Origin of the sequence: Cohnella sp. OV330, from assembly GCF_900112065.1 — a bacterium.
In the GTDB taxonomy this organism is placed as follows: domain Bacteria; phylum Bacillota; class Bacilli; order Paenibacillales; family Paenibacillaceae; genus Cohnella.
The window spans coordinates 113,731-171,401 of sequence record NZ_FOKE01000004.1; the positions used below are offsets into that span (position 1 = coordinate 113,731).

General features: G+C 62.5%; 45 protein-coding genes and 1 pseudogene (2 of these 46 only partly in view). 6 read left to right on the forward strand and 40 right to left on the reverse strand.

The features are described 5' to 3' along the window. From BM235_RS10450 to BM235_RS10460, 3 genes are all read right to left on the reverse strand, one after another. Positions 1–265, reverse strand: the 5' end (the start) of a protein-coding gene (locus BM235_RS10450; RefSeq protein WP_090112504.1) for a HEAT repeat domain-containing protein. Its footprint begins 2,774 nt before the window's first position; 265 of the gene's 3,039 nt are visible here — the first part of the coding sequence; its start codon is at positions 263–265; its stop codon lies beyond the left edge, outside the window. 15 nt (positions 266–280) lie between these two features. Then, positions 281–796 carry a GNAT family N-acetyltransferase gene (locus BM235_RS10455; RefSeq protein WP_255374349.1) on the reverse strand — a complete coding sequence of 172 codons (516 nt, stop codon included), beginning with the start codon at positions 794–796 and terminating at the stop codon, positions 281–283. 84 nt (positions 797–880) lie between these two features. After that, complete coding sequence (locus BM235_RS10460; protein WP_090112516.1) at positions 881–3,628, reverse strand: HAMP domain-containing protein; 2,748 nt, start codon at positions 3,626–3,628, stop codon at positions 881–883. A gap of 213 nt (positions 3,629–3,841) precedes the next feature. Between BM235_RS10460 and BM235_RS10465 the strand changes: the two genes are divergently transcribed. Continuing rightward, positions 3,842–4,216 carry a DUF4280 domain-containing protein gene (locus tag BM235_RS10465; protein ID WP_255374350.1) on the forward strand — a complete coding sequence of 125 codons (375 nt, stop codon included), beginning with the start codon at positions 3,842–3,844 and terminating at the stop codon, positions 4,214–4,216. A 2-nt stretch (positions 4,217–4,218) separates the two neighbouring features. After that, positions 4,219–6,468 carry an MORN repeat-containing protein gene (locus tag BM235_RS10470; protein ID WP_090112520.1) on the forward strand — a complete coding sequence of 750 codons (2,250 nt, stop codon included), beginning with the start codon at positions 4,219–4,221 and terminating at the stop codon, positions 6,466–6,468. A 444-nt stretch (positions 6,469–6,912) separates the two neighbouring features. Here BM235_RS10470 and BM235_RS10475 read toward each other — a convergent pair whose 3' ends face one another. The 20 genes from BM235_RS10475 to BM235_RS10580 all read right to left on the reverse strand — a co-directional run bounded on the left by BM235_RS10475 (position 6,913) and on the right by BM235_RS10580 (position 33,469). Continuing rightward, complete coding sequence (locus BM235_RS10475; RefSeq protein ID WP_090112522.1) at positions 6,913–8,550, reverse strand: hypothetical protein; 1,638 nt, start codon at positions 8,548–8,550, stop codon at positions 6,913–6,915. A gap of 49 nt (positions 8,551–8,599) precedes the next feature. Next, complete coding sequence (locus BM235_RS10480; RefSeq protein WP_090112524.1) at positions 8,600–10,708, reverse strand: phage tail protein; 2,109 nt, start codon at positions 10,706–10,708, stop codon at positions 8,600–8,602. A 33-nt stretch (positions 10,709–10,741) separates the two neighbouring features. After that, entirely contained in the window at positions 10,742–13,033 is a 2,292-nt protein-coding gene (locus BM235_RS10485; RefSeq protein WP_090112526.1) for a putative baseplate assembly protein, read from the reverse strand. A gap of 65 nt (positions 13,034–13,098) precedes the next feature. Beyond that, positions 13,099–16,194: a baseplate J/gp47 family protein gene (locus BM235_RS10490; RefSeq protein WP_090112528.1), complete on the reverse strand. Its 3,096-nt coding sequence runs from the start codon at positions 16,192–16,194 to the stop codon at positions 13,099–13,101. Positions 16,195–16,224: 30 nt separating this feature from the next. Next, positions 16,225–16,626, reverse strand: a complete 402-nt coding sequence (locus BM235_RS10495) for a GPW/gp25 family protein (protein ID WP_090112530.1) — start codon at positions 16,624–16,626, stop codon at positions 16,225–16,227. A 47-nt stretch (positions 16,627–16,673) separates the two neighbouring features. Beyond that, the gene (locus BM235_RS10500; protein WP_090112532.1) at positions 16,674–17,387 is read right to left on the reverse strand and encodes a phage baseplate assembly protein V; all 714 of its coding nucleotides are present in this window, start codon (positions 17,385–17,387) and stop codon (positions 16,674–16,676) included. Beyond that, on the reverse strand, positions 17,384–18,481 hold the full coding sequence (locus BM235_RS10505; protein WP_090112534.1) for a phage late control D family protein: 1,098 nt from the start codon (positions 18,479–18,481) through the stop codon (positions 17,384–17,386). The genes BM235_RS10500 and BM235_RS10505 overlap by 4 nt, the downstream gene beginning before the upstream one ends. A gap of 6 nt (positions 18,482–18,487) precedes the next feature. Continuing rightward, entirely contained in the window at positions 18,488–19,114 is a 627-nt protein-coding gene (locus tag BM235_RS10510; RefSeq protein WP_090112536.1) for a CIS tube protein, read from the reverse strand. Between the two features lie 14 nt (positions 19,115–19,128). Then, positions 19,129–19,977, reverse strand: a complete 849-nt coding sequence (locus BM235_RS10515) for a hypothetical protein (RefSeq protein ID WP_143106667.1) — start codon at positions 19,975–19,977, stop codon at positions 19,129–19,131. 3,670 nt (positions 19,978–23,647) lie between these two features. Continuing rightward, the gene (locus BM235_RS10530; RefSeq protein ID WP_090112543.1) at positions 23,648–24,097 is read right to left on the reverse strand and encodes a phage tail protein; all 450 of its coding nucleotides are present in this window, start codon (positions 24,095–24,097) and stop codon (positions 23,648–23,650) included. 8 nt (positions 24,098–24,105) lie between these two features. Continuing rightward, positions 24,106–24,366 (reverse strand): DUF6760 family protein, encoded by a 261-nt coding sequence (locus tag BM235_RS32025; protein ID WP_369803499.1) that lies wholly within the window; start codon positions 24,364–24,366, stop codon positions 24,106–24,108. After that, complete coding sequence (locus BM235_RS10540) at positions 24,297–24,677, reverse strand: hypothetical protein (protein ID WP_090112547.1); 381 nt, start codon at positions 24,675–24,677, stop codon at positions 24,297–24,299. Before BM235_RS10540 ends, BM235_RS32025 begins: the two co-directional genes overlap by 70 nt. Positions 24,678–24,972: 295 nt before the next feature. After that, the gene (locus BM235_RS10545; protein WP_090112549.1) at positions 24,973–25,407 is read right to left on the reverse strand and encodes a phage tail protein; all 435 of its coding nucleotides are present in this window, start codon (positions 25,405–25,407) and stop codon (positions 24,973–24,975) included. Between the two features lie 70 nt (positions 25,408–25,477). Next, positions 25,478–27,187, reverse strand: a complete 1,710-nt coding sequence (locus BM235_RS10550) for a phage tail sheath family protein (protein WP_090112551.1) — start codon at positions 27,185–27,187, stop codon at positions 25,478–25,480. A 308-nt stretch (positions 27,188–27,495) separates the two neighbouring features. After that, complete coding sequence (locus BM235_RS10555) at positions 27,496–28,296, reverse strand: hypothetical protein (RefSeq protein WP_090112552.1); 801 nt, start codon at positions 28,294–28,296, stop codon at positions 27,496–27,498. After that, a complete protein-coding gene (locus tag BM235_RS10560; RefSeq protein WP_255374306.1) occupies positions 28,293–28,889 on the reverse strand; it encodes a Pvc16 family protein in 597 nt (198 codons plus the stop codon). The genes BM235_RS10555 and BM235_RS10560 overlap by 4 nt, the downstream gene beginning before the upstream one ends. 96 nt (positions 28,890–28,985) lie before the next feature. Further along, positions 28,986–31,211 carry an AAA family ATPase gene (locus BM235_RS10565; RefSeq protein WP_090112556.1) on the reverse strand — a complete coding sequence of 742 codons (2,226 nt, stop codon included), beginning with the start codon at positions 31,209–31,211 and terminating at the stop codon, positions 28,986–28,988. Positions 31,212–31,228: 17 nt separating this feature from the next. Continuing rightward, positions 31,229–32,602 carry a PP2C family protein-serine/threonine phosphatase gene (locus BM235_RS10570; protein WP_090112558.1) on the reverse strand — a complete coding sequence of 458 codons (1,374 nt, stop codon included), beginning with the start codon at positions 32,600–32,602 and terminating at the stop codon, positions 31,229–31,231. Positions 32,603–32,660: 58 nt separating this feature from the next. Further along, the gene (locus BM235_RS10575) at positions 32,661–33,002 is read right to left on the reverse strand and encodes an STAS domain-containing protein (RefSeq protein WP_090112559.1); all 342 of its coding nucleotides are present in this window, start codon (positions 33,000–33,002) and stop codon (positions 32,661–32,663) included. Between the two features lie 14 nt (positions 33,003–33,016). Next, positions 33,017–33,469, reverse strand: a complete 453-nt coding sequence (locus BM235_RS10580) for an ATP-binding protein (RefSeq protein WP_158543744.1) — start codon at positions 33,467–33,469, stop codon at positions 33,017–33,019. Positions 33,470–33,637: 168 nt separating this feature from the next. On the opposite strand from BM235_RS10580, the gene BM235_RS10585 reads away from it, so the two are divergent. From BM235_RS10585 to BM235_RS10595, 3 genes are all read left to right on the forward strand, one after another. After that, the gene (locus BM235_RS10585; RefSeq protein ID WP_199408933.1) at positions 33,638–34,267 is read left to right on the forward strand and encodes an eCIS core domain-containing protein; all 630 of its coding nucleotides are present in this window, start codon (positions 33,638–33,640) and stop codon (positions 34,265–34,267) included. 86 nt (positions 34,268–34,353) lie between these two features. Then, positions 34,354–36,342 (forward strand): hypothetical protein, encoded by a 1,989-nt coding sequence (locus tag BM235_RS10590; protein ID WP_090112563.1) that lies wholly within the window; start codon positions 34,354–34,356, stop codon positions 36,340–36,342. Between the two features lie 65 nt (positions 36,343–36,407). Continuing rightward, complete coding sequence (locus BM235_RS10595) at positions 36,408–36,926, forward strand: type III secretion system chaperone family protein (protein ID WP_090112565.1); 519 nt, start codon at positions 36,408–36,410, stop codon at positions 36,924–36,926. A gap of 56 nt (positions 36,927–36,982) precedes the next feature. Here BM235_RS10595 and BM235_RS10600 read toward each other — a convergent pair whose 3' ends face one another. From BM235_RS10600 to BM235_RS10615, 4 genes and pseudogenes are all read right to left on the reverse strand, one after another. After that, positions 36,983–37,804, reverse strand: a complete 822-nt coding sequence (locus BM235_RS10600) for an MBL fold metallo-hydrolase (protein ID WP_255374307.1) — start codon at positions 37,802–37,804, stop codon at positions 36,983–36,985. 64 nt (positions 37,805–37,868) lie between these two features. Continuing rightward, a complete protein-coding gene (locus BM235_RS10605; protein WP_090113520.1) occupies positions 37,869–38,543 on the reverse strand; it encodes a GNAT family N-acetyltransferase in 675 nt (224 codons plus the stop codon). A gap of 510 nt (positions 38,544–39,053) precedes the next feature. Beyond that, a complete protein-coding gene (locus BM235_RS10610) occupies positions 39,054–39,713 on the reverse strand; it encodes a GNAT family N-acetyltransferase (protein ID WP_090112570.1) in 660 nt (219 codons plus the stop codon). Positions 39,714–39,728: 15 nt separating this feature from the next. After that, a pseudogene (locus BM235_RS10615) lies at positions 39,729–40,587 on the reverse strand (carbon-nitrogen hydrolase family protein). Between the two features lie 241 nt (positions 40,588–40,828). Here BM235_RS10615 and BM235_RS10620 point away from each other — a divergent pair. Beyond that, on the forward strand, positions 40,829–41,323 hold the full coding sequence (locus BM235_RS10620) for a C40 family peptidase (protein ID WP_090113523.1): 495 nt from the start codon (positions 40,829–40,831) through the stop codon (positions 41,321–41,323). Positions 41,324–41,429: 106 nt separating this feature from the next. On the opposite strand, the gene BM235_RS10625 is transcribed toward BM235_RS10620, so the two are convergent. From BM235_RS10625 to metH, 13 genes are all read right to left on the reverse strand, one after another. Further along, complete coding sequence (locus BM235_RS10625) at positions 41,430–42,779, reverse strand: sensor histidine kinase (protein WP_090112572.1); 1,350 nt, start codon at positions 42,777–42,779, stop codon at positions 41,430–41,432. Further along, complete coding sequence (locus tag BM235_RS10630) at positions 42,776–43,471, reverse strand: response regulator transcription factor (protein ID WP_090112574.1); 696 nt, start codon at positions 43,469–43,471, stop codon at positions 42,776–42,778. Before BM235_RS10630 ends, BM235_RS10625 begins: the two co-directional genes overlap by 4 nt. Positions 43,472–43,648: 177 nt before the next feature. Continuing rightward, complete coding sequence (locus BM235_RS10635) at positions 43,649–45,262, reverse strand: serine/threonine-protein kinase (RefSeq protein WP_090112576.1); 1,614 nt, start codon at positions 45,260–45,262, stop codon at positions 43,649–43,651. Positions 45,263–45,457: 195 nt separating this feature from the next. Continuing rightward, entirely contained in the window at positions 45,458–46,477 is a 1,020-nt protein-coding gene (locus tag BM235_RS10640; protein WP_090112578.1) for an SAM-dependent methyltransferase, read from the reverse strand. Position 46,478: 1 nt separating this feature from the next. Continuing rightward, positions 46,479–47,252, reverse strand: a complete 774-nt coding sequence (locus BM235_RS10645; RefSeq protein ID WP_090112580.1) for an ABC transporter ATP-binding protein — start codon at positions 47,250–47,252, stop codon at positions 46,479–46,481. Further along, on the reverse strand, positions 47,239–47,580 hold the full coding sequence (locus BM235_RS10650) for a thioredoxin family protein (protein ID WP_090112582.1): 342 nt from the start codon (positions 47,578–47,580) through the stop codon (positions 47,239–47,241). The genes BM235_RS10645 and BM235_RS10650 overlap by 14 nt, the downstream gene beginning before the upstream one ends. Then, positions 47,577–47,939, reverse strand: a complete 363-nt coding sequence (locus tag BM235_RS10655; RefSeq protein ID WP_090112584.1) for a cyclic-phosphate processing receiver domain-containing protein — start codon at positions 47,937–47,939, stop codon at positions 47,577–47,579. The genes BM235_RS10650 and BM235_RS10655 overlap by 4 nt, the downstream gene beginning before the upstream one ends. Position 47,940: 1 nt before the next feature. Further along, the gene (locus BM235_RS10660; protein WP_090112586.1) at positions 47,941–48,783 is read right to left on the reverse strand and encodes a deoxyribonuclease IV; all 843 of its coding nucleotides are present in this window, start codon (positions 48,781–48,783) and stop codon (positions 47,941–47,943) included. Between the two features lies 1 nt (position 48,784). Beyond that, the gene (locus BM235_RS10665) at positions 48,785–49,603 is read right to left on the reverse strand and encodes an Fpg/Nei family DNA glycosylase (protein ID WP_090112588.1); all 819 of its coding nucleotides are present in this window, start codon (positions 49,601–49,603) and stop codon (positions 48,785–48,787) included. 74 nt (positions 49,604–49,677) lie between these two features. Next, the gene (locus BM235_RS10670; RefSeq protein WP_090112590.1) at positions 49,678–50,556 is read right to left on the reverse strand and encodes an HAD-IIA family hydrolase; all 879 of its coding nucleotides are present in this window, start codon (positions 50,554–50,556) and stop codon (positions 49,678–49,680) included. A gap of 133 nt (positions 50,557–50,689) precedes the next feature. Further along, complete coding sequence (locus tag BM235_RS10675) at positions 50,690–52,147, reverse strand: ribonuclease H-like domain-containing protein (RefSeq protein ID WP_090112592.1); 1,458 nt, start codon at positions 52,145–52,147, stop codon at positions 50,690–50,692. Next, on the reverse strand, positions 52,144–54,438 hold the full coding sequence (locus tag BM235_RS10680) for a DEAD/DEAH box helicase (protein ID WP_090112594.1): 2,295 nt from the start codon (positions 54,436–54,438) through the stop codon (positions 52,144–52,146). Before BM235_RS10680 ends, BM235_RS10675 begins: the two co-directional genes overlap by 4 nt. A 394-nt stretch (positions 54,439–54,832) precedes the next feature. Continuing rightward, on the reverse strand, positions 54,833–57,671 hold the 3' portion of the coding sequence (gene metH / locus BM235_RS10685) for a methionine synthase (RefSeq protein WP_090112596.1). 611 nt of this gene lie beyond the right edge of the window; 2,839 of the gene's 3,450 nt are visible here — the last part of the coding sequence; its start codon lies beyond the right edge, outside the window; its stop codon occupies positions 54,833–54,835.

Below are 57,671 nucleotides of genomic sequence, written 5' to 3' on the forward strand. Positions count from 1 at the left end.
ACATCGTTTTCATCAAAGCCGGCTTGGACAGCTTCATGGCCAGCCAGCTCATGAACCACGCCTCAAGCGGCAATATGAAGGCTTCAGCCGTGTACAAGTAGGGCAAATATTCGCTGCCGAACCGTTGGCTGAACAAGGTAATGAAGCCGTTGTAAGTAAGCGCTTCGGCGATGCCGCAAATTAGAAATATGGGGGTCATCAACCGCAGCTTGCGCCGGTCCTCCGCACGAACGCCCAATCTGCCGAGGGCTTGCGCCATATTCATGACTGTCACTTCTTTCTACTGTTGCATCTCCGAACGGCCGGGCTTGCGCAGATCCAGATAATAGATCAACCGGTCCTCGCCGTCAAAGTAATAATCCGGCAAGCGGCCGTTCATCGTGAAGCCCAAACGTTCGAACAAGCGCCTCACGCCCGCGTATACAGGCAAATCGCAAGTATAGGTTACCAAATATCGGGCCCCTTGCTCGCGCAAATATTCTAGCATGGCTCCCGCGAGGCGCAAGGCCGCGCCGCCGCGACGGTAATCTCTTCGCACGACGAGATAATCCCACGTATAACCGCCCGTGCGCTGCTCGTTCGGCGCGGCGCCCGTGACGGCGACGACCTCGCCGGCGCTGTCCGTCATGTACCAGTAGATCGTCTTGCCCTCCAGCGCCAAATAAGGCAGCGTTCGGAAATGCTCCTCTTCGCCGGGCGTAGGGCGCTCGTCATCGAACGCCTGCGGCGAAATAAGAAAAGCGACGACCGCGTCCGCAGCCTCGCGCGAATCGATGCGGCGCACGACCGACTCCACTATAGCCAATTTTGAAACCTCCGCTTCTCGGCTCCGTCGATGCTTGACCTGACGATCCGCCAGGCGTCAAGCGCCAACGTCGCGTCAGACCGCCAGCGTGCCGTTCCAGCCGGCGCCCGCGCCCTTCTGATAATATTCGTCGCACAAGTAGAAGTAGAGCTTGGCGGCTCTGTCCATCCGGTTTTGCTTGATCACTTCGACAAACGTCTCGCGGGCGTCGTAGAAACGTCCCGCCTGGCACAAAGCCAAACCGCGCTCGAACAGCGCCTTCGTGCGCTCCTTGGCCGCCCGCTGCTGCTCGGGGTCGCCTTCGTACACGTCGATCAGCTCCATCGCCTCGTCGCTGCTCTCGAGCCTGATCCGGCCGAGCGAGCGATGCATGAACCGCTCCGGCGACCGCAGCTGCTCGTAATAGTCGCGCGTGACGACGATGCAGCAGCCCACGATCTCCGAGATCTGCTCGAGCATCGTCGTGCGCTGGACGTCGTCGGAGATGACATTGCCTTCCCAGCGCCGCTCCTCGCCGATGATGCCGAGCATGAGCGGCCCCTTGTGAATCGCGATGCCGATGTCGACCGTCGCGTAGCCGGAGCTGCGCCGGTGCTGATTGTACTCCGACAGCTCGCGGCGGATCGCCACGGCCGCCTGGATCGCCTCCTCCGCATAGCCAGGGAACAGCGCCATAAAGCCTGCGCCCAAATATTTGCTGATGAGCCCGTCCTCCTGCCGCACGATCGGTCCGAAGCGCCGGAGGAATGAGTTCATGAAATCGAAGTTTTCCTTCGGGCTCAGCGTCTTCGACAGCTGCCGGAACTCTCGCAGGTTGGCGACCATGACCGCCATGTTTTTCTGAATCTGGTCTCCGAGCCGGATGTCGAGAATGCCCTTTTTGCCGAGCGAGTGGAAAAATTGCTGCGGCACGAACCGGTACGACGCCTCGCTGAACGACGTAATGTCGGCAATATGCTGCCTTATGTAACGCGCCATCCGGTTGAACTGCACGCCGAGATCTCCGACTTCGTCGCGGTTGCGCAGCTTGACCTCGACGTCCCAGTCGCCGTTCGCCATCGCCATGACGCTGCGTCTCAGCTTGCGGATCGGCGACAGCAGCACGAACGTGACGATCACGATGAGCACCACGAGGCCAGCCGTTATCATCAATATATTTTCGATAATATTGTAATAAATCTTCCGGTTCTCGCGGTGAAGCACGCTAAGGTCGCGCCCGGTCTCGTAAACGCCGACGATTTTTCCGGCGCTGTCGTAGACCGGGCCGATGGCGTACAGCCACTTGCCCTCCGCGTCCTCCCACTGGCCTGTTCGGACGACGCCTTGATTTAGCACGGCTTCGTTTTCCTCGCTCTTTTCGAACGGCTTGAACATATTGACGCCGTCGTCGTCGTCCATGACGATATAAATCTGGCCCTCTTCATATTTGTACAACGTGCTGTACAAGCCTTGCCGCTGCTCGCTGTCCTCGCCTTCGAACAGGAAGTTCATTTTGGCGCGGATGGCCATGTAATCTTCATTGCGGTAATCGGAGGGCGACTGCAGCCGCGCGAGCCGGTCGCCGTCGATCAAATTCTGCCCGTTGCGCGCGAGCAGCGCGAGCTCGCGCTGCATCTGCGTCTCCATCCGCGCGGAAAAGCTGTTATAAATGAAGTTCGAGAGGAGAATCATCGCGATCAAGATGGCGGGCACGGTGGCAAGCACCTGCTTGATAAAAAGAGACGTGCGCCGTTCGAGTACGTGAATATGGAAAAAACGGACGGAAAACACGAGCAGCAGCAAGCCCAGCCAAAAGACGGCCCAAAGCAGGCGCTGGTTCCAAAGCGTCTTGCTGTCGAAGACGACCTTGGAGACTTGGCCTGCCGGCGAGAAGTCGGCGGACAGCAGCAAAATCCGATCGTTCAGCACGACCGCAAAGCCGGTCGGCGTCTGTTTGACATCCATAATCTCGTAGCTGTCCAGCCCCGGCGCGATGCGCTGCAGCGCGGCATCGTCCAGTACCGTCTTGGTCTGATCGGGGGCGAGCGGGTCCAGCGTCGTGACCGCATTCACGAGCCGGTCTACGAACATAAGGGATCCGTCGGTCCGGAGCGTCGGCAGCTCGGGGAAATTTTTCGAGGTGTTTGCGTTTGTCGTGCTCGGATACAGCTTGGCGCTGACGCCTTCAGGGGATACCTGATAAATGCTCCCCCTGCGCGTCGTATAGTAGATTTGTCCGGGCTCCGTGCCCGTAATCTCGGACAAATAGCGATCCTTGGGAAGCGTGAACGCGAATACGTTCTCCGGCGATCCTTCAGGCAAGCCGATCCGCTTCAACTGCAGCTTGTCGGCATCCGCCTCGTAAAAATACAGGGAGCCGCCCGACAGCTGCAAGCCTTTGATCTGTCCGATCCGCTTGCTCGTGCCGTCCCCTTTTCGCTCGTAAAGCACCTGGCCGCCGCTGCCGCTGCGGTCGTAACGGACGATGCGCTCGCTCTGCACGTAGAGGCCGTACGAATCGAGCACCGTCGCAAGCGCATAAATGCGGCCGTCGGCGTCCGCGACCGCTTCGTTGAAGTCGACCCGCGCCCCGCGTTCGGCCGCCGCAAAGGACATCTGCCCGATGAGCGTCCCGTCCGCGCCCAGCCGTTTGATCTTTTGCTTGGAATCGCTCACCACGGCAAGCGAGCCGTCCCCGCCGGCAGAGGCCTGCGATAAATTAAGCAGGTTCTCGGACGTTTTCCAAGGCGCTTCGCTCCGGTCCCCGCGCTCTGCGAGCACGAAGCCTGACCAACCGGACATCGCCAGCGAAACCAACAACAGCAGTACAGCAAGTTTTTTCATCGAAAATCGGCGCCCGCCTTTGTGTGCGACTGTTCTTATTTAATAGGAATTCACGAATGATTCTTTCTATTTTTATCGTACTACAAGTTCTTCCTTAATTCACCCCCTTGCAACTCAAAATGACAGATTTCGAGAATTGAGTTACTATGAATATAGCTTTTACAGCTTCCACCATTTTCGTGAAGAGAGCGTGAACCGGGCGTGGGACAACTAGTGTGCGGCGGAGCGACGATGCAATGTTCGTTCGGTGCTGCCCCCTCCGTATTAAATGTGCTGCCGGCCAACCGGACGATGACCGCCATGCCGATCGCCAACATTATGGACAACAAGCCGTTCGTGAACATCATGCCGTTCGGCATGTGCAATTCGATGGCCAACCCCCTCGTCGCCTCGGCGACCGCCGCGGCGTTCGGCGCCTTGACGCCTATGCCTTGCGCGCCGGTGACGGCAGCGCCTTGGGCGCCGGGATCGCCGACCGTGATGGTCGCCAACATGCCCGCGCTGAATAATTCCTCCAAGTGCATGTGCAGCTACGGCGGCGTCATCCAGTTAAGTTCGCCAGGCCAATTTACGATACAGGTGCCCTAATTATGATCGAATCGATTCTTAAGCCGTTTATCAAGCCGATCCAACGGAAAATCATGCGGCCGCTCAAGCAATCCGCGAAGCTGCCGAAGATGTTGCTCAAATGGCTCATTCAATGGGCCCGCACCGTGCTCGGGAGCGGTCTGCGGTCGCTGGACAACTATTGGAAGATCGGCAGTTACTATATCGCCAAAAAGCTCGTCGTGCTAATCGTGCTCATAGGCCTCGCGATCGCCTACTTCGGGTTCATCAATCCGCCCGCTTTCGTCGACCGGTGGTTTTCGCGCACGCCTTCGATGGAAGCGTCCGCGGCGCTCGAGAAGGGCTACACCGGCAACGCCAAAATCGTGGACGGCGCGGGCAACCTCGTCTATGCCGGACCGCTCGCCAGCGGTCAGTTCAGCGGCGTCGGCAAGCTGTACGGCGACGGCGGCAAGCTGATCTATTTCGGGGACTTCGACAAAGGCGTGCGAGCCGGCTCTGGCGAAGCGTACGCGGCCGACGGGACGCTGCTGTACCGCGGCGGGTTCGCCGCCGACGCGTACGACGGCGCGGGCACGCTTTACGCGCCGGACGGCAGCGTGCTGTACGAAGGCGGCTTCGCCGCGGGCAAGTACGAAGGCGACGGCACGCTCTACGCCGCCAAGGACAAGCCGCTTTATGCCGGCGCTTTCGTCAAAGGACTTTATGAAGGCGCGGGCAAGCTGTACGGCGACGACGGCAAGCTCGTTTACGAAGGCGATTTTGCGGGCGGTCTCTACGCTGGCGCCGGCAAGCAATATAAAGGCGGCGCGCTGCTATATGAAGGCGTATTTGCGAGCGGGCTGCTGTCCGGAGAAGGAACCGAATACGCCGCCTCGGGCGCGCCGGTATACAAAGGAACGTTCGAACGCGGGCGCTATCAGGGAACGGGCTCGCTGCTCAACGAGCAAGGCGTCGCACTGTATACCGGCTCTTTCGTGGCCGGCCAGCGCGACGGCGAAGGCGAAGCGTTTAACGCGGACGGCACGCCGCTCTACAAGGGAACGTTTCGCGCCGACCAATATCAAGGCTTCGGCGCGCTGCTCGACGCAAACGGCACGGTCGTCTACAAAGGATTGTTCAGCGCCGGGCAAGCGGATCCTGCCGGCTTCCTCTCGATGGCTGCGGCGACGCTGCAGGAGAAGCTTGGAGCGCCGGATGCGCCTGCGGCGGGGACGGATGCGGAGACGGATGCAGAGCCAGATGCAGGGGCTGACGACGGGGCCGCTGCGCCTGATTCGACGGGCGGAGCCGAGTCCGGCGCAGGCGCGGGAACCGGCGGTGAAGCGGCCGGAGGCGCGAACGGCGGCGCTGCGGCCGGCGCAGGCGTTGGGAGCGGCGACGGCAGTGAGGCAACAGGCGCAAGCGGCGGCACGGCCGCGGGTACGAACGGCAGCGCTAGCGGGGGAGCGACTTCCGGCAACGGGGCCGGCGGCAATGGGGCCGCTTCAGGTGCAACCGCGGGAGGCGGCGACGGCAGTGCGGCTGCCGGTGCGAGCGGCGGCGACGCTTCCGGCGCAGGCAATGACGAGAGCGGCGCGGCCGCCGGCGCGAGCGCTGGTGCCGGTACAGGCGCGGATACCGGGGCCGGCAAAGATAGCGGCGCGGGTGCGGGCTCCGGCACGGGAACGGAAGCCGGAACCGATGCAGGCAGCACGTCGGATTCTGCCGCGAACGGCGGCACGGGGAGCGGCGCAAGCGGCGCAAGCGGCGGGCAGCAGAGCGCAGCTGCGAATACAGGAACAAATGCCGCAACGAACGGAAAATCCGGCTCAACGGCGAATAAAGTCGTCGCGCTTTCCAAATCGGTCCCGGGAACTGCCGCCAACAGTTCGACTACAGGCAGCGGCACCGCAACCAACGGAAGTTCGAGTAATGCGACCGCTACGAACATTGTCCTCCCTTCGATCGACGGCTTGAACGAAGTTCCCGAAGCCGATTCAGTGCTGGCGGCGCCGATCGAACTCGTATACAGCGGCGTCCAATTCAGCTTCAAGCTGGAGTCCGACCCCGACAATCCGGAAGCGTATGCCGTCACGCTTGTCCGGACCTGGAACAAATACGTCATGACATCGCTTCTCGATCGTCTGCAGAAGGCGGCCGTCAAAGGCGTAAAAACCGATAGCCTCGGAAAGCTCTATACGATGTCCTTTGAATGGAACGGTTTCCTTTACAGCTTTAATTACAACAACGGCAAGCCCGTTCGCCTGACGATTGGCCCTTTCCAGATTTAAGCTCGCTCTACCCGTTCACCCTTATCCCCTTGTCTCAGGAACGATCGTCGATCCTGAAGTAAGGGGATATTTACATGGGCGTAAGCATTATAAGCTTTCACGCGAGAAGGATGCCAAAAAAATAGGCTGGCTCAAAGGGATCGTACACCCCTGTGAGACAGCCTAGCCTGCAAAAGTACATCATCCAAGCCCTGCATATTGAGTTTGGCGATCTCTCGTGCAAAAATGCACGATAGATCGCCTCTCCGAGCAGGATCTCGACTGTTTGGGGTGAAAATCCTGCACTTTTGCCCGATAAGCGAGGAAACGAGCGGGATCGGACCGTCTATCGTGTACATTTGCATGATAGACGGTCCTGGATTTGATCTGAATAAGGACCTTCCTTCAACCATCTTTCAGGGCGAAACGACGGAAAGACGAATCAGTTAATTGAAAACGTCAAGTCTATTCCTTGCCCGGCGCCGCCTCGCGATAGAGAGCCGTCTCGGCAGGCGAATCTCCTGCGCCCTCCGCGCCTTCTTGCAGCTTTTTAAACGCCCACCAGCGAATGTTCAATTTGTCAGACTCGGCCGAGCCGTTGAGGCGCATGCCGATGCGGAAGCTGCCCTGCTCGGGATAGACGATCGTGCCGAAGTCGACGTTCGGCACGTCGGATTCGTACTCGGTGCCTTTGAACACGTCCTGAACGCCGTAATAGATCGAAGCCTTCAGCGTTTCTTGAGGCGCCAGGCCCACGAGGATCGTCACCTGTCCGGCGCCGAGCCCGTGCTTGATCTCGTCCGTCACGTAATTGCGCCTGCCGCGCGAGAAAAACTTCAAGCCCGTCTTGGCGTTCAATTCGAGCGGCACTTCGATCGTGCCCGTGGCAATCTCGTCCTGAATCGCCTGCGGACGCGGAATGCCAAGCTTGAAGTCGAACGCATTCCGTTCCGGATGATAATGGACGTCCAGCTTGGGCTTCGCGTCGTATTCGAGATCGTAAGCCTGCGACTCGGCAAAAAAACGGTGTAGCGAGCCTGCCCGGTCCGTATGGGACAACCGCTGCAGCAAGGAAGCGTTCGGTACGTATTCGCCGAAAGGCACGCGCTCGACCTGCTCGATCATATAAGTAGATCCGAGCTGAAGCAATCCGATTTTCGCGAGACACAGGTCCTGGTCTGCCGAGCCTTCTGCCGCCTGGTCCAGCGAGCGTTCGTACCAGGATTTTAGAATACGCTCCATGACCGGCTGTGAAATAATGTCCACGTGATGGACGGCGGCATGATCGATGGGCACGCGCTGGTCGCCGATCGTCAGCGTCACCGACTGCGGAGGCAATGCCAGCTTGGCGACGGTGTCCGGCCGGTCCTTCGCCTTGACGCTATACGTCAGCCGATACTCCGTATCCTGTCCGTCGCCCGGCTCCATGAAGTCGACATGCCTGCCGTCTCCGCCGACCGGATCGAAGCCGTCGGATTCGTAGTCGAAGCTGACCGCCACTCTGGCCGTCTGCAGCGTTTTTTCTACGACCAGCGTCACGTCGACGACGTCGCCGGGATTGACGTATTTGGGCATGCGCTGCGAGATTCGGACATGCGCATCCTGATACAGCACGGCGACATCCTCCAACAGGCGCACATGCTCGAAGCTGGCCAGGGCGGGCGCTTCCTCCTTGACGAACAGCCGGTAAGACTCCAGCACGCGGTTGTATTCGCTGACTTCCTCGCCCCGGATCGACGAGTTGCCGACGGAGTGAACGGGTTCGCGTCCCTTTTCGTCATAGGCGACGTACAAATAGACGTTTTTCTTATATTCGTTGTTCGTAAAGCCCTCGATCATGGACAGCTTCAGCGTGACAGGCGAAGGAATGACGACCTCCCGGCCCGAATAGTCGATGGCCAGCCCCATTTCCACCGTTACGGTTTTATCGTCGACGGCGACGACTTGCATGCCTGCGACGACGCCGCTCCCGAACAGCAGCCGGTTAAGCAGCCTGCGTTTATCGTTCAAATACTTTTGCTCCGACTCGAAGTCCCGAACCGTCAGCAGCTTGCCGTAAAAATACCGATTGCGCTCGAACGGGTACATTCTCGCTTTTCTCATCCGTCAAGACCCCTCCTCATCATCGGACCGCGCGGCGGCTCCGCTGTCGTCATTCCATCTCCGAATCCATCCCGAGACGCATATGCGCGTCGAGCCGGCGATTCATGTTCGCGTCCACGATCAACGTGTCGTTAGGCATCGAGCGATCGTCGCCCAGCGTGAAGATCGAAGGCTCGGCCAACACCGTGTTGACGCCTAGATACGTATGCAGGTCCAAATACATCCACGGCTGCAGCCACTCGAGCTTCGCCTCCGTATGCGCGGGCTTGATGTCGTCCACCAGCTGCCTGAGCAGCACCTTCTCCATGTCGCTGCGCGCCTGGTCCGGATGCAGCAGCACAGAGAAGGTGAATGGATCGTTTCCGTACAGCCGGTCGACGACCGCGCGCCAATCTCCGCGTTCGCGAAGCGCCTTGTACTGCGACGGCTCGACGATGATCGGCTTCATGCCCGTCAGCGTCTCGATCGCCCGCTCGATGCCGCGGCGCGTGCCGCGATACCGGTACATATCGGGCGCGGCGCGAATGAGCCGCCGGATCGCTTCGTCGCTCCAATACTCGTTCGTATCGAGCCCGAGCCAGGAAGCCAGCCATCGCAGCTGCCCGCCGCCGACCGTCTCCCGGTCGAACTGCCTGGCCATGCCGTCGATGCGTTCCTCCATCTCGTCGAACAACGTGCCGAACAACGCCAGATAGCGCTCCAGGAACCCCCGTCCGCCGGACTCCTGCTGATAGACCGCGGGCAAGTACGAGAGCAGCGTCTGCCTTGGAAAATAGACGCGCATTCGGCTGAGCGCCGGGGTACTGCGTTCGCTGCCGATCCATTCGACCAGCATCCACAAGTACCGTCCCTTGGCCCCGAAGAACAAGGCGTCGCCCGGATTGACGACCGGCTCCGACCAAAATTCGCGAAGTCCGCGGAGCTTTTCGACGGCGTTCAGATCGGTTCGCGCGATCCAATCGTCGATCCGCCAAATGCTGCCCTCGATCGTCCTGACCCCCGTGTCGTCCGCGAAATAACGCACGCGAAGCTGGGTCCCGTCCGGAATGTCGGCTTCTAACGTAAACTTATGCCACACCGTCTCCCGGTCCGCGCTGTCGAACGCCGAAGAGAGCCAAAAGCCTTCGAGCGCGCCGCCCCCCGGCATCGCCAGCGTCTGGGGCTGCAGGTCGAGCACGGCCAGCGTCTGCTGTTCGCCGTTCAGGATGTACATCCGGTCTTTGCCGTCGATGAGAATCGCGTCCGCTTTCCCGCGAAACCCGCCCACCTTGCCGATAAGCTCGCCCGACTCCTCGAACTGCAAAATAAACCGGTCGTCCTCGCCCTCGGACTCCATGCTGCGCGAGTCGCCCACGTAAATCTGTCGGCTCGAATCGACGGCCAAACCCGCGAACGAAAGCGGAGGCAGCATCATACGGGTCAACAGCTCGCCGGCTGCCGAAAAAGCGAACAGCGTGCGGCCCAGGCTGTCGTAGACGTACATGTCGCCGAGCGGCGATACGGTCAAGAAGGGCTGACCGTGCTTGCCGCCGTCAGCGGGCAGCTTTAGCGCAAACCGATCGTCCTCGATTGCGGCGATCAAACCGCCCGACAAGCCAAGTCTCAAAATACGCAGCGGCGCCTTGCCGGATAGCGGCGCAGCTGCCGCCTCTTCTTCCGAAGGCTGTTCGGCGAACGTGAGCACGTAGACGCCGCGGACGTCGGCATAAAGGGCCAGCGGCCGGCAATAGACGCCGTCCATCCACGCCCCCGTGCGACTCCATCGCGTCTGTCCGCTATTCACGTCGTAAGCGGCCAGCATCCGCTCGCCGTCCGGATCGGCGACGATGAGCGTGTCCCCGGTCGCCGCGAGCATCGCGGAGGCGGAAAACAAGCCGTGCCTTGAAACGAACAGCCGTTCATGATGCCGGCTATGCCTGTCATAGGTCCAAAGGTCGCCGGCGTCGTCGAGCAGAATGAGACGCCCGAACAGGCCGACGGCAAACGCGCTTACCATGCCCACGCCCTCGAGCTCCCCGAAAGCCGCCGTATCCAATACGCCGTATCTCGCGTCGCTGCGCAGCCGCACCGCGTCGCCGACGTCCAGGTTTTCCGCCTGTCCCCGGCGGCTCCAGTGCTCGGGCCTGTTCACCGAAAAATATAATGCTTCATCGTCCATCTACTCGCCTCCTCTCCGGTTCCTGTCGACCTGTTACAATTGGGTACGGCTCAGCAGCTCGATTCGATGCTCGCCGGAATAGACGAGTCCGTTCGGCGGCAGCAGCACGTCGCCTCCCTGACTTTTGCTTGCGTACCGCCCTTCGCCGTCCAGCCATAGATCCTGCACGTACGCCACGCCGCCGATCCGGCTGAGCGCGGCGAAGACGTCGCCGCGGTAGACCGGCCTTCCGAAAGGCCAGCCGGCCGCGGACTTGAGACTCCCCGAAGGACTAAGCAATTCGTTCAAAACGGCGGCGATTCGCTTCGTCTCGTGCGCGAACTGCGGTTCGACGACGATGACGGCATGAACGGTCACCTTGATATATTCGGGGGCGATCACGTGAACCTCGGTCCCGATCAGCCGTCGTTCGTCCAAATGGCGGGCGACGGTCTGCAAAAATCCGCGGCTCGGCTTCGGCGTCGGCCGGCGGCTGTAAGGCATGGCGACGACCGTTACCGCATGCGGCACCGGATCGGAGCGTCCTGGCGCATAAGCCGGGATGACGTGCACCCTGGCGACCCGAAGTCCCGGCGTCGACTTCGCGAGCGCTGCGAAGTCGTCGTCCGTGACGGCGCGATAAGGCTCGTGCCATCGCTGCTGCAAGCGCGCGATGCAATCGCTCACGCTCTCGCTCTCGGCCCCGCCATAGCCGTAGCCTGCATTGGCCACGGTCACGCCGTAGGCCCGCTGCTCCTCCGACACCCAGCCGGTCATCAAGTTCGGCTTGATGTTGCCCCGTTCGCCGCCGCCAAGCACGCAGACGACCAGGCACAGATTGAGCTCGTCGCAAGCCGCCGGAATCGCGCCGCGCTCGTCGTTGCCGAAGCGGATCTCGCAGGTATCCGGATCGAACGTGTAGTGACGGTCGAGCGGTCCTGAACGGTCAAAGTTCTCGACCGGCAGCCAATCCTCCCATAGCCATTCGCCCGCACGCTCGCCCGGCGTGCCGACCTGCAGCAGGAAGTGCTCCCGGCGGCGGCAAGCCAGATCGTAGACGGTAAAGCGCTGCATCGGCAAGCCGTTGCTTCGCCCGATGAAGCGTTTGTCCGCAAAGGTCTTGTCCGCATGGATGCGGCGAACCGCGCCGGGTCCGCCTGGCGGACGCATGCCGCGCTCTCCGTCGCCGAACAGGATGACGGCGCCGCCCGCGCTCGGCATGTTAACCGAGTAAACGCAGTCGTCCGGCCCGGCATCGCCGATGTCCGGCACCTCCCGCCATTCCCGCCATCTGCCGTCCCGCTCCCGCACCTGCACGCGCAACAGACCGTACCTCGACAAATAAGTGTCCGCGGGAAGCGTAACCGCTCCCTCTTCCGGAACGTCGTAATCGATCGTCTCGCTCAAGGTATCTCGCTGAACGACGAGCGCCGTGTGAAGCAAAATCCGGTCGATGCGAGGAGGCTCCTCGTAACCTTCCTCCTCGAGCACGCAGCAGATCCACCAGCGCGGCCTGTCATTCGCGGGGTGGACGAGAACCGGGCGAAGCGGCGCAGTCAATCGGATCGTGACGCGGCCGCTGAAGCTTAAATGCAGCGTCTCGTCGCCGACCGTCTCCAGCGGCAGCCATCCGGAGGCGCCGGTTTGCTCGTCGAACGCGTAGCCTCTCCAGGAAACTTTTGCGGACGGCACGATGACGGGAGGCGCGTACGCCTCCTCCGATGCTGCCGGCAAAGCCGCCGCGGCAGCGTCGAACGGAATCGGATGCCAAGCGTCGGGGCCGCCGTGCGCCCCTTCCTCCGCGAGCAAAACCGTCAGCTCGATCGGTTCCCCGACCGGAGGCTCCCGGTCGAACGACACGTAGAGCCTGCTCCCGGTCCTTGCATCCGCGCCGAACGCATAAAAAGCGACATCCCCCTGCGTATTGGACGCCGTGCGGTCGCTGGCTTCTCGTTCGGTGCGCGTGACGATACGGTCGACGGCGAGCGGTCTAAGCGTCGTGGATGAGGCGGTCTCGAAGGTTTGGTCCTCGGCGAGCAGCTTCGTTCCTCGCGGCAGCCGGACCGTCTCCCGGATGCCGTCGAACGAAGCGAGCGCCGCCGACGACGTCGCCTGACGCGGAGACTCGCCTAGCAGCTCGAGAAACTTGCGGCGGTTGCGATCGGGCACCCGGCTCAAATAAAACTGCTGCATCTCGCTGATCCATGCGAACAGCTCCAGCATGGTCATGCCGGGGTCGTGCGCGTTTTCGTCGGTCCACTCCGGCAGGCGCCGCTGAATGCCTTGGCGTGCTTCCTGCAGAATGCTCTCGTATGTGCGATCGTCAAGCGGCAGCTTGGGCAGCATCGGCGCCTTGCCTCCTTTTTAAGTTTATGGTGTTTCGCTTCGGATTTGCGTCGCGCGTTCGCCGATTATCCGAGCCGGGCCGTAACCTGATGGCTCCCGGATACGACGATGCCGTGCGGCAGGTCGCGAAGCGCGGATTCGGGCACCTCACGCGCCTCGCCGTGCTCGATGACGACGACGCTCATATGAAGCAGCTCGACCTCGAGCACCGTCCGTTCCGATTGAAGCAGGCCGTACAGCGCGGAGGCATGGACCGTCTCGCCGATTTGCCAGCCGCGTCCGTCGATCTGTCCGCCGCGCGTATCGAGGTACCGGTCCAACGCCTTGAGACAGGCCGCTTCGGTCGGTACGACATCGTCCGCGCTACCGGTCCGCACGATGGCTTTGACGGATATTTCTAGCAATGCCGGCGGCATGATCGTCAGCCGGCCGCCCTGCAGCAGCAGATTGGAAGCCTTGTCCCGAAGCGCGGCCTCGATCTTCTTTTTGATCTCCGGGAAAAAAGCGACGCCTTCGCGGCCGCCGAGCGGCAGCGCCACGACGACGACCTTGCCCGGCGCGCGCCGGAGACGCGCATCCCGTCCCGGCAGGCAGCGCACCTGCGCGATCGAGGGATCCGACTCCCGCACGATCCACTCCATGTCGGAGGCGGATACCGCGCGCCCGCGGTGACGGGCATGCTGCGGACCGCGCTCCATCGCGCGCGCTAGCGATTCCGCGTCGCCGCCGCCGACGGCCGCCGACGGATTGCCGACGCTGTCGACGAAGGCGAGCGGCTGCAGCAGTCCCCGGATCGCCCGCGCAGGCACGTTGCCGCGCGCGCCTTCGGTGACCTGGTACGTCACGCGCACTTTGTCGGTGCCCGCGAGCGGAAGCCCCATGCCTGATTTGCCGTCACCAAAACGCAGCCGTCCGGAAGCTTCGTCGATCGTATAATGCCGATCGTGCGGCAGCGATCCGGCGAGCGTCTCGACCGCCTGCCAACGAATCCAAACGCGCGTCTGGCGTCCTTCGCTGTCCCGATGCGCCTCGTACCGGTCCTCGTCCATTTCGGCCAGCGTCTGCTCGCCCACGAACCCCGTCTCCTCGACCCATACCTCTTGAGAGACGACCGGCGCGGCGGATAGCTGCCAGCCGTCGCTCGTCCGCTCGGGATATTCATCCCGCAGCGTCCGCCGCTGGACGACGGAGACCGCATTGCGATCGACGCGCAGCACCGTTGGAACCAACGCCCCCTTGTTTCCGAACCGACCGTCGCGGTTCAGCGCGCGCAGCCATACTCGCTCGACGCCGAACAGGCGTACCGGCTCCAGCCCCGGAGGTCCGGCGAATTGAAAGGCCCCGGATTCGGTAAACCCGTTTGTCGTATCCATCCCCTTGAGCGGTACCCAGGCGAAGCGCAGCCCGTCGCGGACGAGCGCTTCCCATTCGATCCATGGCGCGCCCTCGTTCGCGGGCACCTGCCTGCCGAGCTGAAACGACAGACGGATCGGCCCCTTCAAGGGCGCTTGATCAAAGCCTAAGTATACGGCCGGAGAAGGACAATCGATCGGCAAGAAAGGCCGGAACGGCTCTCCGCCTTGGCGCAGCTGCGCGGTCTTGTCCGTCCATTCCGCATTGTTGAGCGTATAGGCATGCGCCGGCGCGAGCCGGTCGTCGGAGGAGTAGGCGTACGTCAGCGACATGCGCGACAGATGCGGCGTCATGTATTCGACGACCGGCTGATTGACCGTATCCATGGCGGCGACGCGAACGCGAAGCCACCAGTCCCAAGTGCCGTTGACGAACGTCCGCTCCCAGTCGGCCGGGCAGTCAAGCTCAAGCGCGAAACTGCCGGCATGCTCCTCGGGCAAATTCGCGAACAGTTCCTCGTAGCGGCCGCTGCCCGGGAGGCGCATCCAGCTCTCGCCGTTCCAATACTCCCATAGCACGCGGCGGACATACAAACGCTGAGGCGGCTTGCGCGCGAAATCGGCCGTACGCATGACCATGCGCCAGCGCACCTCGGGATCGGGCGCCATGCGCAGCTCCCAAGGGTCCCACCGGGCGTCGAACCGCAGCGTCAGCCGGCTGCCGTGCTTGCTGAATGCCTCGGGACAAGCCAGATGGAACAGAGAGTATTGGAAAAACTGCTGTCCGAACGGGAAAAAGCCCGTGGCGTCCAGCTCCAGATCGCCCGAATATAGCAGCGCCGGCGGTATGCCCCCGGGATCTGCCGCCAGATCGTGCTCGCCCCGGAGCGACAGCTGCTCGACCTCTGGCAGCCGGGCAAGCGCCGGGGACACGGCAAGACCGTCTCGGTCGGGCTTGACCCGCGCGCGGATCCAGCGACCTTCCGCTTCGCCTACCGCGGAATTACCGATGCGTCCCTGGGTCGTCTTCCATAGCGTTACTTCGTTGCGAACGCTCGTCACCCGGTCGAACAGCCGCCAACCGCCCGAAGACTCGTCATACCAGGACCACTCGAGCCAATCCGTGTCGGCCATGCCGCGCGCAAGCTCCGGCTCCGCGTAGCGTTTGGCGGAATTAAACCAGGATAACGTCAGACGCGCCGGGTGGTTCAGCTCGAAAAGTCCGTCGTGCCTGATATACAGCTCGTGCCGCTGAAGATCGTCTCCCTCCGCGCCGAACACCGCGATCTCCGGCGCTGCGCCGGCCGCCGCCTCGTCCTCGTAAGCGCCGGAAGCGCGCACGATCATATCGCGCTGCGGATGGACGTTGATCCATTCGACGAGCCTGGCAGGCGTCACGAGGAGCGCGTGCTCGGTCTCGAACGAAATGTCTTCGCCGCCGTCCTGCGCCTCGGCCGTAAGCTGCGTCCCTTGGGGCACGTAAACAGGCTCATAGGCGCCGTCCGCCAGACGGAAAACGGCCGTCGCGCGTGCCGCGCGAGCAGGCTGGAGCTTGACCCCGAGCAGCTCGAGGAAGGATATGAAGTTGTTCAGCGGCGCGCGGTTCAAGCGCTTGACGTTTTCCTCCAGCATCTCCGCCGCCAGGAAAAACAAAGCGGTGCCTGCGTCGGGGTCGTCCGGCGAGAACCGCCATTCCGGCGTATAATGAGGCGCCATCGTTCTGAAGCGCTCCGCGAACGCCGCGACGTCGCTGCCGTCGATCGGGGGAGGCAGGCGCATGCCCGTCGTCTCCGTTGCATCTGGCTTCATGCCCTACAGTCCTCCCGCTGCGCTTTCACGTTATTTGGTGCCTTCGTCCAGATAAAACGGGTACACCTGATTGAACAGGTTGTTCGTCGATCGGACGACGTAGTCCACGGACAGCTTGATGCGGCCGGGCTGAGACGGATCCGTCTCGGCGCGCACCTCCACGTCTTTGACGCGCGGCTCCCAGACGACGATCGCCTCGCGCGCATCGCTCTCGAGCAAGCGCAGCGTCGTCTCGTCAAGTCCGGAGAAGGCGTACCCGGACAACCCGCTGCCGAAGCCCGGACGCATGACGCGTTCCCCGCGCGACGTCATGAGCACGATGCGGATCGCTTCCGCGATATCGTCCTCGCCCTCCGACATCAGCATGCGGCCGGTCGTTGCGTCGACCCCGACGGGGAAACGCCAGCCTTTGCCTAAAAACGAAGCGGACATGTCCTTTCCTCCCTGCCGCGAACGCCGGCAATCGCCGGTCGGCCGCGCTAGTTGATCTTGACCAGCGAGCCCTTGATATTGATAATGCCGTCGCTCTTCATATCGATGCTCGCCGACGCCTGCAGGCTAAGCTGCGCGGACGCCTCGATTTTCAGCTGGGTGCCTTTGATCTCGACGGCGTTCGGCGCTTCGATCGTGATCTTGCCGGTCTTGTCGAGCGTGATCTTGGCGCCCGCCGACTTGACGACGACCGTCCCCGTCCCGCCTCCGGTCAGCACGACCGATTGAACGCCGTCGTTCGTCGCCACCTCGACCTTGTTTTCTTTTTCCGAGATGTCGACTTTAAAGCCTTTGGCCGTCTTGAGCGTGATCTTGCCGTCTCCGTCGGTATCCTGAAAAAGCATCTCGTGCCCGCCGCGCGAGCGAATTTTGCGGATATCGTTTTTTTCGTGCTTGGCCGGCGGCAATGCGTTTTTGGTCCACAGGCTGCCGATGACGTACGGGAGCTTGAGGCTGCCCATCTCGAAAGCGACCAGCACCTCGTCCCCGACCTCGGGCACGAACAGCGTCCCCCGGTCGACGCCGCCCATGAGCGATGCGATCGGCACCCAGTCGGTCTCGTTGTCGTTTTCCCGCACCTTAAACTTGAGCTTCACGCGGTTGCGCTTCTCCGGGTCGCTGTTGTTCGTGACGGTGGCGACCATGACGCCGTTCACGCTGCCCGCGTTCGGCCGCGAAGCCGAGTAGTCTTGCCCCATCATATGGCGTTCCCCTCCACGTTGAAGCTGGTGACGTAGCCGTTCGTATCGATGGCATGAACGACATTGTTCAGCAGCATCGGCTGGTTGAACAGGCGGCCGACGTTCTGCAACTTGATGAACCGGCCCGCGCGAATCTCGGGGAGTCCGATGCATGTGCCCGAGCCGGTCACCAGCTCCATCGCCTTGTCGTGCATGATCGAGTCCGCGAGCTTCTGCGCGGCGGCGACCGTCGTGTCTTCCATGAATTCCGTCTCGATCAAATAAGACGAGAGCGCGCCCATGATATTGGGGCCGGATCGGCCGTTCGAGCCGATGATGTCGACCGCCTTCGACTTCGCCTCGATCGGCTCGTGCGTGTCGGGATCGATGCCTCTCACGACGACCTGCGTCACCTGGTTCGAGATGTCCACCTCCGCGGAGTAGCTCAGCAAGCTCTTGCCGTACGTGAGCGTGAGCACCTCTGCCGCGGAAGGATTGCGCTTTTTAAAATAGAGCTTCGACCCGACGACCATGAAGTCCCGTTCGTTGTCGAACGCAAGGGAATGCAAAAAGTGAAAATCGCTCACCCGGTGCTGCTCGATGCGCGGGATCGGCGACATCGTATCGTCGACGTCGGGCGTCAACCCGTACTTCGAAGCGATCTGCCGGGCGACGTCGCTCGCCTTCTTGTCCTTCCACTGGCTCGATTGCTTGCTTCGCATCATAAGCATCGACTTGTCCATGCCCTTGACGCTCACTACCGGCAGCCCGCCTGTCGGGTAATCGACGCCGACGCCGGTCACGAGGCCTTCGAAAACCGTTTCGAAGCGATCGGTATACCCCATCTTGATCGTGATCGATTTGCCGACGTCGACCAGGGAACCGAGCCAATTGAGCGAGCGGGCGACGGGATCGAAGGCGTTGGAGATGCGGAAGCTGAAGTGGTCCGAAAACATCCCGGTCCTCGACGTGACGCGCAGTCCTTGAACGGCCGCGCCGATCCGAACGAGATTTTGCCCGTCGATGAGAATCTCGAACGCCGGAGCGAAAAACGAACGGTATTTGCTCTCAAGCTGCGACAGCTCGTACGTCGTCGTATCGAACTTGACCGTCACCCGTCCTCACTCCAATCTCGGGATGATAAGCTTGCGCCCCGCCGGCAGGCGCCGCGGATTGTCGATGCCGTTGGCTTCGGCGATGGCCCGCCATTGGGACGGGTCCTCGTACTCCTCGGCGGCGATCATCCACAACTGCTCGTCCTGCTTCAGCGTCTTCTGCTTCGTGCGGTCGGCCGATTGGCGCGGCACCTGCTGGTACTGCTCCGTCATGCTCAGCACCGCGCGCAACGTTACGTTCAGCGTCGCCCGCACCGGAATGCCGGTGTCGAGAAACATCGTGAACCGCTGCGACACCTTTTCCGCGACGCCCTTGAAGTTGAGCGAGCCCCATACGAACCTGCACAAGGGCGGCGCGTGCAAATCGCTGTCGACCTGCAGCAGCCCGCTGATCTTCGCCGTATGCGCGCGGACGTCGGTTCCTTTTTCGTAAGTGTCGAAAAACAGATCCATCGTCAGCGTCGTCGCCTCTCCGCTCACGAACTGGGCGATCGGCGATTGCAGGCCGGGCACGGCATGCCACGAATAACTGTTGCCGGCCTGCAGCATATATTCGCCAGGATTGAACAGCACGTCGACCGTCTCTTGCGAATTGCTCTTGATGATGACGATTTTGGCTTTGGACAAGGCCATCGTGAATTCCTCCGTCAGTAGCCGCTAAGGCGCTGCTCGAACTTCATGCGGCGCATGAGCGCCGTGTACACCGTGTCGGCGAGCCGCTCGGGATCGAGCTCGGGCATCTCGCGCACCGCCTGCTGGAGCTGCTCGGTGCTCAGCCGCGGCGGCTCCTGCGCGGCTGGCTGCATCGGCTGCTGCTGCGCAGGCGCGCCTGCCTTAGGCGCGCGTCGCAGCTCCAGCTCCGCGGCTGGCGCGGGCTGAGGCTGCGCTTCCGCGGCGCCGGCTTGCTGCGCCCGGCGAAGCCGCAATTCGGCGGCCGGCGCCGGCCGGGGCTGCGCGCTTGGCGGGCTAGCCTGCTGCTCGCTGCGCAGTTGGAGCGCTGCGGCCGGCGTCAATGCCGGCTCGGCAGGCGATGCGTTCCGAGGCGCTGCCCGGTGCAGCCGAGCGGCCGCATTGTCGGCCTCGGCAGCGAGCGAAGGCGTGCCGGGCAAGCGAGCGGAAGCCGGCGTGCGTGCAACTACTCGCTGACGACCCGAGACCGATTGCGAACTCGGCGCGGGCAGCGCCGTCCGCAGGAGCGTTTGGCTCAGCGCCGGTCGGATGGAACGCACCGGCTGCGCGATCGAGAAACGCCCTGCGAGCGGGATCCGTGCGTCAGATGCGTTGGGCATTGACCGTTCTCTCGCAAGCATTCGCGCGGCCGGCGAGCTCGAAGCAGGCTTGGTATTTCTCGTTCGGTATGCGATCGACGCGGTCTGCATCTTGCCTGTCCGTGTCGTCTGTCGACCCGGTTGTTCCCGCTGAATCGGACGCGTCTTGGTCTCGTCATGCACGATCCGCGGGTTCGCCGCTCCCCGCGTCGAACGTAAGTCCGTCACAGGCCCTGCAGCCGAATCATTTCCGCTAATTTGCGTAAATCTATCGCTCTGTCTAGCCACGACGCCGTCCACTGGAGCATTCGCTACGCTGACTTCGCTGAAGCCGCTGCTCCTTGTGAACGAAGTCGCATTACCGGCTGCTTCAATCGCAGGGTTCGCTGCAAGGCGGTGCGTAGGCAGCGTGCCTTGCGCCCCGCTTGCACGCAACCGCCCATCGACCTGTTTCAACCGTTCTCGCATCGTTAGCCGTGCTATATAGGCCGGTGCCACGGATTCTCCTGGCTGCTGACTGCGTTTCAACTCCGGTAAACGCGCGGCGGCTGCGAAGCCGTTGGCATCATAAAGCTTCTGCTGCTGAACCGAAGATTGCGTTCGATCCGCCGTCTTTCGGGCTGCACTGGATTTCCTGACGGTCATAGAGCCAGAAATCCTCAGCGAATCGCTTATCCCAGCGCTATGGCCGTCCGCGATCGTCATACGCTGCCGATCGTCGATCCCCGATCTCATTAGACGCGCACCGGCCTGAAAGGCGTTGCCTCGATGCTGTGTCAACAGATCCGGACTCCGCAGCCTGGACAATCCAATCGCGCCTGCACTGCGACCGATCTTTCCGGCAGCATCGCTCGTAGAATCGACCAATCCGACAGGCGTACCTACCGCTGCGAAGCGACCCGACCTCGTCTTTGCTTGGCCGGCGCGATCGGACGACAGGCTGCGGACGGCGCCGAGCTTGAAAACGAGCCGCGGCGCTTCGAATGCCTTCACCCCGCGAACCTGTCCCCCCGTTCCGCGGTTGGAGGAACTTGGTCCTTCAGGTTGAAGCACCTTTTCGCCGATCGGATCTCCTGCGGTTGCGGCATGGCGGTTTGCAGTTTGCTGTGCGTTAGCCCCGTTAATACGGTCTTTTCTATCGATGCGCCTGACATCCACGGCCCGGCCTTCGATAGGAAGGCCAAGCCGCGCATTGCGTTTAAGCACCAACGCCGGTACCGAACCTGCGTGCATGCCTTCCTTGGAAATGGTGCGGCCCAAGCTGCGAAGGCGCGCGGTCTGCAGGCGCACTTGTCCGACGTTTGGCAGCGTCGCAGTCGCATCGTTTTTTAATCGCTCCGTTGCTTCGGCTGGCAGCCGTCTCGAAGCACGGTGAGGCTGCTGCGCGCTGCGAGACAATGGCTCCACCTGCTCGCGAGTCTCGTTCTCATGGTTTGCCCGATGCCGCCGAGCGTGGATACCGCCCCATTGACGATTGCTCGCCTGTTGACCTCCAGCATTCTCATGAACGAAACGCGTCGAAGGATCCGACGAATCAGACAAAGCGTCGTGGCGTATCAGCTTGTGCCCGTTTTCTCTATTGGAATTCGCTGTATCTGCCGTCGACTCTATCGTTTGAAAGGCCGGCGTTCCCTCCTCGACGGACTGCCAACGGGAAGCGTAGACACGATTCAATCGGGTTGGCATCGCCCCCGGCACGAACGCCCGACGCGCGGCGCTGTGTACCAATACGCTTAGCCGCGGCTCCGCTTCCCTTTCAATCGCTCGCGCGGACAGCGATATGCGAAAGGGCCATGATGAAAAAGGCTCTTGAAGTCGCGCTCCGTTAAGGAAAGGATCGTTAGACACAGGCTCCATACTTAAGCCTGGCATGTGTTTGTCGATCGTCAAATCGGCTGCTTGCAATCGCTCCGCGTCTAGCGGCGGTGCCAGGGAAGATGAAACTTTGCTAGACTCGCCCCCGTCAATCGACGTTTCGCCGCTCTCGCGGCTGCCCGGAAACAGCTCGTGGCGACGAACGCTCTCATACGTGCCTATGGTGCCAGCGGATCGTCCATCGCGAACGCGATTATCGTTCGTCCACTCAGGGCGATTACCCTGCATAACTGCCGGCGTTTCCTGCGATTCCGGTTGTTTTTGTGCAGCGTAGTCGTTGTGCAGGTGACGCCCGGTCGACCGCTCACCGGCATCTTTTACCCGTTTACCGCCGGATGCACCGGAATCAGAATTCGAGTCACGCAAAGTATCGTCGCGATTCCCGACGCCCTCGGCGTTCGACGCCAAGCGCGCGTCATCATTGCTGGATCCGTTTTTTTTCGCAAGTGAGCTCGGCAGTTCGCTTTGATAGCCGTATGGCGCTCCTGCCGTCTCCTGGCGTTCGGGCTCATGCGGATGAACAGGCACCGATTCGTTCCTCCGGCTTTGACCGTGAGACTGTATTAAGCCAGTCGGCTGCCGGGCATCCGAGGGATTAGGCTGCACGTCGCGTCGCTGTCCCGATTCAATGGCAGCCGGATGACCCGATTGCCCCGTGCCCGGACGGAAGGAGACTCCCGAAGTTCGATCCTGAGAAGGATTAGCCCCCCTTAGCTGTCGACGGACCTGCGCATGTACAAATCCCGGCGTGGACAACGTCATCTGTCTGACAGCGGAAAAATCCGATCCCGCTGGACCGGCTGCCAGACGGGCCAGCAGCTGGCGCACGGCAGGCGCCGACAATGCGATGCTTCTCTTGATCGGCGCCGGCTCGCGGCGATCGGCACCAGGCAAACCTAAGTTTTTCGCAGAAGGCCGCTGTAAAAATCGCGCACGCATCCGCCCTGCGCGGCTAGCGGCTTTTACTGCGCCACGAATCCCGGGATACGGCGCACTCGGATGAGCCGAATCGCGTTTCGATACTTTCGAATTCGAAGCGGTATCTCCCGTGCGACGGAGCGGCGACCCGGACATTGGCGGCCTCAAGTCGGCTTGGCGCTCGTCGATGCGACTGCCGCCATTTTCAGCCGCTATAAGCGGATCGGCTTGAAGCGATTGCTCCGATTGCAAAAGCAATGCCTCATCTAACTCGGCATTTAACTCGGCATTTAACTCGGCATTTAACTCGGCATTTTCCTTCAGATCCTTTACGCGCTCCGTCCGCTCCCGATCGCGGCTGTCGGACGCCGTCAGTCGGTTCTGCTGCCGGGGCTCATCGCCGCCGGCGTTAGGCCGCTTGCGTTGCGAGGGGACACCTGCTTCCATCCCGCGTGCTTGCCGTCCACGCTCGCGCAAGTCCGTTTCCGGCGCCTTTCGCTCCTGCTCTCTACGGTCGCCCGCCTCCGGCTGCCGCTTTTGCTGCCCACGTTCGCGTCCGCCGATTACCGGCTGAGACAAAACACTGCGCGCCTCGGCACGCGCCGAAACCGCGCTCTCTCCGCCATGCTCGCGCCGACCGGCATCCGGTCTCGGCTGCGCAGGCGTATACGGTACTTGGACCGCCTGCTCCCTCACGATCCGCTGCTCTCTTACGATGCGTTCGACTTCGCGTACGACGACGGTATGCCGTTCGACGACGCGTTCCTTGACGATCGTGCGGACCTCGCCGCGCATCGGCGAGCCGTACGGCTTTATGGAAGCAGGAGCCGAATGCGGACGCTTCTGTTCGAGCGGCGAATAGCCCGACCGCGCACGCTTGGTCGAAGTCGGTACCGCGCGGAAAACAAGAGCGGGCCGGGCGGACTGCGCCTGACCGCGAAGCGAAACGTATTTGCGCTTGATCGCATCGGCGAAAGCGCCGTTCTCCGGCTTGGCGCCGGCCGCCGAAATGCGGAGAAGCCCGCCTTTGATTCGCTTCATGCTCCTCCTCCTTCCGCGCGGAACGCCAGCGAACGGCGCGGCCGCATGACGCGAACGCCTTTTTTTATTTCTTGGAGAAAATCGCCTTGATGCCGTTATGCACCAGCTCTACCGATTCGATCGCGACATCGCTCGACCTTGCATCGAGCGCCGGTCCCGTCCATTTAACCGGGTAGGCCTCGAAAAAATTCCAGCGGCACAGTTCTTCGCCGTCCTGACGGTACAAGATGATTGAGCCGCTCTTGCGCGTCACCGAGCCGCGAACGGTCTGGTCGTACCAGTCCCACAGCGCCGAAGATGAGGAAAAACCGCGACGCAGCACGATCTGGGCGAATCGCGTCCCTTTTGGAAAACGATGCGTATAACCGTTCACGCCGCCTTCCCGATATTCCTCGTATTCCGTCTGCGATTCGAGCCCTTGTACGTCGGAGAAGCCGGCCACCAGCATCCCGTCCAGCTCCACGTCGAAGCGAAAGCTGCCGAGCACGTCGCGGGTATTGCCGTTCGCCCCCATAACGTCGGTCACCTCCTGCCGAATACGTCGAACGGATTGTTTTTATCGGGCTCGTCATTCAGCTTCTTGTTGATCTTAGATATCTCGTCGCACCACCGTCTGCGCTCGCGATGCTCCATATTCATGATGTCGTCGTGCGGCCAATGGAAGTAGTAAGCGATAAAGCCGACCTCTTCGTACAACCGGTCTGCGGCGTACGTTACGAGAGGCCCTCCGCTACGGACAAAAAATCCACTTCCACCTCGAACTCGTGATCGCATTTCGGACATGCCGTATGCAATTTAGGTGTTTCAAGATCGTTAATCTGGCGGTATATATTCTGAAGATAGGACAAGTCTGCCGTAAACAGCTTTTCGATTACCTTCGTATCGATGTGCTTCAGTTCGCCGAGACGCGTCACCACGCGCGCGAGCAGAATGACGGTCAAATAGCTGGCATTTTGCTGGACGCGAGGATCTCTCATGGGCAAAATCTCGTCGGCGGCCGTCGCCAGCCTCATGACGCCGCGCTTGTGCAAATTGCCGGCATCGTCGACGTAGCCGCGAGGAAGCTCGAATTCATATTCGGTTTGAAAGGCCATGATGTTCCTCCAGTCATAAAATCAAATTCGCGATCAGCCACGCGGACGGCATCCTCTTCGGATACGCGCATCCACCTGGCGGTAACGGCGGACTGCAAGAAAAGCGGGTCGAAGCACGCGACCTGCGCTTCTGGCAACCGGCTACATAAGCGATGCGCTTCACCGGCCTACATAAGATAGACGCGGATTGCGCAAAGCCTATATCGCTCGGCTTAAATGCGGGAAAGCTGCCGACAGATCGCATCGTACCTGCCGGTCAGCTCTCCAGCCGCCCCGAAGGGGCATAGGAATTGTGTTATTGCGTGCGGGTCATGCCTTCATGCGCAAGCTCAAGCAGCTCGATCGCCGCTTCGGAGCCTTGGCCGTTGAAGTTCGGCGCGGTATAGCGTACCGGCCATGCTTCGATGACCTGCCAGGTCGCCACGTCCGTGCCTTCCTCGTCGATGGCGATGATCGTGACCGTCTTGCGCTCGACCGTGCCGTTGACGCAGTCCTGAATCCATTCCCACAGCTCCAGGGAGTCGGTCGCGCCCCATTTGAGGCTGATGTTGCCGTAACGCGCCAGCCCCGGGAGCTTGCGCGGCGTAATGACTTCGTTGCCTTCGCGGTATTGGATGACGTCGAACGAAGCGTCGAAGCCCGACACTTCGCTGAAGCCGGCTTGCTGCAAGCCTTCTAGCTCAACGCGGAATCTAAAATTGCGGTACGGATCTGTACGTTCTCCTGTCATGGGTATCCCCTTCCGTGAATATCATGCGCGCCTCCGGGCGGCGGACGGCGCTATGCTGCCTTGCCGTCCTTTATTCGGAGCCGGTCTTCTGCGTGATGCGGAAGATGACGAACTCCGCCGGTTTGACCGGAGCGACGCCGATGACGCAGATGAGGCGGCCGTTGTCGATGTCGTCCTGGGTCATCGTCGAGCGGCCGATATCGATGAAAAACGCTTCGGACGGGCTGGAGCCGACGAGCGCTCCGTCGCGCCATACGCGCGTCAGGAAAGCGTCGATCGTACGCTGCACCCGAGCCCACAGCTGATCGTTGTTCGGCTCGAATACGACCCAGTTCGTGCCGGCCTTGATGGAGCCTTCCAGGAAAATGAACAGACGGCGAACGTTGATGTACTTCCAAAGCGAGTTGGAAGACGCGGTACGGGCGCCCCACACGCGGATGCCCTGGCCTGTGAACGAACGGATCAGGTTGACGCCGGCCGGGTTCAGGATGTCCTGCTCGCCGGTGTTGTACTGAACGTCGAGTCCCACGACGCCGCGCAGCACTTCGTTGGCAGGCGCCTTCTGTACGCCGCGCGTCGTATCGGAGCGCGAGTAAATGCCCGCCATCGTACCCGACGGAGGCACGAAAATATTCCGCTTGTCGAGCGGATCGAACACCGACAGCCACGGATTGTACAGCGCGGCATAGCTGGAGTCGAACAGATCGCGGTGCGTCAGTACGTCGGCTACCTTCGTCTTTTCGCGCGGAATGTCGAGAATGGCGAAGCGGCTGCCGAGATTCTCGCAGTGCGCGACAAGCGACAGCTGGACGTTCGGATCGGTCACGCCGGGAATGGCCATGATGCTGACGACGTCGTTGTCGATGAACGACTGGATGCCCGTGCGACGGCCCGGTCCGCGGTCTTCGCCGATGAAATCGGCGGCGGAGAGGTTGCCGACGGTGCCGTCGCTGCCGCCCGTCAGTACGAACTGGACTACGCCTTCGGCGTCGCCGGTCAGCTGTTCGAACGGAGCCGTCGCCGCCGTCGAGGTGACGAGCGCGGATACGTCGACCAGGTTGGAACGGCTCGCTACCTTGTCCACGTACGAAGGCGCTTCGGGATTGAGAGATACCTTCTCGAAAATCTCGACTTCGTCGCCGAATACGACGTTCAGCGTAAATTCGCTCGTCGACAGCACCTTCGTCGGCAGCAGCGCCGTATCGACGACGTCGCCGTCAAGCGGCTCGGCCAGCTCGATGATGTTGTCCTGAACGCTGACGATACGAGCCAGCTGGACTTCGCCGCCGGCGGCGAAGGAGACGACGTCGCCCGCGTAAAAGCCGTTCGCGTTTTTAACGCGGTAGCGCTTGTCGGTCACTTCGTAAATTTGCGTCTTGGCCTTGCTGGCCGGCGCCAGCGATACGCTGACGAGATTCCCCCATGCGCCCGGATTCTTGGCGGAGATGGAGAGCACGTCCGCCAGCCGATCGCCGTTGGAAGCAGGCTTGGCGTCCGAAGGCGCTACCCGCATGACGTAGCAGCGCGAGCCGCCGTTCATGAAAAACTGTTCAACCGCGTAAGCCAAATAGCGATAACTGCCGAAGACGCTCTCGGACAAGTACGAACCGAACGCGCGCTGGAAATCGGCGGGGCCGGTCACAAGCAAAGGCAGCCCCTCTACCGCGCCGCGCTGGGCAAGGCCGATAAAACCGGCCGTGCTGGTGCTGACGCCCTCAAGCGGTCTGGACCCGCTCTCGAATTCCTCTACATATACCCCAGGCGACAAATAATCTGCCATACTCCCCGGCTCCCTCACGGATGCATCCTGATGTCTGTCTTGATGCGGCATCCGTCAGCGGCCAGTTCCTCCTCTCTGCTGGTGGGTTAATCGCTGCGGGACAAAAGGGCAACTCCGTCAGCCGGCCCGAATCTATCGAACGTCGACTCGATGCCGGCGTCCGAAGCATGCCCGCTTGACCGCAGCCTTTCGAAATATCTATAACAATCGCCGCCGCGCACGCGGCCGTAGCCGCGTGCGCGGCATCGTCATGCCCATTGTCTGCGCGGCCTCCGCCTCTCCCGCAGGAGGCCGCCAAGGCTCCGCCTTCATTCGGCGGGCCATGCGATTCGATCTTGCCGGGTCACCGTCCCGCCGGTCGCGGCCCACTCGGCGCGCGTTCGCTTGCCTCCGCGCGCGAGCTCCGCGCGAACGCGGAACCGCTGCGGATAAGCGCCGCGAAGCGCGAGCGTCGCGAAGCCGTCGCCGTCGGTGAGCGCCTCGGCCGCCGGCAGCAGCAGCGCGCCGCGCCGCCAATCCCGTACAGCGGGCGTCTCAAGCGACAGCAATCCCGGCTGCCCCGTGTCCGGACCGACTCGGCACCGTTCCGTCGCCCGTCCGCCGCGCTCCATAAGGATAAAGTGATCGCCAGGCAGCAGCCGCCCGCCCTCCGGCGCGCAGCGAAGCCTGTCCGAGCCGGCCGGCAGATCGTCCGCCAGCCGGCCCCGGCCGCAGCCCTCTTCATCGGCCCATGCGTAAATCGCGACGTCCGGAAGAGGTCTGCCGTCCGCGTCGACCACTTGCAGGCCGAGCCCCGTCGCTCCCGGCGGAGCCGGAAGCCTGGAGCCTGGCAGCAGTGACGCGACGACAACCGGGGATTGCTTCGGTAGCGCTGCCAAATCGACGGCCATCCGCGAAGTCAGCCGCAGCGGCGCGGTCACCGTCAAACTGCATTCGGACGCCTTCACGTCCATAAATGCATAGCCGCCGTCCGGCGTACGCAGCGGCTTGTGAGGCAATCCCTCGAGCCGCACCGACACGTCGGGTCCGGCAAGCGGCCGTCCCGTCCAGGCGTCGACCGGATACACGACCAGCGAGCAGCGCGAAACGAAGGTCGATTCGGCGCTCATCGCGGCTCTCCCTCGCCGATGTCGCGCAGCGTAATGCGCCGCTCGACGACGCGCGGTCCCGGCTTCACGCGGGTCGACTCTAGCAGAATCGGCCCGACCCGGTATACGAGAGATAGCTTGTAAGGCAGATCGCCGAACTGCCATAGCCGTACGAGTTGATCCGTGTCCATGTTCTCCGCCGTGATGCGCAGCTCCTCGCCGGACATCGCCAGCGAGCCTTCGAGATAAGGCGCCCGAAGTACGGCATTGTCGTACAGCGTCTGCATCACCTTGCCCAGCATGAGATGCTCGTCCAGCGTTCGGGCGAGCGGCTCCGCAGCCGAATGCGCGGTGACCAGATATGTAAGGTCGAGCGCCAGCGGAGGATACCGGAGCTGGCCGCCCTGCGCCTGCATCGCGTTTCTCCGGGCGTCCCCGCTCTCGCGTACGCCGACGAGATATAGAGACAAGCTAAGGTCTCCTTTGTCCGCCGGCGAAGCCAGGCCGATCAAGTCCGGACGGGCGATCGGATCGGGCGACAGCTGCTCGCGGAGCAGCTTCAAGAGACTTGCGCCGACCTCCGCGATCGCGGTATAGGAGCCGATGGATGACACCCCTCTCGAAGGCGTTAGAATGATAACCTTGGCCGAAAAGCAGATTGCTACATTTTTCGCCAATAAATTCATTATATCGGCATTTACGCGCAGTGGCTATCCAAAACTTGCATCGGAATCGCCGTCATAGGGAGCGAAATTATCCTTGACCCAAATTTTCCCCATCTTGCGCAATTCCTGGGCCGACGCGCGCACCAAATGGGGCATCCCGACGGGCTGATCTTCGCCTGCGGCCAGAAAGGCGGCGGTGAGCACGATATTTTTGATATGACCGCCCGCTACGTCCAATCTTGCGGCCAGAAAAGCCAAGTCCAGATCGTCCGCCGTCGGCACGGACGGCGGCAGATGCGTCCTGAATATGCGCTCGCGGTCCGCGGCGTCGGGCGCCGGAAACTTAATGACCGCGCTCATCCGCCGCAAAAGAGCATCGTCCATGTTCTGCAGCAGGTTCGTCGCCAAGATCGTCACCCCGTCGTACGCCTCGATCCGCTGCAGCAAGTAGGCCGCCTCCATGTTGGCATACTTGTCGTGGGCGTCTTTGACCTCGGTGCGCTTCCCGAACAAGGCGTCGCCTTCGTCGAAAAACAAGATGGCCCCGCTCTGCTCGGCTTCGGCGAACAGCTCTCTTAGACGCTGCTCCGTCTCGCCGATATATTTGCTCACGATGCGAGACAGATCGATCCGGTACATGTCGAGCCCCAGCTCTCCCGCGACGATCTCGGCCGACATCGTCTTGCCCGTTCCCGGCGGCCCCGCGAGCAGCAGGTGAAGCCCGGTGCCGTAAGGCAGCTTGTCGCGGAATCCCCACTCTTCGAGCACGCGGCCGCGTTGCGCGAACCGCCCGCAAGCTTCCCGCAGCAGCGCGAGCGGCTCCGGCGGCAGCACCAGGTCGCTCCAGCTTCGCTTGGGCACGATCCGCTCCGCCATCTCCGACAGCCGGTGGCGGAACTGGCCGCGCGCGGCTTCCTCCAGTTCCTCGGCCGCGGGCCACGCATGTCCTGCGCCCGCGGCAAGCGTCCGCGCCTGGCGCCAAGCCTGCTCGGTTTGGCCCGGCGAGAGCCGATATTTGTCGGCGAGCGCCTGGAACAGGCCGTCCTCGTACCGGTGGGGCATCGGTCCCGATATGCCCTCGCGGCCGCCCGTCGCCGACGCCATCCACAGCATCTCGCGCCGCGCCGCATCCGGCAGTCCGACCTCGGCCTGCCAGAACATCCGCCCCTCTGCGGCGGGCAGGCTATGAGGCGTACGCCGTTCGCGGCTGCACCAGGCGACGAGCGGCTGCCTGGCGTACGCCGCGTAGCTTGCGAGCGCATCGCCGTACATGCCCAGCAGCGCCGGATCGGGCGCCTTCGCGCCCTCTCCTTCGGCGAAGCACAGCGCCGCGCCGGTGAGCAGCGCTTCCCTGACGAGCTGTGCGAGCGCGGCGGCGAGCTTGGCAGGCTCCGCCGGCAGCCGCTCGACCTGCGCGCAGAGCAGCGCCTGTCCGCGCGCGTTCGCCAATCGGCGAACGCGCAGCCGCTTGCCGGCGCCCGCCGGCCCCCACAGCTGCACCATCGGCCAATGCGCATGGGCCCGCGCTTCCCCCGCTTCGGACAGCGGCGCCAGGACGCGCCAAGCCTCGTCGCCATCGGGCAGCTCGGGCAGCCCGCCGTCGTCCGGCCCGTAGCGGCGCGCGATGCCGTCGAGCCGCGCGTCCATCGCCTCCGCCTCCAGCACGAAGCTGACAATGCGCGGATCGAGGCGCAGCGGATCGCGGAAGCCCGGCGGCCGCGCGTGCGGCTCCTCGCCGGCATCCAGCAGCAGACGCCGCAGCCGAGGACTCGCGAGCGAACGCCGCGCCCCGGCGCGCTCGGCCGCCGTGTCGCACAGCAGCCGCAGCGCCAGATCCGGCGTCGCCGCCTTCAGCGTCATGTCGTCGTTCAGGTAGCCGAACCACTTCTCATAGCGGCGGCTGCATTCGCCCGCGATCGCGAGCACGACGAGCCGCCGCTCCCAGCGCGACAGCCCGAGCCGCTCCGACAGCGCGGCCAGCGGCAGCGCGGCCCCTTCCTCCGCGCCCTGCCGCTCGCGGTCCGCCATATCCGCCTCCGCCTCGCGCCGCCTTGCGGCATATGCTCGCCATGCAGCCGAATCCGGCTCGTCCTCCGGCGTATTGCGAAGCAGCTCCTCCGGCGTCACGACGAGTCCCCGCAGCGCGGCCAGCGGATCTGCGAACGGGTCCTCCCCCGACGGGCCGAGCAGCGTTCGCATGCCCTCCTCCAGCAGCAGCAGCTCGTCCGCGAGCAGCTGCGCGCCGTCCCGATATGTTCCGTTGCCGCTCAAGACCGCTCCTCCTTACATTATCGTCTCATCAGGCTCAGCACGGCGATATCGTCCGATTGCGGCGCGCCGTCGGCGAACATAAATACGTCCATCAGCAGCGCGTCGATCACCTCGGCGCTCGACATGCCCGGCGTCATCCGCAAAAACTGCTGCAGCCGTCCGCCGCCGTACTGCTCCTGCGTGCCGTTTTCGGCCTCGGTAATGCCGTCCGTATACAGCACGAGCCGATCTCCTTCGGCCAGCGTCACGACCGTGTCATAGTAGCTCGACTCGGGCATCGCCGCGAGCGGGAGGCTTTTCCTCAGCTTGATCGGCTGGACCTCGCCCGTCGCGCGCACGAGGTACGGCGTGCAGTGTCCGCCCTCGCTCAGCGTCGTCTCCCCGGTATCGGCGTCGAACACGCCGCATACGATCGTCGCGAACAGCATCGGATCGTCCGCGGCCAGCTCGTCGTTGACCATGCGCAGCAGCTCGCCGGGAGACAGGTCGGGCTTCATCTTGCCCTTGAGAAGCGTGAGCGCGACCGCCATGAACAGCGCCGCGGGTATGCCTTTGTCCGACACGTCGCCAAGCGTAAAAAACAATCGACTCTGGTCGATCTTGTAAAAGTTGTAAAAATCGCCGCCGACCTCCTTGGCCGACTTGAGCAGCGCGCACACGTCGTACGGCTCCAGGGCCGAAGGCATCGTGCGCGGCAAAAAGCTCATCTGAATGCCGCCGGCGATCTGCAGCTCGCTCTCGAGCCGATCCTTGATTTTCGTCGTCGCGGCCAGCGCGTGCATCGAGCTCTCGAGCTGCTCGTACAGCCTGGCGTTCTCGAGCGCGACCGCCATCGGCTGGGCGACCGCTTCGAGCAGCTGCCGGTCCCGGTCGGTGAACGGCCTGCGGCCCCGCTTGTTGACGACTTGCAGCACGCCCTCCACCAGACCGCCCTTAACGATCGGCACGGTCAGCAGGTTGCGCGTCTCGAAGCCCGTCGCGTTCGCCACCCGGCTCGACCAGCGCGGATCCGCGCCCGGATCGTTGACGACGATGCTGTCGCCCGATTGCGCGACGAGACCCGCAATCCCTTCTCCGACCGGCAGTCGGATGCGCTTGACCTCGTCCCCTTTTCCGCCCGTGGCGACCTCGAAAAACAGCTCCTGCCTGTCCCGGTCCAACAGCAGCACGGAGGCCGCTTCGACCGGCAATATCGTCTTGGCCCGTTCGACGATCAGCTCGATCTGCTCGCCGCGCCTTAGCGTCGAATTCAGCTGCAAGCTGATATCGAGCAGCGTACGGGACTGCCGGACGCGGGAACGGCACGCCAAGTAAACGGCCGCGCCGCCGGCCAAACCTCCCGCCGCCAGCGCCGGGACGACCGCCGCCCACAGCATGTCCATCGTCTCCATCCCCTTTTCGCATCCGCGGCCGATAACGGCAGGCGGAAGCCTATTGCTACGCCGTCCGTCAGCGGGCAGCCAGCGTTGCCGTCGCCTGCTCGGCCGTATCCGCCGTCTCGAGGATGCCGAGCAAGCCCGACATCTCGAATACTTCGCGTACCGCTTCGCTCATGCCCGCGCAGATCAAACTTCCTTTGAGCGCCTTCGTTTTTTTGGCGGCCACGAGCACGACCCGCAGCCCCGCGCTGCTAATATACTGGAGCGAAGCGAAATCGAGCACGAACCGGGTATGACCCTCGCCGGCCAGACCGACGAAGGCCGCTTCGGCCTCCGATGCGTTTTGTCCGTCGAGACGACCTTCTATCGAAAGAACGGCGACGCCGTCCTTCACCGCTGACTTCAATTCCATCTGTCGCACCTCGTCTATTCGTATTTAATCATCGTCAGCCTGTTGCCCGAAGGGAGCCGCTCGTAACGGAGTTCGTCCATCAGACGCTTGACGAAATAAACGCCGAGTCCGCCGATCGGACGGCTGTCCAGGTCCTGCGTGAGGTCGGGGTCGGCCTTCGCTAGCGGATCGAACGCCGCGGCGTTGTCCTCCAGAACGAGCCTCGCGCCGCCCGCAACCGGCTTGACGGTCAGCCGAATCCGTGGATCGCCGCCGTCCGGATAACCGTAGGACACGATATTCGTCAGCAGTTCCTCGCAGGCAAGCGTCAACTGAAGCTTCGTGCGTTCGGACCAGCCCAGCCGGTCGCCGGCGGCCTCCATGAAGCGATGCAGCGAATCGATCGCGGACAAGCCTTCGTCGAGCGCGATCGCGCTGCTCCCGTCCGCGTCCGGCCCCTCGCGCACCATGTCGTTCCAAGCGGTCAATGGCTTCCCTCCGTTCGCCGCCAGGCGATGCCAAGACGTCATTATTCAGGCGTATCATACCATAATCCGACAAAAAAATAGCCGTTTCCGGCAAACGAATCGTATTTACGCGGGAAAATATAAGCTATAATAGAAAACAAATCTTAGAACGGAAAAGAGGTCGCGACCTTGAGCCGCCTTTATGCCCAAAACCGACAGCAAGCCGCCTCCCGTACCGGCCCTTCAGAGAAACCGCAGCAGGGCAAGCCCGTCCAGATGCTCGCGATGCAGCGCGCCGTCGGCAACCGCGCTATCCTGCAGATGATGCGCGCGGGAGAGCTGTCGCCGGAAGAGTCGGCCGCCCCCGCCCAGCGCAAGCAGGATCGTCCGGGCGCGCTGCCCCTCGACGTCCAGTCCAAGATGGAAAAAGTGATGGGCGCCGATTTTTCGAACGTCAACGTCCATGCCAACTCTTCGAATGCTTCGAGCATGGGCGCGCTCGCCTACGCGCAAGGCAACGACATCCATTTCGCCCCCGGACAGTACAGTCCCGACACGCAGAACGGCCAGAAGATCATCGGCCATGAGCTCGCCCACGTCGTTCAGCAGCGCCAAGGACGCGTGCTGCCGACCGCCCAGCTCAAAAGCGGGATGCGCCTTAACGACGATCCCGCGCTCGAGAAAGAAGCGGACGATCTTGGCGAGCGGGCCGCGGCGACGCCGGATCAAGCCGCCCCGACGATTCAGCGGATGGCCGATCGCCCGACGCCGGGGCTGCCCGAGCATGTCGCCCCCTTTATGCCGATACAGCATTCGTGACCGCCGTATATCCCTGCGGAGCTTCTCCGGTCCGGCCGATTTAATCATTCATCGCCACTCGTCCATCGCTAAGGAGTCGTGCCTTTATGAGCTCATTTCAAGCCACATCCCGCTCCGCGGGAGCCGCGCCCGTGCAGGCCAAGTCCGCCCCGGCGCGCTCGACCGCCGCTCCGGCGTCCGCAACGCTGCAGCGCATGCAGTCGCCCGCCGGCATCCTGCAGCTCCAGCGCGCCCTCGGCAACGCCGCTTTGATCCAGATGCTGACCGATCCGGCCAAGCTTCCCGCTTCGATGCCTTCGCCCAACGCTTCGAAGCAGACTTCGCTGGCAGGCGCGCATCTGCGCAGCTTCAAAAAGGAGCTTGACGCCGGCGGCGCCGAATCGTTCGAGGTCGAAGAGAGCGCGATGGTCGGCGGCAAGATCAAGTATCGCGGCGAGCTGGACGTTTTCGAGGTTTACGACAAGACGGGCGGCTGGAAGCTCGCGAAGTTCGGCTCCGATTACGGCTTCATCCGCAAGGAAAAAGTGAAAGCGCTCGGCGGCATCGCCGGCGCGCGGGACAAGCTGGCCGGCATTAAGGCGCAGCAGTCCGGCGGCGCGCTGTCGTCCGTCGGCGCCAACCCCGAGGCGGAAGAAGGAACGGAAGAACAAGTCGAGACGGCCGATAACCTCAAGGAGCTCGGCACCCTCGTCCCGGGCACCAAGTCCGAACAACTCGAGGACGCGATCGACAACCTGAAGGGCGTGGAGGGCGCCGAGGACCAAAAGGAAGCGCTCGAAAACCAAAAGAGCCACCTGGACGTCGGCACCAATCCGCTCGAGTTCGCCATGTCCGGCGTGAGCGGCCTCATCGCCATGAAAAAAACGATCGGCGCGATCAAAGATCCCGAGCAGTCCAAGATGGACGTCGCCGAGGGCGTCATCGACACCGCCGAAGCGGGTACGAAGATGGTGGAAAGCAGCTCGGGTCTTATAAATGATGCGGGCGTCGTCCATGGAACTGGCGAGGTCGGCGATGCGGGCGCGGTCAGCGACTGGGCCGGATCGGTCGGGGAAGCGATCGCCGCCATCAAGAGCGCGTTCAGCGTCGTCAAGGGCATCTATGATATGTTCAAAAAAGGCATGAGCGACGAAGGCCTGAGCAAGGACGAGGCGGTGACGGGCACGCTGGACGCGTTGGAAAACAGCCTTCAAGCCGCCCAAGGCGTCCTGAAGACCGTCAAGGCGATCAAGGACATACTGGATATGGGTACCGCAGGCCTCGCCGCCGCCATTCCGGGCGTGGGCATCGCCATCAGCGGCATCTCCATCACGATCAAGACGTACAACGCGGTCAAAGCGACGGTATCCGCCATGAAGATGACGACGGCGAAGCGGGATTTCAAAACCGCCTACGGCGCCGGCGGCAAAAACAAGGACTATGTCACGGCGGGGAAAAAGCGCACGCTCGGCGGCGTGCATCTGTGGACGTCGAACGCGGGCACCGATCCGGCCAAGCTCAAGCAGCGCAAGGACGAGCTGACCGCGCTCGGAACGACGGCGTCGCCGGAGGAAGTGCAGGAGCTGAAGGATATCCAGGATTACGAGCTTGCCAAGGAAATGAAATACATCAACCGCAAACGGCAGGTTCGCGGCACGATCGAGATCGGCTTGGAGATGACCAACATCGCCGGCGATATCGCGACGCTCTCCGGCGTGGGCGCGCAGGTCGGCATTCCGCTGAAGGCGGCTGCCGGCGGCGCCGGCGCGGCGATGAAGGTGGCGCGGACTGTCAAGCAGGCCGGCCGGGACCGTGCCTCCAAGGCAGGCGCGTGGGGCATCACGAAGGCCGTATTCAACGCGGACAAGTCTTCCTCCGCCAAGCTGGCCAAGCGTATCCAGCACAGCAATATGATCCTGGAGATGGTCGCCGCGCTGCCGGAATACCGCCCCGGCGACAATGATATTATCAAGCAATACAAACGCGTCGAAAACTTCATCTCGGCCAGCGGCGTGTCGACAGCCGAGCTGTATCGCCTGAACGGCAACGTCGAGAAGCAGCGCGAGCTGCTCGTCAACGGCATGAAGCAGCGCTGATCGTGCCGCAGTGGCAGCCACTGGCCATTTAATCTGCAATCAATACCAATCGAGAGGGTGAGCTTATGGACAATTATTCGAATGCGCGCGACTTGGCGGAGCTCGGCTTTTTGCAGCAAGCGCTGGAGGAAGCCGGCCTGCCCTGCCGCCTGCTCGAACCGACCGAGGACGTGCCGATTCCCGCCCTTCTCGCCGCGCCCGACGCCGACGACGAAAGCGGCGAACGCTATTTGACTTTTACTTTCGTGCCGCTCGATGACGAGGATATCGGCGAAATCCGCCTGCTGCAGATTTACACCGTGGTCGCGCCCGTCGTCGCTTCGCAAGCCCTGGCCGGTCTGTCCGAGCTGCTCATGGCGGTCAACAGCCGTCTCCCGCTCGGCCATTTCAGCCTGAATGACGCCGGAGAGCTTTATTATCGCTACGTATGGGCAGTCGGCGCCGGGAACAAGCTGCCCCAACCCGACGCGCTTCACGTCATCGACCTGTTCCTCATGACGCTCGGCATGTTCGGACAGACGGTCGGCGAAGTGGCGTCGGGCAGCCGCCCTTCCGCCGAAGCGATCTCAGCCTTGGATCCCTAAGAGGGGCGCGGGATTACCGATTTGACAGCGAACAAAAAAGAGGGGCTAGTTTTGAACTAGACCCCTCTTTTTGCTGCGGACACCCTCAGTTCCATGCCTTCGGCGGCAAAGCGCGCCCATGCGGGCAAGCCATAATCGCGCCTCGCGTCGATATCGTGCGACATATGCGTGAATACGACCGACGACGCGCCGACCTCCTCGGCCAGCTGCAGTCCTTCCTTGACGTCGTACAGGGAACGCGTCGCCATCGGATACGGCTCCTCGTAGAAGCTCGTGCCGAGAATCAGCAGCGACAATCCGCGCAGCGGCTCCTTCTGTTCGTCCGACAAGTCGATCGAATCCGGACAATAAGCGAACGATCCGCCGGCCGGGTGGTCGAAGCGGTAGGCGTACGAATAGCCGTTTTTGCCGTGGTTCACCTTCCATGCGCGGATCGCCCAGCCGCCGTAAGCCAGGTCGCCGGCCTGCTCGAGCGGCCGTTGAAGAAGCCGTCCGCCGATCCACGGATAGCGGTTGGCGACGTCGTGCAGCACCTCGGAAGGGCCGTAAAGCTCGGCCGTCATTTCCAGCCATCGGCACGCGTCTGCCCATTCGGCAAGGCCCCCGATATGGTCGACGTGCGCATGCGTCAGCAGCGCTCGCTCCACCCGCCTCGCCCCGAGCCGTTCCATCTGATGGCGCCAGTCCGGCCCGCAATCGACGAGAAGCGGCGCTTCTTCGCCCGTATTCAGCCAAACGGACGAACGCCGCCTGACGTTCAGACCGCCGCTGCGCGCTTCCTCGCAGACCGCGCATTCGCAGTATACGCGAGGCGTGCCCAAGGAATCTCCGTTCCCTAGCACCTTGATGATCAAGTCCTGTTGTTGAGAAGCAGACAACTTGCTTACCTTCCTTCTGTAAGTCAAAGACTATTTTGCAGCTCCGCTGTCCTGGAGGGCCCGCTTAGATCGGCAGCAGCTCGACGTTATCCAGCGCCTCGAGACGCGAGACCATCGTCTCCCATGCTTCCGGCTTGTTCGGCAGCGCGGCGTAATACCAGCGCAGAAAACCGGCTGCAAGCGATGCAGGCAGCGTAGTCAGCGCATCGTCCACCGGCCTGAAGCACAGGTCGAGGCCTTCTACCGCCTTGCCCTCGTGATCCCAGGACGGGTGCACGTACGCAATATCGAGACGCTTGAAGCCAAGATGCGACAGCACTTCGCGCCTGACTGCGGGATGCATCGGACCGACAGGACCGGCGGCTTCCCCCTCGCCCAGCTGCGCCGGATCGTAAATCTCGGCGAACATGCCCAGCATCGGCACGCCGCTCTCCGCCTCCAGCCGCTTCAGGTGCGCCTCGCGCTGCACGAGCAAAAATCGGCCGATGCCGAGCCCCGGGCGCCCGACGATCGTAAAGTCCGTCATCGCCACCGCGAATTCGGGCCGGTACCGGTATTCGGTCGCGCCGACCACCTCGCCGTCCAGCACGGCGACGAATACCTGGATCGTCGGATCCAGCAGCGGCTCACGCCAGAGTTCGAACGCCAGAACCTCTTCCGGCGGAAAAACGCGTCCCATCAAATCATGCATTTTGGAAAAATACGGATCTTCGATCGATTCGATCTTGCGATATGCCAACGCCAAATTGTTCCCTCCACTTCCGGCCATAAAAAGAGGAAGACGGGCCGCTTGCATCCCCGTCTTCCCGTGCGATAGCCAGCTCATGAAATCAAGCGTAAAGGAATCGAAACGTCTTGTAAAGTTTAATCTGTCGCTTCGGCGGCTGCCGGGACGACAAATGCATGCCGGCCCGGACCGACAAATCGCTCGCCGCGGACCGTAGCGGCGCCTCCTCGGCGCTCCGCTCGAGCCTGATCCTGAAAGAGCTTGGCTGGCTACAGGCTGGCAAGACCTTTCGGCGCCTTGAGATCGTTGTTCATGAATCGGTTACCTCCGCGTCCGCACGTAATCGGCATACGGCTCCGCTTCCGCGGCGCCTTCCCCTATATTAGAATTTTCCGCTGGGGGACGGCTTGAAGGATTTCCGGAATTTGTTGCTTTATAACGCAAGTCCCGCCCTGGCGCACGATAAAAAACGCCTTCCCGCAAGAAGGTGTCTCGACGAAGCTTATATACGAGCGGCGGAGTCTAAACGATAAACGGATTGCGCCACTCCATAAGCGCCGCGTTGCCGCGGGATTCCTCGTCGTCGAGGTAGCCGCGCGCGACGCCGACCGGGATGCGTCCGCACCGGATCAGGAAGGAGACGACCGGATCCCGAAGCCGCCCCGACTTCACTTCCTCCAGGTACTGCTCGGGCGTCAGACGGTCCGCGTGCTTGTGATAGCCGGGCATGCGTCCGCCGCTCAGCAGCCGGCGGCAGCCGAGATGGACGGCCGTCTCGTGCATCGACTGGATGAGCCATTTGCCGAGTCCGAGCGAACGATAGGCCGGCCTGACGCAAAGATCGACCACATAAAGGGTATCTCCGTCCGGCTCGTGGTTGCGAATGTAGCCGTTATCCGTCGCCTCGGCCCATGAGTGCCCGTCGCCGTTCGCAAGCGTCCGCCTGAGCGACGTCATCGAGCCCGCGAGGCGTCCGTCGACCTCAACGCAGAGCGCGCCTGCGGGGAATCGACTCACATGCTCCTCGAGCTGCGCTTCGTTCCACCACAATTCGGACGGGTAAGGCGGCGGGAAGCTCTCCGCTTGAACTTCGATCAACGCCTTGAAGTCAGCCCGCGTATACAGCCGGATCTCGGCCTCGGCCGTCCGGCTCCCGTCCGATACGATGATGCGTTTGCGCATGTCGATCCTCCCTTCTTACTGCCAATCGGTATACAGATCGACTCTGCGTTCCCGCCAGGTCGTGACGGAGCCGGCTTCGCGGACATCGTCCAGCAGCGATAGGTCGAGATCCGCCGTGATCAGCATATCCGCGTTCATATCCCCTTCGCTCAGGATGCCGCCCGGCGGAAACGGTATATCGTTCGGCGCGATGACGGCGGCCTGTCCGTAGTTCGCGCGCATGAAGTCGATGCGGGTCAGCGAGCCGATCGTTCCAGTCGTTACGACGTAAATTTGGTTTTCCACGGTTCTGGCATGACAGCAGTACCGGACCCGGTGGAACCCGTGCCGGTCGTCGGTGCAGGACGGGCAGAAAATGACGTTCGCGCCTTTGGCGCGCACCATGCGCACGATCTCCGGAAATTCGATGTCGTAGCACGTGAGCAGTCCGATCTTGCCGAACGGCGTGTCGATTACCTCGACGCCGTCTCCGGGCCGCACGTTCCACGCCTGCACCTCCGACGGCGTAATGTGAAGCTTGTCCTGAGTATGCCAGCTGCCGTCCGGCTTGAATATAAAGGCCGTGTTGCGAAGGGCATTCCCAAGCCTTGTCACATGCGTTCCCGCGAACAAATACATGCCGTACTGCTGCGCCAATCCGGAGAAAAGGCTCGTATACAGCTCCGTATAATCCGGGAGCGAGTCGATAGGACGGCCCGCGCCGCTCGCCTCCTCGCCGATACCGAGCAGCGGCATCGTGATAAACTCGGGGAACAGCACGAACTGCGAACCGTTCGGCCGCGTTGCGAACATAGTGCTTGACCTGCGCGCTCCATTCCTCGACGCTCTCGACGTCCTCCAGCGCGAACTGAACGGCGGAAACTCTCTTTTTCATCGGTTCCATCCCTGTCTTTCCTTCCCCTCATTATATCGGGTGCGCGGCGGCTCGCAAACCGCGTTTCGCGCATGAGAGAATTCTCATCTCGTTCTAAGAAATCGACAAGAGCCGCATAATTATGCGGCTCTTTCTCTTTTTGGAAAATTATAGGCCGTTTGGAATCTGTTATAGTTGGGTTAAACAAATAGGCCCTAGCGAGCCGCACCCATCGGACGGAGGATCGCCACACAACATGAGCATGAATATTCGCAGCCGAATGATCCGCAAAATCGCCAGCCTGGGACTTTGCGTTGCCATTGCCGTTTCCGGTACGCTTTTCGCATCCGCACCCAAAGCCGCCGCAGCCGCTTCGACGTCCGCCAAAGCCGACAAGATCATCACGTTAGGCAAAAAATACTTGGGCGTCAAATACCGCCTCGGCGCGCCATCCGGCTCGACCCAGATGTTCGACTGCTCCAGCTTCATGCAATATATTTTCGGCAAATACGGCGTCAAGCTCCCGCGCGTCTCCAGCGCGCAAGCGACCAAGGGCAAGACGGTTGCCAAGTCCGCTCTTAAAAAGGGCGATCTCGTCTTTTTCGAATCCAGCAACAGTTCCAAAATCGGACATGTCGCCGTCTACATCGGCAACAACAAAATTCTTCATACGTACGGCAAGCCGGGGGTCACCATCACGAGCCTGAGCGCTGCCTATTGGAAGAGCCATTACAAGACCGCCAAGCGCGTACTCTAGCAGTGAGTTTGCCGCTCGGCTAACTATAAAGCCTTCGTCCCCCCGCCCGGCGGCGGCGTGACGAAGGCTTTTTCGCGGTCTCGAACAGCTGTGACAAATAATGCCCTTATTTGTACGGGAGCGCGATGGCGATCGTCGTGCCGCTGCCGGGCTTGCTGAATACTTCGACCGTCCCGCCGTGCAGGTCGATGATCCGCTTGGCGATGGACAGCCCGAGGCCGCTGCCGCCCGTCGCGCGATGCCGCGCCTCGTCCACCCGGTAGAACCGTTCGAAAAGATACGGAATCTCGTTTTCCGAAATGCCGATACCGTAATCCGTAACTTCGATGCGAACCGTATTTTTCTCCGAACGGATGCGTACGTCGATCGGTTCCTTGCTGTACTTGATCGCGTTGTCCAGAAAGATCAGGATCATCTGCCGGATCTTGTCCTTGTCGCCGACCATTTGAACCGTTCCCGACCCGGAATGAACCCGGATGTGCCGAAGGAACGTGGCCCGCAGCACGCCGGACAGGTCATTGACTATGGAGACGATATCGAATCGGCTCTTGTTCAGCCAATCGTCCTGCTCCGCCTCCGCCAGCGTCAGCATCGAGAGCGTCAGCTTCTTGAGGCGCTCGGTCTCGCGCGCGATCGCCTCGATCGCCTCGTCCCGCACGGTGACGTCGTCCCGGCCCCAGCGCTTCAGCATGTCCGCGTAGCTGCCGATGACGGTGAGCGGCGTCTTCAGCTCGTGCGAGGCGTCCGCGACGAACTGCTTCTGCCGCTCGATCGTCCGGTCCAGCCGATCGATCATCTGATTGAACGCGCGGATGAGCTGCTGGAGCTCCACCGACTCCTCGCGGCCCATTTTCACCCGCTGAAGCTTGCCGCTCCGGTCGATCTCCCGCATCGTCTGGACCATCTGCCCGATCGGTCCGGTCAAGCGGGAAGTGAACCAGTACGTGCCGAGGATGGCGAATATGATCGCGCCGACGCTCGTCACGCTGAGCGCGCCGAGGAGGATCTGGAGATAGCCGTCGAGCGCGGTCAAATACCGCGCGCTGTCGATCTGCCCGACGAGGCGGTGATTGTCGTAAATCGGCACGGACCAAGTCAGCACCCGGTGCCCGTCCACCTTAATCGTGTCCGAGTGCGACACCGTACGGACTTCCTTGGGCAGGGCGAGCAGCTGCTTGTCTACGCCGACCGAGTTCACGACGCGCGAATCCGGCGTGACGATGCGCATCATCTCGTTGACGTTGTACATGTCCTTCAGCAGCGCGGCGTCGTCGATGCCAGCCATCTCGTTTTTGCGCAATGTCTCCATGACGAGATCGGCTTTGCTGGAGAGCAGCTGCAGCTCGCCGCGCGTCGTCACCTTGATGACGAAGTAATAAACGAACACATTGTATAAAATCAAAATAAAAATCAACCAAAAAACGGTAAAAAGCGTGAAGCGGAGCCTTAGCGTCATACTTCGGGCTCCTTGAGCATGTAGCCTACGCCGCGAACGGTGTGAAGCAGCTTATGCCGGTACCCCTTGTCCATCTTCTGTCGCAAATAGCGGATGTACACGTCGACGACGTTCGTATCCCCGATATATTCGTAGCCCCATACGTCGGACAAGATCTCGTCCCGCGTCTTCTCCGCGCCTTTGTGCCGGGCCAAATAAAGCAGCAGCTCGAACTCGCGAGGGGTCAAATCGATGCCGTGGTCTTTTCGGTACACCTTGCGCGTGATCAGCTCGATCGTGAGGTCCCCGATCTTGAGCGCGTCTTCGCTCTCGCCCTCGCGCGAAGCCTTGAAAATCCGAAGCAGGTTCCGCACGCGCGCAAGCAGTTCTTCCATCGCGAAGGGCTTGGTCACGTAGTCGTTGGCGCCATGTTCGAAGCCGCTGACCTTGTCCGGAACGGTGTCCCGGGCCGTCAGCAGGATGACGGGCACCGCGTTGTCGTTCTGCCTGAACCTGCGCAGCACCTCGACGCCGTTCAGCCCGGGGAGCATCACGTCCAGCAGCAGCAAGTCCCATTCGCCGCTGAGCGCCATCTCCAGTCCCGTTCGGCCGTCGGCCGCGCGGCCGACCTCGTAACCCTCGTGCTTCAGCTCGAGCTCCAAAATGCGCGCGATGCCGTCCTCGTCCTCTATGATCAATATACGTTCGCTCATGATCGTCCACCTCTGTCTCCACGTTCTTCGGAATCTCGCGAAAAAGCGCCTGAATCCGCTGACATCTATTGTACCATGCCCACCTTGCGAGATCGAATGGATGAAGCATACATTCCGGGAAGACGCTGGTTTCGGCTGAGGTGAGCAGCGCCTTTTACGGTGGTGTCGGCGGGCGATTCAACGGAGCAGATGCGCGCAAAAGGCATCCGCATCGGCCGCCGCGCGCTTCGGCAGCGAGATGTCGCCGCCTTGCCATAGCCAGGACGCAGCGTCAGCCGGCGGCAAATGCGGCACCGCGAGCATCGGCCGCTCCGGGAACAAGCTCAGCCACTCGCCGCGTCCGGAAAAGTCCATGTCGCGGTTCGCGATCCAGCCCGTGGACGCGCCGGCGCGAGTCGAGGAAGTCAACAGCTCCGTGCAGCCGCGCTGCCGGCGCTCCGTCCACTTGACCGGAAGCGGGTCGGCCACCGCATAGATCGCGTCGGCGTGCGCCGCGAGCCAGTCCGACACGCGGTCATCCTGCCAGGCGCCGGATACGTCGAGCAGGACGAGCGGCGCGCCTATCCCGTTCAGCCATGAGGCGAAGCCCGGCGCAGGCGCCCCGCCCGGCGGATCGTCGGGTCGGAGCGGATAATAATCGGCATGTCCCTCCCGCCATGCCGGGGACACGGACCCGGCGCCGGACGGATCCGCGAACACCGCGCGGCCCGGCATGCGCCGCCCGCCGTCCAGCCAGCGGTACAGCTCGGGCTCGATCCCCGGGCACTCCGTCAAGGCGTGCGCGACGCCGAGCCGGTTCAGCCGGGACGACAGCATCCGCGCCACGAAAGTCGCGCCCGCACCCGGATAGGCCGACAATATCGCCGCGATCCGGACCCCCTTGCCGCGGCGGTCGCTTGAAGCGCCGGGACCCGATTGAAACGGTCCGACGGCAGGCATCCCGACGGGAGCGCCCGGCTCGCAGGCTCCCGCCGATCCTGCATATTGCTGCCATTCGCGGACGACGTCGGCGGCGCTGTCCGGCCTGTCTCCGGGGCGTTCGGAGAGCAGCCGCTCCACGGACGCGACGAAACCCGGCGGAATTTCGCGCAGCCAGGTCGGCCTGCTGCCGGAGCTCGCGCTGCTGAAAAAGCCGCCGCCCGTCAGCAGGTAATAGGCCAGGCCGCCGAGCCCGTACAGATCCGTCCTGGCATCGCTTTGCTCGCCGCGCAGCTGCTCCGGCGCCGCGAACGCCGGCGTGCCGAGCATCAGCGTATCCCGCGCCGCGCCAGGCTTGAACTCCCGCGCGATGCCGAAGTCGATCAGAATCGCGTCGTCCCTGCCGTCGATCATGACATTGGCCGGCTTCAGGTCGCGGAAGACGACGAGCGGCCGCTGAGCATGCAAATACTGCAGCGTTCGCGCCAGCTGGAGCAAGTACCGCAGCGCCTTCGCGAACGGCAGCGACATCCCGTGCCTTCGCATCCGCTCGGCGAGCGTCTCGCCCTCGACGTAGGTCATGACGATCAGCGCAAGCCCTTGATCGTCCGGCGGCTCGTAATCGACGATCTCCGGCAGGCCGGGATGGCGCAAGGCGCTTAGCAATCTTGCCTCGTCGATAAACCGTTCGGCGCCGTCGTACGTACGCGTCAACTTGAGCGCGAGCAGCCGCCCGCCCAGCTTCATGTCCTCCGCCAAGTACACGCGGGCCATTCCGCCGCGGCCCAGTCCGCCCACGATTCTGTACCGGTTCGATACGAGCTGACCCAGCTCGAACGCGGGGAGCGGACGCCGCGCATTTTCTCCCTTCACGCCCCGTTCCTCCCTTCGCAACAAACGCAATAAATACAAAAACCGCGCCAAAGCCGCTCCCCCAAAGGGATTCGGTTCGGCGCGGGATGCTTTCCCGTGCGTATGTCTTTCTTATTGCTCCGATTATAGCATGCCGCGATCTACGAGGAAAGGCCGATCCCGATCCTCGATCGGCGAAGCATCGCGAAAAGGCGGTTACTTGCGCATCCAGACCGTCGCTTCGTCCCGGTTGTGGAACAGCTGCTTGACCCTTCGAATATCGAACGTTTCCTCGTAAGACCCGAGCAGGTCGGCGATCGTCTGCATCGGCTTTTTGTACATCAGCTTCAGCGTGACGATGACGGAGGCGCCCGCCGACAACGCCGGCGCCAACTGCTTCACGATCCTGGCCGTATGGTGCGGATCCCAGCTCATGTCGCAGACGAGCAGGTCGAACGTCCCCGGCGCGAAGGACAGGTCGGCCGCGTTCTGCCGCAGATGCCGAAGTCTGGGATGCCCCGCCAGCGATTCGTCCATCTCCGCGGGATCGACCGCCGTCACGCGAAGACCGCGCTCCAGAAGCACGGACGTCCAGCCGCCCGGCGCCGCGCCGAGATCGAGCGCGTTCGTGAACCGCTCGAACGGCAGGTCGAACGTCTGCTCCGCTTCGAGCAGCTTGAAGGCCGCGCGGGAGATGAGTCCTTCCTCCCGGCGGAACCGCACGGCCCCGCCAGGCCAGTCGGACAGATTGTCCGCGGGGGCGGACAAGCCGAGATAGAGACTCCGTTTCGACGCGTACACCGACACGATCCACTTAGAGCCGCGGGACACGGTCTCCGCGCCCGACTCCAGCAGCGCGGGCACCATCAAGTCGCGGGCTTCGGCGGACGAAAAAGGAAACGGGCTATCCTGGGACTTGCGCACCTGAACCGCGACCTTGGCGCCTTTGACTTCGTCGGCCAGCGAGCCCGCAAAACGGACGAGCGCCGAAGCGACCTCCTCCGCTTGCGGCGGAATGTCGAGCTCCTCCCGCACCGGGAACAGATGTCGCAAAAAGATGGGCTCGTCCATGCGAAGCGCGCGGACCAACTCTCGATCGTCCGCGCCGGCGACGACAAACTTAAACGTCTCGCCGGGCGCGAGGCCCGACAGCGATACGTCCGGCCAGCGTCTGCGCAGCTCCTCCATCGCAAAAGGCGCGAACCCGGGGTTGGTCGTTCCGATGAATGCCGTCACTTTACCCCTCCTTTTCAACCGTAATCCAAGGTCTCTCTTGGGCCCACCGCACGTTGACCGGTACGTCGTAGGCGTCGCGCAGCAGCTCGGCCGTCAGCACCTCGCGCTTGGGACCGGCCGCGATGATCCGGCCCTCGGCCATAAGCGCCACATGCGTAAACAAAGGCACGATCTCTTCGATATGGTGCGTCACGTACAAGATGCCCTCGACGCGTCTGGAGAGCGATTCGAGCGAATCCAAAAACTTTTCCCGCTCGAACAGGTCGAGACCGGCGCACGGCTCGTCCATGATCAGCAGCTGCGGATCGGCCATCATCGTCCGGGCCAGCAGCGCCTTTTTGCGTTCGCCTTGGGACAGCGTGCCGAACGGCTGCTCGGCGCGGGAGCCGAGACCGACGCGGTCAAGCTCCGCCAGCGCTCTCGCTTTGATTTCGTCTGAAATTTCTTCGTAAATACGCAAGTAAGCGTTCATCCCGCCGACGACGATCTCCCAGACCGGATCGCGAGGAATGAGCTTTTCGATCAGCGACGGCCCGATGTTGCCGATTTTTTTGCGCACTTCGCGCACGTCTACGCGCCCGTAACGGTTGCCGAGAATGTCGACCGTACCGCTCGTCGGGAACAAATAGCCCGTGATCATCTCGAGCAGCGTGGATTTGCCGCAGCCGTTGCGGCCGAGGAGCACCCAGCGCTCCCCCGCCTTGACCGTCAGGTCGACGCCGCGCAATATCTCCCGTTCTTCGCGGCGCCATACGATATTCTTAAGTTCGATCATGATCGTTTTCCTCTCCCCCGAACGATTCGGCGAGCCGCGCCCTTACCTCCACGACCGATCCGAATCGGTATACCTTATTCCATGCGCCGTCCTGACGCCTTAACAGCAGGCAGGGAACGCTCTCGATCTGAAAAGCTTCCGCCATTCCGGGCATGAGGTTGATGTTCGCCGAAGCGATCCGAACGTTCGTCAGCGACGCTTCGGCCACCTCGAGCATTCGTCTCGCGAGCGCGCATGTCCCGCATAGCGGCGTGTAGACGAAAAGCGCAAGCGCGCCTTCCGACGCTTCGACCTCCCGTTTCCAGGTCCTGGCTTCCCATTCGGTCACGGCGATTCGTCCTTCCCCTCGCGCTGGCCTTTCGAGGCCGCCGCATCCAGCACCGCAGCGGGCATCGGGCCGTCATGCACGACCAGGCCGGCAATGCCGGCATCGCGCAGTCCCTTGACCATCTGGGCGCGGCCCATCATGCTGGAGGAGTGAACGTACACCTCTCGCGGAAACGTGCCGGCGGCGATTAGCCCGCCGACGACGGCGAAGCCGTTCGGCTGCCCGTATCCGAGCTCGTAATCGAGCGACAGGATGTCCACCTCGCATTCGCGAAGCAGCAACAGGCACTCCTCGGCCGTGCGCGCCGGCACGAAGCCTGCCGGACAAGGCCGAACGTCGTCCAAATAAACGTTAATCACGTTAATCGTCCTCCTCGCTCATCAGCTTGCGAACGCGGGCGATCTGCTTTTCATGCGTGCCGTCCGCTTCTGGCGGCGTCTCCATGACGACGGGCACCCGGCGTATCTCGGGTGAAGCGAGCAGCTCCCTGAAGCTATCGTCGCCGATATAGCCCTCTCCGATCGGCGCGTGACGGTCCCTGCGGGAGCCCGAGGGATAGCGCGAATCGTTCAGATGCACGGCGGCGAGATGCTCCCAGTAGCCGAGCTTCGAGGCGCGCTTGCGAAAGTCGGCCCAATCCGCGCCGTTCCACTCGCCGCTGGCGTACAAATGGCAAGTATCGAGGCAGAAGCCGATCTTGTCCGGATAAGCGGACAGCGAGCGAATCTGAACCATTTCCTCCGGCGTCTTGCCGGCGTCTCCATGGTTGCCCGCCTGGTTCTCGAGCAGCAGCTTCGCCTTGCCGTCCCAACGGGCCAGCGTCCGGTCGATCCAGGCGATCATGTCGCGATAGCCCTGCAGCGGATCGTCGCCGCGAATGACGCCGAAGTGAATGACCGTGCCGATCGATCCGCACGCTTCCGCGATCGCCAGATCGCCCAGCACGCACCGCTCCATCTGGGAGGCGGAGTCGCCGGTCGAGGCGGGATTGATCGCGTAGGCGGAGTGGCCGAGCGAGACGATATTCTCTTCCTTGCAATATGCCGCGCAGCGGGATGCGTCCGCCTCGTCGACCGGCTTGGAGAAAAGCGTGCGCGGATTCGACGGGAAGTACTGGAAGGCGTCGCCGCCCATGCGCGCCGCGGCGCGGGCGGCTTCGAACAGTCCGCGCCGCGTGCTGACATGGCTGCCTACGGCCGGCATGCTAAGCTTCTTTCTGGCACGCCGGGCAGTAAAACATTTTTCGCCCCGCCAGCGTTTCCAGCACGATCTCGTCTCCCGAACGGGGGCATGGCTCTCCGCCGCGATCGTAAATCCGCAGCTTGTCCAGAAATCCGCCGGTCGTCTCGTCCGTCTCCGTCAACGGGTGCTCCATGTATCCGCCGCCGGAGGCCGCTTCCGCGAGCACTTTGCGCATGGACGCGTACAGCGCGGAGATCTGCTCTTCATTTAGCGCCGAAATCTGCGAGGCCGGGTGGATCATGGCATCGAAGCAGATCTCGTCCGAATAGCAATTGCCGATGCCGGCGAGAAACTTTTGATCGGTCAGAACGGGCTTCAGCCGTCCCCGCCGCTTCTTCAGCCGCGTCGCGAACGCGGCCTCGGTCAGGCGAGGGTCCATCGGATCCGGTCCCAGGTCGTGCAGTCGCTCCAGCACCGCCTTGGCGCTGAGCCTGTGAAGGAATCCGAGCCGCAGTCCCGCGAAAAACAGCCGGTTGCCGTCGTCCAGCGTCAGGATCACTTGATAGTGATCGTCGCTCTTCGGACCGTCTTGTCCGTAGAACATCCAGCCGCCGAGCATCAAATGCAGAAGCAGCCGATTGCCGTCGTCCAGATGGAAGAGCAGGTGCTTGCCTTTCCGCTCCACGAACAAAATTCGCTTGCCCTTCAACGCGTCTATGAACAATTCAGGGGGTTCGTTAATCGTCTTCTCGCGGTTCACGACGACCTCCCTGATCATCTGCCCGCATACGAGCGGCGACAGCAATCTTCGGTAGGTGTCCATTTCCGGCCATTCCGGCATGATCGTTCATCCCTTCTCCAGCCATCGCGCGGATGGCCTGCTTTCGTCAAACCTTTTTCGAATTCGTATCCATATTATGTATCTGACGGTCCGCTGGCCGTCCCCAACCCGGAAATCAAAGCGCGCACTTCATCCGGCCCCTCGCATACCGCATCCGGCATCGCGCCTGCGCGCTCGCAGCGCTGACGCCAGTCGTCCCGACCGCATATGCCTGTTAAGACGAGCACCGTCGGACAACCGGCCGCGAGGCCGGCTGCAAGATCGGTGTGCGGGTTGTCCCCGACGACCCAGGCCTCCGAAGCTTCGATGCCCGCCAAGTCCAACGCATACCGCATCATGATGCCGGACGGCTTGCCGATAACGACCGGCGCGACATCGCTGGCCGTCTCCAACAGGGCGGCCAAGCTCCCCGCGCCGGGCAGAAAGCCGTCGCCGACGGGCAGCCTGCGATCCGGATTGGTCAGCAAGTAGTCGGCTCCCGACAATAAATAGCCTAGCGCCGCGGTCAACTGTCCATAGTTCAAATTCCGGTCCAGTCCTTGCACGACAAGGTTCACGCTAGCGCCTGCGGCCAGCTCGGCTTCGTCCGGCATCGCGATGCCCGCTTCCGCAAGCGCGCTGCGAAGTCCGTGCTCGCCGATAACGAACGCGGTCGCGTCGGGATGGCGCTGCTTGGCATAATGCGCGGCGGCTGCCGCTGACGTGATAACGCGCGTGGCGTCAGCAGGGATGCCGAAGCCGCGCAGATGCGCCGCGACCTGCTCGGGCGTGCGCGTCGAATTGTTCGTTAAATACCAGCAGGCAATGCCTGCTTCTTCAAGCTCCTCGACCAATCTCGAAGCGCCTTCGATCGGCGTCTCTCCTCTGTACAGCGTGCCGTCGAGGTCGAGCAGCACCGCCTTCGGCCGCCCCGCGAACCGGTCTTCGCGGAGCAGCTCGGTTTGTTGCGACATTAAAGTTCGGCTCCTTTGACGCTGTCTTGCGTTTCATGATGCTGCCAGCATTTATATGAATCACAATACCCTTTTGTCGAGTACTCTGCAACCATCCGCATATCGAAAGAAGCGACAGACCGCCCCGGAAAACTCATCCGAGCCGGCCTGTCGTTTCGAGCTTGCGGCGAAGCCGCGCCATTCTGTGCCGGATCGCGTCGAGCTCCGCCCGCGTCCTGTCGCTCTGTCTAAGCGAAGTTCGCCGCTGCAGCAGTTCAAGCGCGCGCGATGCGTAATCCAGCGCGATGCCCGGCTCCCTGCGACGATGCTCGTAATGCATCGACAGCTCGATATGCGCTTCTGCGGTAGGCAGCAGCCGCGATTCGGCGAGGCTCGCGGCCCGCTCCCAAAGCCCGGCCGCCTCGTCGTGCCGGCCAAGCCGCTTGAGGCGCGCGGCGGCGGGCAGCAGCCACCGGCCGCCCGGCGTGCCTTCCGCGATCAGCGCCGCGAACAGCCGCTCCGCGTGCTGCTCTCCGCCGTGATCGGCCAGCCAGGCTGCCGTGCGGAACAGCTCCTCAGGCTCCTCGGGCAGCGCCCATTCGGCGCCGAGCCGGCCCTCGAGCACGCCGCCGAAGTGGACGGTCAGGCTGGCCAGCGTCAAAATATCCCGCTCGTTGTGAATATAAACGCCGCGCAGATGAGAGGCATCCCCGTCGCTCAGATACTTCATATACAGCTCGGGCGCGAGCGAGCCCGGCACGTCTTCGCCGCGAACGATTCCGAGCCGGTCTTCCTCGATCCGGCTCAGCCGGCAGGACGGCAGCGTGTTTTTCCATAAGGCGCGGGAAGGATGCAGGAAATCGAGATGTCCCGGCTCGACGCCGCTCGGCCGCCACCCGTTCAGCACGAAGCGGCTCGTCAGCACCGGCCAATCGAACGACCTGCCGTTATAGGTAACCAGATGCGTGACGCCCGCGAACTTGCCGAGCAGGTAAGACAGCATCGCCCGCTCTTCCCCGGGATGCCGGATGAGCAGCTGCTCCACCGTAAATGTCCCTGCCCCTCCGTCGGCGTATCCGAATCCGATCATAAAAGGCAAATTGCCCGTGCCTACGCCGAGTCCGGTCGTCTCGGTGTCGAGGAACAAAAGCCGCTTCGCATCGATTTCCTCCGGCTCGGGTTCGGCGACCGCCGCAAGCGATCCTCGTTTCCGGTTTTGCCGCACCGCAATGGGCTTCAGCCTGCCGGCGCAGGTCATGAGCTCGGTCAGCACGTAATGGCCGTGCCGGTGCTCGAGCGGGTAGATCGCGCGCCGACGCAGGAAACTGCCGTATTCGCCGGCGACCTCCTCCACGTCAAGCGCGGCGAGGGCGGGATGGAGTCCGCTGCCGTTATTGGCTTCGTCTTCGGTATCGGGCTGGGCGCTCGCCCTTCCGGATATCGGTCCGACGTTGTCCTGATCGGCCACTTCCGCAAGCTGGGAAAGGCCGTCAATGCCCGCCGCCGCCCCATCCGCCTTCGCCTCCGCCGCGACGCCGAACGCCGCATCCGCCGCCTTGGCCGATGCCGACTGGGCCCGCAGCCGGTCCAGCCGGTCGCGCAGGCTGCTCATCCCGCCGCACCTGCCGTTCGCTGCAGAAGCCCGAGCGCCAGGTCTTTGCCTAGCAGGCCGACCTCCTCGATCGGCCCGACGCACGCCGGACAGCCGCTGAGGCACCCGCATCCCTCGATGAGGCGCCCAGCCTCCGCCAGCAGCTCGTCATGCTTTTCGTACAAGCGCTGGCTGAGGCCGATGCCGCCCGGATACCGGTCGTAAAAGTAAATCGTCGGCTGCTTCGTATGGACGGCCTTCACCTGGGGCACGACGCAGATATCCATCGGATCGCACATCAGATGCAGCGGCGCCAGATGGACGAGCACGTTGGCTAGACCGAGCAGGGCGGATTGCATGTCGTTCGCGCTGCGGGCGGCGGCGGCCTCCTCCGAGAACGAAAACCAATACCCGCTCGTATGAAGCTCCTCCTCGGGCAAGTGAATCGGGCCGGATCCGATGTTTTCGTGCGTGCGCAAGCGCATCTTTTTGAAAATCGTCGGCTTGGCCGTCACCATCAGCTCTCCGTATTGCCGCACGATGGCGCCTCCCGGCGATTCGCGCTCCTTGTCCACGTGCAGCACTTTAAGCTCTACGGCAAGGCTCGCATCGGTGAAGTAATCCACGTTGACCTCGCGCACGTACGCTTTCTTTTCCGGATAATCCAGCTTCTCGACCTGATATTGCACGCCCTCGTGCAAATAGATCGCTTCCTCGTGGATGAGCGTAGGCGCGCCGAACCGGTCGACCTCGCCGAGCACGCGATGTCCCTCCGTCATGTCGATAATGACGAAGTTCTCCTGCGCCGCGGAGCGAAGCGAGATGCCGTGGGCCGGAAACGCCTGCTCCATCCAGTACCAGCGTCCGGCGTTCTCGTGCAGCACCTTTTCCTCCGCCAGAAACTCGAGCAGGTCGACGAGCTTCTCCCCGCCGAAAGTGTCGCCCGCTTCGAATGGCAGCTCGTAGGCGGCGCACTTGATGTGATCGAGTAAAATGAGCAGGTTGTCCGGGTGAATGCGCGCTTCCTCGGGCGGCCTGCCGAGAAAATAGTCCGGGTGCTGGATCAGGTACTGATCGAGCGGATTGCTGCTGGCCACGAGAAACGTGACGGAGCTGCCGTGACGGCGTCCCGCCCGCCCGGACTGCTGCCACGTGCTCGCGATGGAGCCGGGATAGCCGTTCAGCACGCAGGCTTGCAACTGGCCGATGTCGATGCCGAGCTCGAGCGCGTTCGTGCTGACGACGCCCCGAATCTCGCCGCTTCGCAGCCCCTTTTCGATCTCCCGCCGCAGCTTGGGCAAGTAGCCGCCGCGATAGCCGCGAATCGACTTGGGCCCGAACTCCCGCTTGGTCAGCTCCTGCAAATAGGTGAGCAAGATCTCCACGCGGACCCGGCTGCGCGCGAACACGATCGTCTGAATGCCGCTTCTAAGCAGCAGCGCCGCCAGCTTTTGCGACTCCAGCACGCTCGAACGCCGGATGCCGAGCTGCCGGTTGACGACGGGCGGATTGTAAAAAACGAGATGTTTTTCCCCGGCCGGCGCGCCGTTGTCGTCGACGAGCGCGAACTGCTCCTCGATGAGCCGTTCTGCGTGCTCGCGCGGATTGGCGATCGTCGCGGACGCGCATAAAAACTGCGGCGCGCTGCCGTAAAATCGGCAAATTCGCTTCAGTCTGCGTATTACGTTGGCCACATGGCTGCCGAAGACGCCGCGATAGGCGTGCAGCTCGTCGATGACGATGTATTTCAGGTTTTCGAACAGCTTGACCCACTTCGTATGGTGCGGCAGAATCGCCGAGTGGAGCATATCCGGGTTCGTCACGACGATATGGCCGGCGTTGCGAATGACCTGGCGGACCGTGGGCGGCGTATCGCCGTCGTACGTGTGCGTCTTGATATCGACCTCCATCGCGTCGGCCAGCTCCTGGAGTTCGGCCACCTGGTCCTGGGCGAGCGCCTTCGTCGGGAACAGGTACAGCGCCCGCGCGCTCGGGTCGGTCAAGAGCCGCTGTAGCACCGGCAGGTTGTAGCATAGCGTCTTGCCGGATGCCGTCGGGGTGACGGTCACGACGTGGCGGCCGGCGCGGACCGCCTCGAACGCCATCGCCTGGTGCGTGTAGAGCGAAGCGACGTTCCTCGTGCCGAGCGCGGCGGACAGCCTCGGATCGAGCTCCGGCGGAAAGGGCGCGGTCCGCGCGGGGCGGGCAGGCTGCGTATGCCAGTAGGTCACGTTTTCCATGATCTCCCGGTTCAGCTTCAGATGCTCCAGCCATTCCTCCATCGTCGCCGCCTTTCCCGTCAAAGGATTCATGCCGCATCGCTCCGTTTCTTTTACGTATCGTTCGCTTGTTAGCTGTAATCTTCATTGTACAGAATGTACGTTCGCACGGCAACGGGCTTAATTGACTATGCGCGAGGAACTTGTCCTGTCTTATTCGATCGGGAAATAGCGGTGGAATGAAGATGCTCTTCATTTGTGTGAATTGTCGCGCAATTGCAATAATAGTGTCGAACGAAAGCGCTAACAGAAGAGTCCGGTCGAAAAACCGGATTACGGACGGGCGATTGGCGTTACTCAGTGTCGCATCCTGCGCTTTCCGGGGAAATGATCGTTCATTTCCTGTCGTTCGCGTCAACGGCAAAAGCCGTCCCGATCGCACGCGCGAATGGGACGGCCTTCATAGCAGCCTCGATTTTGAAATGCCTCAAGCCTTGTCGACGTTAAAGTATCTCGCGTCCGGATGCGCGAATACCATCGCGGACACCGACGCTTCCGGCTCCATCATGAAGCCCTCGGTCAGCTGGACGCCGATATCCTCCGGCTTCATGAGCTCGAACAGCGGTCCTTGGTCTTCCAGGTCCGGACAAGCCGGATAGCCGAACGACACGCGGATGCCCTGATACCTGGCGCCGAATCGCTGCTTCATCGTCATGTCGGCCGGGTCCGGGAAGCCCCAATTGTCGCGCATGATCTGATGCACGCGTTCCGCCATGCCTTCGGCCACCTCGAGCGCGGTCGCGAGCAGCGCATGCGAACGCAGGTAGTCGCCATTTTCCTTCCACTTCTCCGCCTGCTCGCGCGTGCCGTTGCCCGCCGTCACGACGAGGAAGCCGACGGTGTCCATCACGCCGCTGTCCACGGGCTTCAGGAAGTCCGCCAGGCACAGGAACGGCTCCACCGCCTGCCGCGGAAACGTAAATTTCTTGATCACCGTCTTGCGGTCGGCCGGATCGTAGATCAAAATGTCGTTGCCGTCTCCCTGCGCCGGGAAAAAGCGGTACATCGCTTGCGGCTTCAGCCAGCCGTTCGTCTGCGCGTCGGCCACAATCCCGTCGATCGTGTCCTTAAGCTGCGCCGTACGCTCGTCCCCCGCCTTGAGCAGCTCCTCGACGTTGCCCTTGAGACCGAGATGGTGACCCATCAGCATCTGCAGGTTCACGTACGGCAGCACGTGCGCGAGCGGGTAATCGCGCAGGACGTGGCGATCGTAATCCGGCGGCGCGAATACGGGCGCGTCCGGCGAAACGCTGGCGCTGCGCGCGCGCGTCGGCGCGGGCATCGCCGGCTTCTCCTCCTCGCGCTCGAGCGTGGCGAGCGCGGTCCGATGCTCCTGCTCGATCGCGGCGCGCTGCGCGGGATCGCTCAGCTTGTTGGCGATGTCGAGCCCATCCATCGCGTCCTTGGCGTAGAGCACGACGCCGTCGTATTCGGGCGCGATCCGCGTCTTCGTGAACTTGCGCGTCAGCGCCGCGCCGCCGACGAGAATCGGGGCGTCGATGCCGGCGCTCTTCAAGTCTTGCGCGGTCAGCACCATTTGCTGCGCGCTTTTGACGAGCAGGCCCGACAGTCCGATCGCGTCCGGCTTCTCCTCGCGGTACGCGGCGATGAGCTGGTCCGGCGGCACCTTGATGCCGAGGTTGACGATCTTGTAGCCGTTGTTCGAGAGAATGATCTCGACGAGGTTTTTGCCGATATCGTGGACGTCGCCTTTGACCGTCGCCAGCATGATTTTGCCCTTTACGGCGGAGTCGGCCCTTTCCATGTGCGGCTCCAGATGCGCGACGGACGCCTTCATGACCTCCGCGCTCTGCAGCACCTCGGCCACGATCAGCTCATTGTTGTTGAAAAGGCGTCCGACTTCGGACATGCCCGCCATGAGCGGACCGTTGATGATGTCGAGCGGCGCGTACTTCTCCAGCGCCTCGTCGAGATCGGCGTGCAGTCCTTCCTTGCTTCCTTCGACGACATAGCCGGCCAGACGCTCTTCAAGCGGCAAGTTTTCGGCTTTGACTTTTTTCTCCACCTTCTTGTCCCGGAAAGCGGCGACGAATTCGGCAAGCGTCTCGTCGTTCGTATTGTATAGCAGCTCTTCGGCGAGTCTGCGTTCATGCTCGGGAATGGATGCGTAGCGCTCGAGCTTTTCCGTATTGACGATCGCGTAATCGAGTCCCGCCTTCGTGCATTCGTAGAGAAACACGGAGTTCAGCACCTCGCGGCCGGCCTCGGGAAGACCGAACGAGATGTTGCTGACGCCGAGTATCGTCTGGCACTTCGGCAGCCGCTCCTTGATGAGCCGGATGCCTTCGATCGTCTCCTTGGCGGAGCCGATGTACTGCTCGTCGCCGGTGCCGACGGGAAATACGAGGGCATCGAAAATGAGATCCTCCGCCTGCAAGCCGTACTTGTCCACCAACAGGTCGTGCGAGCGGATCGCGACTTCGAGCTTGTCCTCCCGGGTGATCGCCTGCCCGCGCTCGTCGATCGTGCCGACGACGACGGCCGCTCCGTATTTGTGAAGGATCGGCACGACCTTTTCGAATTTCTCCTCGCCGTCCTCAAGATTAATGGAGTTAATTAATGTTTTGCCCTGGATGTATTTCAGCGACATGTCGATGACGGCCGGATCTGTGGTGTCGACCATCAGCGGCGCCTTGACCTTTTTCGTGACGAAGTCCAGAAACTTCTTCATGTCCTCGGTCTCGTCGCGATCCGGATCCTGCAAGCAGACGTCGATGACGTGCGCGCCGCTCTTGACCTGGGCGCGCGCGATCTCGGACGCCTCCTCGTACTTGCCCTCGGCGATGAGCCGCTTGAACTTGCGGGAGCCGAGCACGTTCGTCCGCTCGCCTACCATGTAAGGACGATTTTCGCTCTCGATATAGACCGTCTCGATGCCGGATACGGCAGGCGGATGCTCGCCGGCCTGAACGCGCGGCGCGACATCGGCCATCGCGTCCGCGATCGCCTTGATGTGAGCCGGCGTCGTGCCGCAGCAGCCGCCAGCGATGTTAATCCAGCCTTGCTCGGCGAAAGCGCGCAGCTTGCGCGCGAGCGACTCGGGCGACTCGTGGTAATGTCCGTTTTCGTCGGGCAGACCGGCGTTCGGATAGCAGCTGACGCCGGACTTCGCGATCGCGGACAACGTACGGATATGATCTCGCATGAACTCGGGACCGGTCGCGCAGTTCAATCCGAACGACACCGGGTTCAAGTGCTCGAGCGACACGTAAAACGATTCGATATTCTGCCCGGCCAGCGTCGTG

Bases quoted from the DNA above. Each gene is read 5' to 3' on its own strand.
- BM235_RS10595 (WP_090112565.1), top strand. From the start codon at position 36,408: ATGGACAATTATTCGAATGCGCGCGACTTGGCGGAGCTCGGCTTTTTG.
- BM235_RS10550 (WP_090112551.1), bottom strand. From the start codon at position 27,187: ATGGCAGATTATTTGTCGCCTGGGGTATATGTAGAGGAATTCGAGAGC.
- BM235_RS10510 (WP_090112536.1), bottom strand. From the start codon at position 19,114: ATGGCCTTGTCCAAAGCCAAAATCGTCATCATCAAGAGCAATTCGCAA.
- BM235_RS10575 (WP_090112559.1), bottom strand. From the start codon at position 33,002: ATGGAATTGAAGTCAGCGGTGAAGGACGGCGTCGCCGTTCTTTCGATA.
- BM235_RS10675 (WP_090112592.1), bottom strand. From the start codon at position 52,147: ATGAGCAGCCTGCGCGACCGGCTGGACCGGCTGCGGGCCCAGTCGGCA.
- BM235_RS10555 (WP_090112552.1), bottom strand. From the start codon at position 28,296: ATGAGCGCCGAATCGACCTTCGTTTCGCGCTGCTCGCTGGTCGTGTAT.
- BM235_RS10485 (WP_090112526.1), bottom strand. From the start codon at position 13,033: ATGCTGCCCAAGCTGCCGCTTGACGATCGCACATACGAGAGCATTCTG.
- BM235_RS10625 (WP_090112572.1), bottom strand. From the start codon at position 42,779: ATGACGCTAAGGCTCCGCTTCACGCTTTTTACCGTTTTTTGGTTGATT.
- BM235_RS10460 (WP_090112516.1), bottom strand. From the start codon at position 3,628: ATGAAAAAACTTGCTGTACTGCTGTTGTTGGTTTCGCTGGCGATGTCC.
- BM235_RS10620 (WP_090113523.1), top strand. From the start codon at position 40,829: ATGAATATTCGCAGCCGAATGATCCGCAAAATCGCCAGCCTGGGACTT.
- BM235_RS10610 (WP_090112570.1), bottom strand. From the start codon at position 39,713: ATGCGCAAACGCATCATCGTATCGGACGGGAGCCGGACGGCCGAGGCC.
- BM235_RS10495 (WP_090112530.1), bottom strand. From the start codon at position 16,626: ATGTCCGCTTCGTTTTTAGGCAAAGGCTGGCGTTTCCCCGTCGGGGTC.
- BM235_RS10665 (WP_090112588.1), bottom strand. From the start codon at position 49,603: ATGCCGGAATGGCCGGAAATGGACACCTACCGAAGATTGCTGTCGCCG.
- BM235_RS10490 (WP_090112528.1), bottom strand. From the start codon at position 16,194: ATGAAGCCAGATGCAACGGAGACGACGGGCATGCGCCTGCCTCCCCCG.
- BM235_RS10590 (WP_090112563.1), top strand. From the start codon at position 34,354: ATGAGCTCATTTCAAGCCACATCCCGCTCCGCGGGAGCCGCGCCCGTG.
- BM235_RS10540 (WP_090112547.1), bottom strand. From the start codon at position 24,677: ATGGCCTTTCAAACCGAATATGAATTCGAGCTTCCTCGCGGCTACGTC.
- BM235_RS10500 (WP_090112532.1), bottom strand. From the start codon at position 17,387: ATGATGGGGCAAGACTACTCGGCTTCGCGGCCGAACGCGGGCAGCGTG.
- BM235_RS10645 (WP_090112580.1), bottom strand. From the start codon at position 47,252: ATGATCGAACTTAAGAATATCGTATGGCGCCGCGAAGAACGGGAGATA.
- BM235_RS10480 (WP_090112524.1), bottom strand. From the start codon at position 10,708: ATGGACGATGAAGCATTATATTTTTCGGTGAACAGGCCCGAGCACTGG.
- BM235_RS10475 (WP_090112522.1), bottom strand. From the start codon at position 8,550: ATGAGAAAAGCGAGAATGTACCCGTTCGAGCGCAATCGGTATTTTTAC.
- BM235_RS10630 (WP_090112574.1), bottom strand. From the start codon at position 43,471: ATGAGCGAACGTATATTGATCATAGAGGACGAGGACGGCATCGCGCGC.
- BM235_RS32025 (WP_369803499.1), bottom strand. From the start codon at position 24,366: ATGTCCGAAATGCGATCACGAGTTCGAGGTGGAAGTGGATTTTTTGTC.
- BM235_RS10570 (WP_090112558.1), bottom strand. From the start codon at position 32,602: ATGGAGACGATGGACATGCTGTGGGCGGCGGTCGTCCCGGCGCTGGCG.
- BM235_RS10670 (WP_090112590.1), bottom strand. From the start codon at position 50,556: ATGTCGCAACAAACCGAGCTGCTCCGCGAAGACCGGTTCGCGGGGCGG.
- BM235_RS10530 (WP_090112543.1), bottom strand. From the start codon at position 24,097: ATGGGGGCGAACGGCAATACCCGCGACGTGCTCGGCAGCTTTCGCTTC.
- BM235_RS10545 (WP_090112549.1), bottom strand. From the start codon at position 25,407: ATGACAGGAGAACGTACAGATCCGTACCGCAATTTTAGATTCCGCGTT.
- BM235_RS10470 (WP_090112520.1), top strand. From the start codon at position 4,219: ATGATCGAATCGATTCTTAAGCCGTTTATCAAGCCGATCCAACGGAAA.
- BM235_RS10680 (WP_090112594.1), bottom strand. From the start codon at position 54,438: ATGAATCCTTTGACGGGAAAGGCGGCGACGATGGAGGAATGGCTGGAG.
- BM235_RS10660 (WP_090112586.1), bottom strand. From the start codon at position 48,783: ATGCCGGCCGTAGGCAGCCATGTCAGCACGCGGCGCGGACTGTTCGAA.